Source organism: Gemmobacter nectariphilus DSM 15620 (assembly GCF_000429765.1).
Taxonomy (GTDB): Bacteria; Pseudomonadota; Alphaproteobacteria; order Rhodobacterales; family Rhodobacteraceae; genus Wagnerdoeblera; species Wagnerdoeblera nectariphila.
In genome coordinates, this window is sequence record NZ_AUCM01000010.1 from 1 (window position 1) to 54170 (window position 54170).

60 protein-coding genes and 1 tRNA gene are annotated in these 54170 nt (G+C 66.5%); 26 read left to right on the top strand and 35 right to left on the bottom strand.

Annotation, left to right across the window (positions count from 1 at the left end; genetic code table 11):
* Positions 1-262: transposase (locus G481_RS23610; RefSeq protein ID WP_035025886.1), on the bottom strand; the 262-nt coding region annotated here is incomplete at its 3' end.
* A 273-nt stretch (positions 263-535) separates the two neighbouring features.
* Between G481_RS23610 and G481_RS25140 the strand changes: the two genes are divergently transcribed.
* Positions 536-1210, top strand: a complete 675-nt coding sequence (locus tag G481_RS25140; RefSeq protein WP_154664589.1) for a hypothetical protein — start codon at positions 536-538, stop codon at positions 1208-1210.
* 10 nt (positions 1211-1220) lie between these two features.
* On the opposite strand, the gene G481_RS0111315 is transcribed toward G481_RS25140, so the two are convergent.
* The 17 genes from G481_RS0111315 to G481_RS0111395 all read right to left on the bottom strand — a co-directional run bounded on the left by G481_RS0111315 (position 1221) and on the right by G481_RS0111395 (position 14258).
* Positions 1221-1655: a DUF6362 family protein gene (locus tag G481_RS0111315; RefSeq protein ID WP_028030129.1), complete on the bottom strand. Its 435-nt coding sequence runs from the start codon at positions 1653-1655 to the stop codon at positions 1221-1223.
* Positions 1648-1848 carry a hypothetical protein gene (locus G481_RS0111320; RefSeq protein WP_028030130.1) on the bottom strand — a complete coding sequence of 67 codons (201 nt, stop codon included), beginning with the start codon at positions 1846-1848 and terminating at the stop codon, positions 1648-1650. Before G481_RS0111320 ends, G481_RS0111315 begins: the two co-directional genes overlap by 8 nt.
* Positions 1845-2366, bottom strand: coding sequence for a crossover junction endodeoxyribonuclease RuvC (locus G481_RS0111325; protein ID WP_028030131.1), 522 nt, complete (start codon positions 2364-2366; stop codon positions 1845-1847). Before G481_RS0111325 ends, G481_RS0111320 begins: the two co-directional genes overlap by 4 nt.
* 435 nt (positions 2367-2801) lie before the next feature.
* Entirely contained in the window at positions 2802-5357 is a 2556-nt protein-coding gene (locus tag G481_RS0111330; RefSeq protein WP_028030132.1) for a VapE domain-containing protein, read from the bottom strand.
* A 9-nt stretch (positions 5358-5366) separates the two neighbouring features.
* Positions 5367-6686, bottom strand: coding sequence for an ATP-dependent DNA helicase (locus G481_RS0111335; RefSeq protein WP_028030133.1), 1320 nt, complete (start codon positions 6684-6686; stop codon positions 5367-5369).
* Positions 6679-7479 carry a hypothetical protein gene (locus G481_RS0111340; protein ID WP_028030134.1) on the bottom strand — a complete coding sequence of 267 codons (801 nt, stop codon included), beginning with the start codon at positions 7477-7479 and terminating at the stop codon, positions 6679-6681. The genes G481_RS0111335 and G481_RS0111340 overlap by 8 nt, the downstream gene beginning before the upstream one ends.
* Positions 7476-7685: a hypothetical protein gene (locus G481_RS0111345; protein ID WP_028030135.1), complete on the bottom strand. Its 210-nt coding sequence runs from the start codon at positions 7683-7685 to the stop codon at positions 7476-7478. The genes G481_RS0111340 and G481_RS0111345 overlap by 4 nt, the downstream gene beginning before the upstream one ends.
* Positions 7686-7695: 10 nt before the next feature.
* Positions 7696-7923, bottom strand: a complete 228-nt coding sequence (locus G481_RS26480; protein ID WP_062563528.1) for a DUF6511 domain-containing protein — start codon at positions 7921-7923, stop codon at positions 7696-7698.
* Positions 7924-8063: 140 nt separating this feature from the next.
* Positions 8064-8294: a hypothetical protein gene (locus tag G481_RS0111355; protein ID WP_028030137.1), complete on the bottom strand. Its 231-nt coding sequence runs from the start codon at positions 8292-8294 to the stop codon at positions 8064-8066.
* A gap of 82 nt (positions 8295-8376) precedes the next feature.
* Positions 8377-9162: a hypothetical protein gene (locus G481_RS0111360; RefSeq protein WP_028030138.1), complete on the bottom strand. Its 786-nt coding sequence runs from the start codon at positions 9160-9162 to the stop codon at positions 8377-8379.
* Between the two features lie 19 nt (positions 9163-9181).
* Positions 9182-10039, bottom strand: coding sequence for an ATP-binding protein (locus G481_RS0111365; RefSeq protein ID WP_028030139.1), 858 nt, complete (start codon positions 10037-10039; stop codon positions 9182-9184).
* A gap of 100 nt (positions 10040-10139) precedes the next feature.
* Entirely contained in the window at positions 10140-10658 is a 519-nt protein-coding gene (locus G481_RS0111370; protein WP_051294480.1) for a hypothetical protein, read from the bottom strand.
* Entirely contained in the window at positions 10658-11050 is a 393-nt protein-coding gene (locus G481_RS0111375) for a hypothetical protein (protein ID WP_051294481.1), read from the bottom strand. Before G481_RS0111375 ends, G481_RS0111370 begins: the two co-directional genes overlap by 1 nt.
* Positions 11050-11406, bottom strand: coding sequence for a hypothetical protein (locus G481_RS0111380; RefSeq protein ID WP_028030142.1), 357 nt, complete (start codon positions 11404-11406; stop codon positions 11050-11052). Before G481_RS0111380 ends, G481_RS0111375 begins: the two co-directional genes overlap by 1 nt.
* Before the next feature lie 13 nt (positions 11407-11419).
* The gene (locus G481_RS0111385) at positions 11420-12013 is read right to left on the bottom strand and encodes a sigma factor (protein ID WP_028030143.1); all 594 of its coding nucleotides are present in this window, start codon (positions 12011-12013) and stop codon (positions 11420-11422) included.
* Between the two features lie 108 nt (positions 12014-12121).
* Positions 12122-13051, bottom strand: coding sequence for a helix-turn-helix domain-containing protein (locus G481_RS0111390; protein ID WP_028030144.1), 930 nt, complete (start codon positions 13049-13051; stop codon positions 12122-12124).
* Entirely contained in the window at positions 13020-14258 is a 1239-nt protein-coding gene (locus tag G481_RS0111395; protein ID WP_035025889.1) for a hypothetical protein, read from the bottom strand. The genes G481_RS0111390 and G481_RS0111395 overlap by 32 nt, the downstream gene beginning before the upstream one ends.
* 163 nt (positions 14259-14421) lie before the next feature.
* On the opposite strand from G481_RS0111395, the gene G481_RS25435 reads away from it, so the two are divergent.
* The 8 genes from G481_RS25435 (at position 14422) to G481_RS0111430 (ending at position 24273) form a co-directional block, all read left to right on the top strand.
* Positions 14422-14625, top strand: a complete 204-nt coding sequence (locus tag G481_RS25435) for a hypothetical protein (protein ID WP_084450866.1) — start codon at positions 14422-14424, stop codon at positions 14623-14625.
* Entirely contained in the window at positions 14622-15074 is a 453-nt protein-coding gene (locus tag G481_RS0111400) for a DUF2924 domain-containing protein (RefSeq protein ID WP_028030146.1), read from the top strand. The genes G481_RS25435 and G481_RS0111400 overlap by 4 nt, the downstream gene beginning before the upstream one ends.
* Complete coding sequence (locus tag G481_RS0111405) at positions 15071-16396, top strand: recombinase family protein (protein WP_028030147.1); 1326 nt, start codon at positions 15071-15073, stop codon at positions 16394-16396. Before G481_RS0111400 ends, G481_RS0111405 begins: the two co-directional genes overlap by 4 nt.
* Positions 16393-16773 carry a hypothetical protein gene (locus G481_RS0111410; RefSeq protein WP_028030148.1) on the top strand — a complete coding sequence of 127 codons (381 nt, stop codon included), beginning with the start codon at positions 16393-16395 and terminating at the stop codon, positions 16771-16773. Before G481_RS0111405 ends, G481_RS0111410 begins: the two co-directional genes overlap by 4 nt.
* A 74-nt stretch (positions 16774-16847) precedes the next feature.
* Complete coding sequence (locus G481_RS0111415) at positions 16848-19286, top strand: type I restriction-modification system subunit M (RefSeq protein WP_028030149.1); 2439 nt, start codon at positions 16848-16850, stop codon at positions 19284-19286.
* Complete coding sequence (locus G481_RS23620) at positions 19283-20470, top strand: restriction endonuclease subunit S (RefSeq protein WP_084450869.1); 1188 nt, start codon at positions 19283-19285, stop codon at positions 20468-20470. The genes G481_RS0111415 and G481_RS23620 overlap by 4 nt, the downstream gene beginning before the upstream one ends.
* A gap of 31 nt (positions 20471-20501) precedes the next feature.
* Positions 20502-23573: a type I restriction endonuclease subunit R gene (locus tag G481_RS0111425; RefSeq protein WP_051294483.1), complete on the top strand. Its 3072-nt coding sequence runs from the start codon at positions 20502-20504 to the stop codon at positions 23571-23573.
* A gap of 1 nt (position 23574) precedes the next feature.
* Positions 23575-24273: a M48 family metallopeptidase gene (locus tag G481_RS0111430; protein WP_245594960.1), complete on the top strand. Its 699-nt coding sequence runs from the start codon at positions 23575-23577 to the stop codon at positions 24271-24273.
* A gap of 276 nt (positions 24274-24549) precedes the next feature.
* On the opposite strand, the gene G481_RS0111435 is transcribed toward G481_RS0111430, so the two are convergent.
* Positions 24550-24639, bottom strand: a tRNA-Ser gene (locus G481_RS0111435).
* A gap of 193 nt (positions 24640-24832) precedes the next feature.
* On the opposite strand from G481_RS0111435, the gene G481_RS0111440 reads away from it, so the two are divergent.
* From G481_RS0111440 to G481_RS0111455, 4 genes are all read left to right on the top strand, one after another.
* A complete protein-coding gene (locus tag G481_RS0111440; protein ID WP_035025891.1) occupies positions 24833-25663 on the top strand; it encodes a hypothetical protein in 831 nt (276 codons plus the stop codon).
* Positions 25664-25832: 169 nt separating this feature from the next.
* On the top strand, positions 25833-26225 hold the full coding sequence (rplU, locus tag G481_RS0111445; RefSeq protein ID WP_028030153.1) for a 50S ribosomal protein L21: 393 nt from the start codon (positions 25833-25835) through the stop codon (positions 26223-26225).
* Between the two features lie 14 nt (positions 26226-26239).
* Entirely contained in the window at positions 26240-26509 is a 270-nt protein-coding gene (rpmA, locus tag G481_RS0111450) for a 50S ribosomal protein L27 (RefSeq protein ID WP_028030154.1), read from the top strand.
* A 165-nt stretch (positions 26510-26674) separates the two neighbouring features.
* Positions 26675-27217, top strand: coding sequence for a GNAT family N-acetyltransferase (locus tag G481_RS0111455; RefSeq protein WP_028030155.1), 543 nt, complete (start codon positions 26675-26677; stop codon positions 27215-27217).
* Between the two features lie 60 nt (positions 27218-27277).
* Here G481_RS0111455 and aat read toward each other — a convergent pair whose 3' ends face one another.
* Genes aat through accB form a run of 3 tightly spaced genes read right to left on the bottom strand, consistent with a single transcriptional unit; the run spans position 27278 to position 29734 of the window.
* Positions 27278-27919 carry a leucyl/phenylalanyl-tRNA--protein transferase gene (gene aat, locus G481_RS0111460; RefSeq protein WP_035025894.1) on the bottom strand — a complete coding sequence of 214 codons (642 nt, stop codon included), beginning with the start codon at positions 27917-27919 and terminating at the stop codon, positions 27278-27280.
* Positions 27895-29241 (bottom strand): acetyl-CoA carboxylase biotin carboxylase subunit, encoded by a 1347-nt coding sequence (gene accC / locus G481_RS0111465; RefSeq protein WP_028030157.1) that lies wholly within the window; start codon positions 29239-29241, stop codon positions 27895-27897. The genes aat and accC overlap by 25 nt, the downstream gene beginning before the upstream one ends.
* Positions 29242-29248: 7 nt before the next feature.
* A complete protein-coding gene (gene accB, locus G481_RS0111470) occupies positions 29249-29734 on the bottom strand; it encodes an acetyl-CoA carboxylase biotin carboxyl carrier protein (RefSeq protein ID WP_028030158.1) in 486 nt (161 codons plus the stop codon).
* A gap of 231 nt (positions 29735-29965) precedes the next feature.
* Here accB and G481_RS0111475 point away from each other — a divergent pair, with 231 nt between their 5' ends.
* The 3 genes from G481_RS0111475 to preA all read left to right on the top strand — a co-directional run bounded on the left by G481_RS0111475 (position 29966) and on the right by preA (position 33295).
* Positions 29966-31297 (top strand): NAD(P)-dependent oxidoreductase, encoded by a 1332-nt coding sequence (locus tag G481_RS0111475; RefSeq protein WP_051294484.1) that lies wholly within the window; start codon positions 29966-29968, stop codon positions 31295-31297.
* Between the two features lie 69 nt (positions 31298-31366).
* Positions 31367-31906 (top strand): DedA family protein, encoded by a 540-nt coding sequence (locus tag G481_RS0111480; protein WP_028030160.1) that lies wholly within the window; start codon positions 31367-31369, stop codon positions 31904-31906.
* 90 nt (positions 31907-31996) lie between these two features.
* On the top strand, positions 31997-33295 hold the full coding sequence (gene preA / locus G481_RS0111485) for an NAD-dependent dihydropyrimidine dehydrogenase subunit PreA (RefSeq protein ID WP_028030161.1): 1299 nt from the start codon (positions 31997-31999) through the stop codon (positions 33293-33295).
* 15 nt (positions 33296-33310) lie between these two features.
* Here preA and G481_RS0111490 read toward each other — a convergent pair whose 3' ends face one another.
* Positions 33311-33490: a hypothetical protein gene (locus G481_RS0111490; RefSeq protein ID WP_154664591.1), complete on the bottom strand. Its 180-nt coding sequence runs from the start codon at positions 33488-33490 to the stop codon at positions 33311-33313.
* A gap of 190 nt (positions 33491-33680) precedes the next feature.
* On the opposite strand from G481_RS0111490, the gene G481_RS0111495 reads away from it, so the two are divergent.
* Positions 33681-34679: an SDR family NAD(P)-dependent oxidoreductase gene (locus G481_RS0111495; protein ID WP_028030163.1), complete on the top strand. Its 999-nt coding sequence runs from the start codon at positions 33681-33683 to the stop codon at positions 34677-34679.
* Here the strand turns inward: G481_RS0111495 and G481_RS0111500 are convergent.
* Positions 34667-34849 carry a hypothetical protein gene (locus tag G481_RS0111500; RefSeq protein ID WP_028030164.1) on the bottom strand — a complete coding sequence of 61 codons (183 nt, stop codon included), beginning with the start codon at positions 34847-34849 and terminating at the stop codon, positions 34667-34669. The two genes, G481_RS0111495 and G481_RS0111500, sit on opposite strands and share 13 nt — an antisense overlap.
* 69 nt (positions 34850-34918) lie before the next feature.
* Complete coding sequence (locus G481_RS0111505; protein WP_051294485.1) at positions 34919-35629, bottom strand: FadR/GntR family transcriptional regulator; 711 nt, start codon at positions 35627-35629, stop codon at positions 34919-34921.
* An 89-nt stretch (positions 35630-35718) separates the two neighbouring features.
* Between G481_RS0111505 and G481_RS0111510 the strand changes: the two genes are divergently transcribed.
* On the top strand, positions 35719-36477 hold the full coding sequence (locus G481_RS0111510) for a sulfite exporter TauE/SafE family protein (protein ID WP_245594961.1): 759 nt from the start codon (positions 35719-35721) through the stop codon (positions 36475-36477).
* A 220-nt stretch (positions 36478-36697) separates the two neighbouring features.
* Positions 36698-37762 carry a 3-deoxy-7-phosphoheptulonate synthase gene (locus tag G481_RS0111520; protein ID WP_028030167.1) on the top strand — a complete coding sequence of 355 codons (1065 nt, stop codon included), beginning with the start codon at positions 36698-36700 and terminating at the stop codon, positions 37760-37762.
* 489 nt (positions 37763-38251) lie between these two features.
* Here the strand turns inward: G481_RS0111520 and G481_RS0111530 are convergent, their stop codons facing one another.
* On the bottom strand, positions 38252-40333 hold the full coding sequence (locus G481_RS0111530; protein ID WP_028030168.1) for a TRAP transporter permease: 2082 nt from the start codon (positions 40331-40333) through the stop codon (positions 38252-38254).
* Between the two features lie 95 nt (positions 40334-40428).
* Positions 40429-41433, bottom strand: a complete 1005-nt coding sequence (locus G481_RS0111535; RefSeq protein WP_028030169.1) for a TAXI family TRAP transporter solute-binding subunit — start codon at positions 41431-41433, stop codon at positions 40429-40431.
* A gap of 150 nt (positions 41434-41583) precedes the next feature.
* Between G481_RS0111535 and G481_RS0111540 the strand changes: the two genes are divergently transcribed.
* A complete protein-coding gene (locus G481_RS0111540) occupies positions 41584-42357 on the top strand; it encodes an enoyl-CoA hydratase/isomerase family protein (protein ID WP_028030170.1) in 774 nt (257 codons plus the stop codon).
* 106 nt (positions 42358-42463) lie between these two features.
* On the opposite strand, the gene murI is transcribed toward G481_RS0111540, so the two are convergent.
* The gene (murI, locus tag G481_RS0111545; RefSeq protein WP_028030171.1) at positions 42464-43276 is read right to left on the bottom strand and encodes a glutamate racemase; all 813 of its coding nucleotides are present in this window, start codon (positions 43274-43276) and stop codon (positions 42464-42466) included.
* A gap of 9 nt (positions 43277-43285) precedes the next feature.
* Positions 43286-44182 carry a lysophospholipid acyltransferase family protein gene (locus tag G481_RS0111550; protein ID WP_035025896.1) on the bottom strand — a complete coding sequence of 299 codons (897 nt, stop codon included), beginning with the start codon at positions 44180-44182 and terminating at the stop codon, positions 43286-43288.
* Positions 44183-44269: 87 nt separating this feature from the next.
* On the opposite strand from G481_RS0111550, the gene G481_RS0111555 reads away from it, so the two are divergent.
* From G481_RS0111555 to G481_RS23625, 3 genes are all read left to right on the top strand, one after another.
* Positions 44270-45760 carry an alkaline phosphatase family protein gene (locus G481_RS0111555; RefSeq protein WP_028030173.1) on the top strand — a complete coding sequence of 497 codons (1491 nt, stop codon included), beginning with the start codon at positions 44270-44272 and terminating at the stop codon, positions 45758-45760.
* A gap of 158 nt (positions 45761-45918) precedes the next feature.
* Positions 45919-46686, top strand: a complete 768-nt coding sequence (locus G481_RS0111560) for an HpcH/HpaI aldolase family protein (protein ID WP_028030174.1) — start codon at positions 45919-45921, stop codon at positions 46684-46686.
* On the top strand, positions 46683-47213 hold the full coding sequence (locus G481_RS23625) for a GNAT family N-acetyltransferase (RefSeq protein WP_035025898.1): 531 nt from the start codon (positions 46683-46685) through the stop codon (positions 47211-47213). Before G481_RS0111560 ends, G481_RS23625 begins: the two co-directional genes overlap by 4 nt.
* Here G481_RS23625 and G481_RS0111570 read toward each other — a convergent pair.
* On the bottom strand, positions 47179-47796 hold the full coding sequence (locus G481_RS0111570; protein WP_245594962.1) for a GNAT family N-acetyltransferase: 618 nt from the start codon (positions 47794-47796) through the stop codon (positions 47179-47181). The genes G481_RS23625 and G481_RS0111570 overlap by 35 nt on opposite strands.
* A gap of 67 nt (positions 47797-47863) precedes the next feature.
* On the opposite strand from G481_RS0111570, the gene G481_RS0111575 reads away from it, so the two are divergent.
* Both G481_RS0111575 and G481_RS0111580 read left to right on the top strand, forming a co-directional pair.
* Complete coding sequence (locus tag G481_RS0111575; protein WP_051294486.1) at positions 47864-48580, top strand: AzlC family ABC transporter permease; 717 nt, start codon at positions 47864-47866, stop codon at positions 48578-48580.
* Positions 48577-48909 carry an AzlD domain-containing protein gene (locus G481_RS0111580; RefSeq protein WP_028030177.1) on the top strand — a complete coding sequence of 111 codons (333 nt, stop codon included), beginning with the start codon at positions 48577-48579 and terminating at the stop codon, positions 48907-48909. Before G481_RS0111575 ends, G481_RS0111580 begins: the two co-directional genes overlap by 4 nt.
* A 4-nt stretch (positions 48910-48913) precedes the next feature.
* On the opposite strand, the gene G481_RS0111585 is transcribed toward G481_RS0111580, so the two are convergent.
* The 5 genes from G481_RS0111585 to G481_RS0111605 form a co-directional block, all read right to left on the bottom strand.
* Positions 48914-49546, bottom strand: a complete 633-nt coding sequence (locus G481_RS0111585) for a hypothetical protein (protein WP_028030178.1) — start codon at positions 49544-49546, stop codon at positions 48914-48916.
* 7 nt (positions 49547-49553) lie between these two features.
* Entirely contained in the window at positions 49554-49697 is a 144-nt protein-coding gene (locus G481_RS25440; protein ID WP_084450871.1) for an aa3-type cytochrome c oxidase subunit IV, read from the bottom strand.
* Between the two features lie 119 nt (positions 49698-49816).
* A complete protein-coding gene (locus G481_RS0111595; RefSeq protein ID WP_035025901.1) occupies positions 49817-50293 on the bottom strand; it encodes a DUF6173 family protein in 477 nt (158 codons plus the stop codon).
* Complete coding sequence (locus G481_RS0111600) at positions 50290-51336, bottom strand: MBL fold metallo-hydrolase (protein ID WP_425402460.1); 1047 nt, start codon at positions 51334-51336, stop codon at positions 50290-50292. Before G481_RS0111600 ends, G481_RS0111595 begins: the two co-directional genes overlap by 4 nt.
* On the bottom strand, positions 51333-53045 hold the full coding sequence (locus G481_RS0111605; RefSeq protein WP_028030181.1) for an acyl-CoA dehydrogenase family protein: 1713 nt from the start codon (positions 53043-53045) through the stop codon (positions 51333-51335). The genes G481_RS0111600 and G481_RS0111605 overlap by 4 nt, the downstream gene beginning before the upstream one ends.
* A 111-nt stretch (positions 53046-53156) precedes the next feature.
* Between G481_RS0111605 and G481_RS0111610 the strand changes: the two genes are divergently transcribed.
* Entirely contained in the window at positions 53157-54110 is a 954-nt protein-coding gene (locus G481_RS0111610) for an L-threonylcarbamoyladenylate synthase (protein WP_028030182.1), read from the top strand.
* Positions 54111-54170: the final 60 nt, after the last annotated feature.

Genomic DNA, 54170 nt, shown 5'->3' on the forward strand with positions numbered 1-54170 from the left:
CCCGGTCCCGCGGCACCGAAAGCGGCACCTCGCCGTCCGAGCCCTTCACCCGCTTCGTCGCAACCCCGTTCCGGCGATTGGTCTGCTCCCGCGGCGGCTCTGCGCCAGCCTCGTACCCCAGATGCGCAGTCAGTTCGGCCCCGAGCATCCGCTCCATCAGCCGGACCTTCAGCTCCTTCATCAGCCCGGCATCGCCAAGCAGATCATCAGGCCGCTTGCAGCCCTTCAGCAACTCGTCCAGCACTTCGTTCGAAATCGTCATCGTCCTTGCTCCTCTCAGGAAGCATGGACCCAATCAGCCATACACAGAAGACCGGACACTCTCGAACCTCGGCACAATCAGCCGAGCGAAACGGGCCGGCTTCGCGAAGAACTCGGGAACGGCCCCACACGCCAACGCTTCGAGCGTCACGTATTCGACCTCTTCCGAGAGCGGCGAGAGCCCGCCGAAATTCTCGACGATCTCGTCGCTCTGATCGGTCGTCGCTACAGCCTGATCGCGTATCTGTTCTACGTCTTCGATGACAACCAGTTCTTGCCGATCGGCACCACCACATTCGACAAGGCTTTCGAGCAACTCGGAATCGACGTTCGAACCTCCGGTCGATGCTCGTGGTCGAACTACCAGGAGTTCATCGCAGCGGTGCGCTCGGTCCAAGCAGGGCTGACCAGTTGGGTTGGGGTCAAGGAAGTCCGCCTGATCGACGCGCATTCCTATCTCTGGCTGTTGGTTCGCCTGCCGCAGAAGATCGAACAGATGCGACAGCAGGGCTTACAGCGGCCGGGTGATCTCAAGGCGGCTATGATCGGCCTCGCTCAGAGCGTGATCCACCGCGTCGGCAATGCCAACGGGCAGGCAGTCGAGCGGGTGGTGAAGAATAAGGAGCTCTTCGGGTTCTCTTCGACGGAAGCGTTCTATGATTTTCTATGCCACCTGTGGGAAGACCAGGACGGGCGATGCGTGCTGACAGGTCTGCCGATGCTGCTGCCGCAGAAAGGACGACCGGTTACCGAGTTAGTGGTTTCGATCGACCGAAAGGACAGCGCAGGCCACTATTCGCCGGAGAACATCCAGCTAACCTGTTGGTTCGCAAATCGCTGGAAGGGGACGCAGGCGGATCACGATTTCGCTGCGCTTATCGATATTCTGCGTCGGGGCGAGGAAGCCCAAGGCGATTATCCGCAGCACTTTGGAGCTATCACGGAATAGCGGTGTGCCGTTAGACATCCGCGCTTGATGCTCGCGCCACCACGAATTCCATCGACCGCTTCGACGGCACACGCGTCCTGTTCAAGCGCCAGACGATGACCGCAATCCCGTACTGCCAGCGCCGGTTTGCGGTGGCACGGCTGATGCCGAGTTCCCAGCAGATCGGCTTCCACGGCTTCCGGTTCGCTCGAAGCCACAGCAGGCGCGCGTCGGCGGGGTCGAGCCAGCGCAGCCAGAGAAGAGTATCCTCGGCCTGCGTTATGTCGCGCGGGCTTGGCTTCGGCCGTCGCATTCGAGGCTCCTGACCGACCCTGTCGGCGAAGGTGTGGAAATACTCGGGCCAGGCGTTGAAGTAGCCCTGCGGCTTCACCTCGGGCAGCGACCGGAAGACATCGGCAGCGCTTTCAAGGCGCGCTTCGACCATGGCGGAAGTCCACTCAGTCATGGGCGATCTCCCTTGGCTCGACACGCGGGCCGTAGAGTTTTTCTGCTAGCTGGCGGACCAGTTCCTGCTCCGGCCAGGTGAGACGCGGGTCGTCGATGGACACGGCCAGTAGACCATGGTCGTGCCAGCCGTCCTGCTTGACGCGATCTGGATCACGCCGGGTGCCACCATAGCCTCGGGGATACCACCTCATGCGACACCCCCGTTCGTTGCAATGGCCCAATGCAGGAGGGCGATGGCATCCGCCTCGTTGTCATCGGCGGGGCTGAACCCGCGCGCTCGCGCGGCTGCAATCATCGCCTCCTTGTCTGCATTGCCCTTGCCGGCGGCATGGCGCTTGATGGTGCCGACCGGAACGCCCTCATAGGGGATGCCGCGGAGTTCAGCCCATGCCGTGAGGGTGGCCATCAGACCGCCATAGACATGGGCAGCGTCCGTGCCGACATGGCGGCGGACTTCTTCGAACCAGATCGCGGCGACAGGACCTGACAGCCGGTCGACCTCGGTCAGCCAGTTGGTGAAGCGCAGGTAGCGCATCCCGCCGCCATCGAAGCGGCCGGGGCGAAAGGACGTCGTGCCAGAGGTGATCAGGCCGTCATGGCCACGCAAGGCCCAACCTGTCGTTGTCCCGAGGTCGAGGGCAAGGATGCAGGACGTGGAAAGGCACCCCGGTTCGAGGCGCAGGTCGGCAGTCTGGATGGTCAGCGTCATGTTGAAGGCTCACCTGAATCGTGGGCCTTCGGCTTTGGTCATGGGCAGAGAATCATGACACGCGCACCCATTCAAGAAAAATGCGCCTGAACACACCTCTGTCCCACCTGGTCTTGGGGTGTCCCACTTGCCGATCAAAGTGGGACGCCAGATTTTCATTTCAAAACAAGGCGTGTCCCACCTGTCCCACTTGTCCCACCTTTTTCCCTACGTCGCATGAGGAAGAATGAGGTCAGCCGGGACATATGCGCTTCATATGGGAAAGAGAGAAGTTGGCGGTCCAAGTGGGACAGGTGGGACAGGATTGATTTGAAATGGTTTTTTCTGTCCCACCTTGGGATTGAAGTGGGACAGGCCGCGAAGTGGGACAGCGGCAAAACGAAAAAGGGCACCCGGTTGGATGCCCCCTCCATGCCTGCCACGGCCATCGCGACGTCAGCCGCGCGGCGACCTGCGGTAACGCCATTCGCGGGTCGCGCCTGCGCCGCTGCGGTATCGCTCCCAATCCCGCGACTTCAGCCAAGCCCCCACACGCATCTGGTCGCCCTTCGTCCATTTCGCTGGCTCGATGCCGAGCGCGTCTTCGAGGATTTCACCCACCGACACATCGCGGATCGGCTCGGGACGTTCGAACTCTTCATCCTGCCAATCATCCCAGCCCGCGTGGCCGCGATTGACGCTGCGGGTGTCGTGCGTCAGCCAGCGGTCGATCCGCGCGTCCCAGGCATCCGCCTGATAGCGCGCTTCCTGCGCGGCGGCGGCCTCGGCGAGCAGCGCCGGATCGTCGATCCACCAAATCGCGCCTTCGCGGAAACGGTGGACGGCTTCGGCCCAGAGTTGATCCCGGTCGCGAGCGATTGCGGCGATGTCGATGCTGCCACAGCGTAGTGGCCAGAAGCGGCGATTGCCGGTTTCGTCCCGCAGATAGGTGTCGGGGTTCACAGTGCCCGCGAAGACGCATTGGCGCGGCACTTCAACGGTGTAACGGCCATAGGGCGGTCGGAAGCGGTCGGTGGTGCGGGTCAGAAACGCCTTGATGCGCGAGACCTCGGCGCGGCCGATAGCATCGAGTTCGGCAATTTCCACGATCCAGACGCCCTGCATGTGGATGGCAGCATCCTTGGACCCAAGCTCGGGCAACTCGTCGGTGAACCAATCCTCGCCCGCGAGCACCTTGATCGCGGTGGATTTGCGCGCGCCTTGCGGCCCTTCGAGGATCAGCATGTGGTCGGCCTTCACCCCGGGCCGGTAGATCCGGGCCACCGCCGAGATCAGCCAGAGCGCGCCGATGGTGTGATGGAAGGCGGTCGGCGCTGCGCCGAGATAGGTGCTTGTCCAGGTCTCGATCCGGGGCGTGCCATCCCATTGCAGGGTGTCGAGCCAGTCGCGGACTGGGTGAATGCGCAGGTCGCGCGCCACTGCGCCGATACCTCGGCTGACAACCATGGGGGCGACGTTCAGCCCGCGCAACTGCAGCCATTCGGCGGTGCGCACATCGTCGGCATCATCCCATGGTCGCGGAAATCGGAGGGCCGGGTCATCCCACGGCAGCGGCTGACGAACCACGATGGATTGGGCGAACTCGTCGAAGGCCAGGAGCCCGGCAAAGACCGGATCCGAGGACAGGGCGATGATCACATTGGCCTCGTTGCGCTCGGGCGTGCCGGACAGATCCTGACACAGCCGCCCAAACCAGGCGGGACGCGCAATCCTGCCCTGCGGATCGCCCGTCGCATGCACGCGGCGGCGCAGTTCCGTCAATTGCTTGTCGAGGATCGACATGGAGATGCCGGTCGCGGTCTTGATCCGGGCGAGGATCTGGCGTTCGGGCAGCGGATCGAGCCGGGCAAGCGCAAGGCGACCGAGAAGGCTGGAGAGCGCGGCGAGTTCGGGCGGGTTGGTCAGTGCCTCGGCGGCGGCAATCAGAGCGTCCGGATCGCCAGGTGCCGGAGCCGCCACTGGCGTCATGGTCTCAGGTCCGCCCGGCTCGTCCGCCGAAATCTCCGGGCGATAGTCGGTCGCACGCGCTCCGCGCATCAGATCGTCGTTGAAATCATCGCCATGGAGCGGGACCACGATCTCGTTCGGAATGTCGGCCCGGTTCAGGCGATCCGACAGGGTCGCAGCGGCTTGACGACCTGCGTCGCCTGCATCGGCGTAGATCGTGATCCGCGTCGTGCCCGTCGGCCACTGAAACCGCGCGAGCCCGTCGGCAGAGAGCGCCGCCCAGACGGCGGTGCCGAACAGGGTATGCGCCGCTAGGGCGGTCTCGATGCCTTCGGCAATGCCGAGATGGCCGTCCGCAGGCATGGCGAACAGGCGCACGGCCGCATCCGCTACCGATCCCAGCATCTTCTTCCCGGCAGACGCCTTGGCGCTGCCGTCGTCGAGCAGGAAGGTCCGGTGAATACCCTGAGCGCGGGTGCCGTCTGCCAGGCGTGGCAATGCGATCAGGCCCGGCCAACCGCGTCGCGTGTCGAAATCCGGCAGATCGGGGTGGAACAACAGATCCGGGCATCCCGGATCGGCAAGGCCGCGGATGCGGAGGTAGGTTTCGCCGGGCGTGCCAGCGAGCGGCTGTGCGCCGTCAATCAGTCGCGCAATCTCGCCGGTATGATCGGGCTTCGGGCGCGGCGCGTTTCGGGGCGCGGGATGATCCATCCCGGCAATCCGGGCGGCTTCGTCGAAAAGCGCGCCGTCGCTCAGCCCCGTCGCCTGCGCGATCAGATCGATGGGCCCGGCGCTTTCACCAGTGGCATAATCGAAGCCCCAGCCTGCATAAGGCCCGTCGAGGTGGATGGTGCACGACCCTTCCTTGCGTGGCGGGCGGCCGGACAGGTCGGCACAGCGTAAGGAGCGACGGTCGCGCGCCAGCCGCGCCTCCGGAAAGATGCTGGGGAGCCAGTCGCCTGCGGTGGCGGCAAGCCGATCCTTCACGGCGGCCAGATCGTGGCGTGCCTTCGGCGTGGCGACATCGTTGAGATCGATCATCGCGTCCCCTCACGCCAGGAGGACGAGGCCGCGCTCGGCGCGGGTGATGGCGGTGTAGAGCCAACGGCGGCGGTCGATCTCGCTGCGGCCCAGTCCGTCGTCCCAGACGATCACGTTCTCCCACTGCGATCCTTGCGCCTTGTGGGCAGTGATCGCCCATCCGAAGGTCGCCTCGGTCAGCTTGCGCTTTTCCCGCCAGTCGCGGTCATGGCGCTTGGCATCGTAAGCGACGTGATCCTCGAAATGCCCCTTGTAGATGCGCAACCGGCCCGGGCGGCCGTCGCTGTCGAATGGCGTCACACGCCGCCCGTCCTCGTCATGCACCACGGCCGAGAAGTAGAGGCTGCCTTCGTCGACGATATCCTCGAGGGTCAGGAACATGCCGTTGATCAGACCGAGCGAATTGTCGTTCTTCAGGCAGATGATCTTTTCCGCCCCGCCAGTGGGCAGATACGTCCCGCCCAGCCCGGCCGCCGCGCGCATCGCGTTGTTCAGCTGGAAGCGCGTCGCGTTCAGGCCGCAGATCAACTGCCCGCCGCGCAGCGCCTGATCCGGCGTGATGTCGCCCTTGCGCAGTTTGGCGACATGGGCGTCGTAAACCCCGAAGCCGATGGGTTCCCCCATCCGCGCCATCGTGGCGAGACGGATGATGGCGCTCTCGGCCGCCTGGCGGTGAATCTCCGTCAGCATCACGTCGGGGGCGTCCCGGGTGAAGGCCCCTTCGCCCTTGATCGGCGGCAACTGGCCGGGATCGCCCAGCACGAGGATCGGCTTGCCGAAACTCATCAGGTCGCGGGCCATCTCCTCGCCCACCATCGACACCTCGTCCAGCACGATGAGCCGCGCATCCGCGGCATCGCTTTGCGGGTTCAGGGCGAAACGGGGATGCTTCATCGCGGACAGCGCCTGGCGCATCGCCTCGATCCCCGCCTCGGCCGCGGTCCTGTCGAAACCGGTCAGCTTGCGCGCGGCGGTCTCGGCCTCCTGAACCTTGGCGGTTGCGGCGGCGATTTCCTCTTCGGTCGACTCGATCACCGAATAGATCAGGCTGTGGACGGTGCGGGCGGGCGTGCCCTTGCGGCTCAGGACCAGTGCGGCCTTGCCCGTGAAGGTCGCGGTGACGACGCCCGGCACGCAACCGCCGTCCTTCGCGCAGCGATGGGGTGACAGTCCAAGGTCGTCGAGGGCGAATTTCAGGACCGTGCTCTTGCCCGACCCGGCATAACCGAAGAGCCGGAACACCTGCTGCTGCTCGGCGCGGTTCTCGAACCAGTCGCGGACTTCGGCGATGGCGGCGGCCTGCGCGGCCGAGGGGACGAAGTCAGACACCGACGCCCCTCCAGCACCGCTCTGCCCACGCGCAGGGCGCGTGCCACTTGCCGCCGGCCATGCCGCCCCGGCAGACGACCGCCGTGGGCTCGGTGGCCATCCGGGGTAACCATTCGCCGGCCGCCGAGGCCTGGACGACCGTGACGGCCCGATCCGACATCTCCTGCGCAAGGCGGGCATCGAACGGGACGAGTTCCGCATGCAATTCCATCGTGTCGCGGTTCAGCGCGGTGAACAGCGCCGGGTTGGGCAGGTCCATGTAGGCCTGATAAAGGGCGATTTGGGCGGCATAGACAGGCCGCGCGATGCTGACGCCGCGCCTGACCACATCCTTCCAGCTGGAGGCCCCGAGCGCCTTGTTCTCCCAGAGGGCGGGGAAATCCATCGCGACGGGGCCCGAGACGAAGCAGCCGTCGATATGGCCCTTGAACCGGCCCGCCATGGCCTCGAAGCCGAACTGGCGGCCATCGGGGCGTTCGGTGCGCAGGTCGAACCCGGCGATCCTGAACCAGCCCGCGACAATGTCCTCGGCCCGGTGGCCAGCCTCGAAGATGCGCAGGATGCGCGGTTCGAACTCCTGGCCCTCGTCCTTGGGCACCGCGAGGAAGTCATACTGGATCTGGCGCAGACAGTCGCGCCCGAGCCCCGAGGAACTGACATAGGTGCGGGGGCGCTCGGCACGATTGCGCGCCGTCAGGGCCGCATCGATGGCGGATGAGACGGCCGTGGCGATCGGCGGACGCGGCGCATCCTGACCGTAGATGCAGCCCGAGCCGTGGTTCAGGTCGATCATTGGTCGCGCTCCCAGAACCCGCCAGCCTGCGCGATGCAGGTCAGCTTGTGATGCTGGGCCTCGGTCAGCCGGGCACGCGCGCCGAATTTCTCGAGCTTCAGGCGCAGGCTCTCGCAGAACTCGACTTCGAAGTCGGTGATGGCGTTCGCCGTCGCGGCGGCGAGAAGGTCGGTCCAGGGGGCGGTCTCGTCGTTCAGGTCGATCATGGCTGACCCCTCAGAACGGAATCGGATCGTCATGGGCCGTGCCGGTCCGCTCCTTGCGTGCGCCCTGCGCCAGCATGCTGTCCACGTAGCCGGTGACGGCCGCCTCGATCAGACGGTCGATGTCGGCGGCGGTGCGGTTGAAGAAGGGCGCCATCAGGCCAAGGTCGGTCAGCGCTTCGGCGAACAGCACCCGGGCGTCGCGGATGGCCTGTGCCTCGCGGGCGGTCTTGTCGATCATGCCGTTGTTCCTTTGGGCGATGGCGCTGCCCACGTCCTGACAGCGGAGCGAGCAGAAGCGGTGATAGGGGTAGCGGTCGTGCTGGAGCCGGTGGACGTAGCCAAAGCCCCGGGCCTCCCGGGCGCAGACGGCGCAGATCGTCACCCGAGCAAGAGCGTCGCGATCGGGTCGTCCCGTGGCCAATCCTGCCGGTGAAGCCGTTGCGATTGCATCACGATCCAGCGCGAGATGGCGTTCACCGCCATGGCCTCGAGGTCGCCGAGGGTGAGGCTTGCGATGGGTTGGTGCAGTCTTCCTCGGGCCTCGAGCCATCTTCCGATCTCCAGCGCGGCGGCGCGCGTCACTTGCGCCTGCCATTCGTCGGGGGTCATGGGCCGGTCGCCCGGCCCAGCCCCATCGGGCTTGGCGGTGGTGGATCGCACCGACCCACCCGACCGCCGCTTCCGCCGCGCTTCAGCCATTGAGCCACGCGGGCATGGCGGGGGTGCCCGGCGCAGCGGGTGCGGGGGCCTGCGGCGCGGGCGGAGCGGCCGGGGCGTTCTGCGCGCCCCAGGCGGGCGCCGGTGCCGCCGCGGGCTGCGGTGTCGCGCCCCAGTTCGGCGCCGCAGGCGACGGTTGCGCCGCGCCCCAGGCCGGTGCCGGAGCCTGCCAGCCCGGCGCCGCGACGCTCGCGGCCTTGCGCGGCGGGGCGTTGACCGGATCGGGCGGGACGATTTCGCCGCGCATGATCGCGGCATGCTGCGGCTCATCGGGCAGAACGACGTTGGCGATGCGGTTCTGGTCGCGGTACTGCGGGTTGGAGGCGGGTTCCACCATGATGCGGGCGGCGAAGACGATGCCCTCCAGATGCCGCAGACCGGGCAGAACCCGCTTGGCCTTGGCGGCGGGGCTTTCGTCCCTGGGATCAAGGCCAAGGGCGCTGTCCACGATGGCGCGAAAGGTGGATTTCGAGATCTTCCAGCCGATGGACTGGCCCTTCTCGTCCAGCTTGCCGCCCGCGACGGTGAAGCTCTGCCAGAACTTGCGGCGGGCATGGGGGCCGTCGACCACGGTGAATTCGCAGTCGAGCATGCGCGCGTCGCTGGACTGCGAAGCCTTCAGCAGCCCCGCATCCGCCGGGGTCGCGCCGTTCACGCCGCCGGGGCGGATGGTCAGGCGCACCTTGGCGAAGGTGCCGTCCGGGATCAGTTCCCCGATGGGGGCCATCTGCGGCTGGGCGTCGTTCAGATCGTAGCTCATGGTCATGTCCTTTCAGGGATCAGGAGGCGAAAGCGGGGTGATGGGGGGCGCGGCCGTCGATCCGGGCGAGCAGCGCGCCGAGGTCGGGCGGTTCGGTCAGGTCGAGGCGGCCGGAGCGGTCCTTGGCGGGAAGGCCCCAGGGGTTGCCCGACTTGCAAACAAGGCGGCGGTCGGTGGCGGTCTCGTCCAGCACCCAGCCACCCTCGGCATCGCGGGCGAAGAGGTGCATCGAGACGACCTGGTCCACGATGCCCGGCAACTCCCGCCCGGCCTTGCTGCCTTCCATCTGCGGTTGCCAGGTGACGGTGCCGAAGTCGTCGGTCACCTTTTCCAGAACGCCGACGAAGATCACGGTCTTGCCGCGCGCATGCTGGAGGTGCTTCAGCGCCTGGATCACCTCGCGCCCCAGAAGCCCGTAGGCGCCCCGGACATCCGGCTTGCCGGTCCGGTCCGAGAAGGCCTCGGGCTGCTGGCGGGCATAGGCCATCGCCTGCCGGGTAAGATCGGTGATCGAGTCGACAAAGACGATGCGGCGCGCTGCGAGGAAGGCCTCAATACCGCTTTCACGGTGCTGGGCCTGCAGCCACGCATGGCGTTCGGTTCCATACCAGGACTGCGGGTGTTGCGCGGGGTCCGGTCCGCCGATCAGCACCGCAAGATCGCGGAAGTCGGTGAAACTGCGCACCGGGATCGAGGCGCCGCGCCAGTCCTGCACCGATTTCATCCCGGCCTCGAGGTCGAGGCAGACGGTTTCCTCGGCAGGCAGGGACTTCAGAAGCGTGGTCTTGCCCACGCCGGGCGGGCCGAAGATGGCGAGCGAGGTCTTGTTCTCGGCGGCCGAAAGGCGTTCGTCGGCGGTGATGATGCGGAAGGCCATGGGGTTCTCCGAAGGAATGAAAGGTCGCGGCGGCGGGGGTGACCGGGTGCCGAAGGGGAACCTGCCCGGCGTTGCCGCTCGGGCGTCCCGCCGCCGCGCGTCACCGGTCTCGGGTCTCGAGCCGGAACACGGGTTTGCCGGTGGTCTCGGACCGGGCGGCTGCGAAGCCTTCGCGCATGGCATCGGGCCAGGCCCCGAAGCGGCGTTCGGGCACGCGATAGGCGATCTCGAGATACTGGGTCGGATCGTCGCCGGCCTCGCGGATCCGGGTTGCCATGGTGGCCAGCCGGTCCTGATCCCAGGTGACCTTCTTCGGCAGGTCGGCGATCACGACCACGCCCGCATCCTCGATCCGGACCGTGCCGGAGGTCTTGCCCTGTCCAGACCGCTCGGCCTCGGTCGCGGCGCCATAACGCTGCGCCAGTGCCGCCTCGAAACGGTCCTTCAGGCGCTTGACCCGGGCGCTCTCGGCCGCTGCTTCGTCCTGCAGCGCAAGAAGCAGCGCAGCGGGCATGTCGGCGATCTCGCCGATGGACAGCCGATCGAGGTCGTCGAACGTTGGCAGGTTGTTGAGGCGGGCCTCGGTCGGCGCCTCAGTGCTGGGGAACGGCATGGCCATTACCGCCCCTCCCGCTTCAGGGCCGCATCCACGGCACGGTCCGTGCCTACAGCCCCGGCTTCCCGAGCCAGACGGTGGAGCTTTTCCAACGCCGAGGATCGCTGGATGGCCGCGGACAGTTCGGCATTCGCGGCGACGATCGCGATGGCGATATCGTCAACACTCGCGGTCTCGACGGGCAGCGGATCGGTGGCATTGCCGGGACGCCAGGAGGTGGGGATCACCTCCGGCAGATCCTCAAGGCTGCGGAAAGCCTTGCGCAGGAGCGCAAGCGGGCCGTTGGTCTCGGTCATGTCCGTTTCTCCGTTGAGGGATGGGGCCGAGTTTCCGGCCAGAAGGAAGTAGACGGACGGCGGCAGCCGATCCCCGATCCAGGCAAGCGCGGCGCGCATCAGGCGGCCTCCTCTGTCGCGATGAGATGGGAAAACGGGATCGGCGCATGGCGCGGCTTGGTCCGCGCGATGGCCAGATAGGCGAAGCGGTCGGGGCCGACGCGGACCTGCACCAGATGTACCAGCGCGGCCTCGAAGGCGCGGTGGGCGGCACTGGCCAGCGCTCCGAGCCTGCGGCGATCCGGTTCCGGCAAGGTGGAAATCACCGCCGTGGTATCGATCCCGAGAAACCCGCGATGATACTCGAGGCGGTCGCCCGGCATGGCCTGGCCGATCCAGGCGCAGAACTCGATGTCGGTGAGCGGCCGGGCCTTTGCGGGCGTGAATTCGGTGAGGGGCATGACGATCATCTCCATGTCGGTCCTCTACTCACGCTGCTCTCGAACCGTCCCACTTGGCCCCGATCCCGCGCATGGCGAGGTCGAGCCGCAGGCGGGCGATGTGACGGTAGAGGGCGGACCGGGAGGTGCCGGTATGCTCGACGATCTCTGCGACAGCGCAGGTGCCAAGTGCCGCGCAAAGCCCGCGCGCTTCCTCGGGCAGGCCGCCCAGCACCCGGGCGAGATCGTGACGGGTGTCGGCGTCGTTAGCGGCAGAGCGGTCCTGTCCATGCCAGGCGGCCAGACCATCGGCTTCCGCCAGCAAGCAGCCCAACGGTTCGGTCCCGCCGGAAACGGGGGCATCGAGCGAAAGCACCGTGCCGCCCTGCATCCTGCGTTGGCGATGATGGCGGATGGCGATGCGCGAGGACTGGTTGCGCAGGACGATGTTGGCGAAAGCGCCGATGCTGCCACGGCGCGCGTCGAAGCCGGGCAGCCGACAGATCAGGTCGATCAGCAGGTCCTGGCGGAGATCGTCGAGATCGGCGGCAGGCAGCACCAGCTTGCGATGCAGGCGGCGCGCGGCAACGGCCGCCTCGTCGATCAGCGTGGCAAGGTCATCGGGGGAAATCGGCGGAAGCATTCGGGAGCACCTTGGAACATGTTGCTGTTGTTCCGAATGTGCCGCTCAGCGCGCTGCTGCCGGTGTAATTGCCATGTGTTTGTTATGTGCGGATTGTGTGTGGCGGCCTCAGGGTTGGATGACCACTTCGGCAGGGTCGAGGCCGAGCCGATAGCCGCGCGCGCGAACCGTCGCGACCAGCGATTTCGCCTGCGCCTCGGGCATGCCGGAGGAGATAAGCGCGTTGCGAAGGTCGCGGGCGATTTCATTGGCGGGACGGCCGGTCTGCCTCTCGATATTCTGCTTTTTCAGGACTGGATCACGCTTGACGGATTGCTCGATCAGCAGCCGAAACAGCGCGAACATCTGAGTCGGCAGGTCGAGCCGACGGCCGTCGAGAGTGACCGATTGCGCCGAAAGCGTCATGACAAGGCGCGGCACTGAAGATGGCGGATCGAGGACGAGGCGTTCCGTGCCATCCGACCCCAGCTTGAAAACCGCCGCAATATCGTGGGGCTCGACCCCGACCTCCCGCAACCTGACAGCGATTGCCGCGGAAAGGTCGTGGACGATTGCCATGATCGGCTTCGGCCCCACGGCCGCCCTGATCGCCATCACCGCGCCCGGCGCAACCAGATTTTCGGCATCGATTGACAGGACCACGGCATGGCCGGACGGGGTCTCCCCCAACAACCAGACGCCGTCAGCAATGCAGGCAACTACGCCGCCCAGATTCCCGCTGGCTGTAATCCGGGCCACGAGCCGGTCGACGTCGACCGAGAAGCGGCGCAGATCGTCTTTCTGCAGGATCACGTCTTCGGCCGGATCGTGCGGGCAGCAAGCGCGGAACGTGTCGTCCAACTGTTCGAGGGGGCGCGCATCAAGCCCGCAATCGCACTCCGCGCAGACCGACCAGGTATCGGCCCTCCGTTCCTCGATCAGCACCTGCGCCCGCAAGAGGCGCTCCACATCACTTGCGGGAAAGCGGCTCAGCGCCCGGCCCGAGATCAAGGCCCGGGCGCCGCCCTCACTCAGCCGCGTCCACAACCATGCCAGCATCGCGGTCCTTCTCCAGCCCGTGCCGCGCGATCAGCGTGTGGACCGCCTTTTCGAACCGCGTCCGGCGGAAGGCGAGCGTCCCCGGTGGCTTCAGCCGCACCGTAACCTGTGCCGGACGCTTTGCGCCGGTTTCGAATGCGACCCGAAAGGTGATCTCGCCCAACCGCCAGCCCCGGCCGAACCGCACCTCGCTGCCGCGGAAATGCGTAAGCGCGCCGCCGGATGCGTCCTTCGATTCCCAACTGCGTACATGACGCCAGCGCTGATCCTCTTCATCCCGCTCGAAGAGGTCAGCGGCGGCGGCCACGATCCGAACCTCCTTGATGGTCTCGTCATAGCGATGCTGGAACGCGAAATCGGGCCCGGCATCGCTGATCGGATCGAGCGTATAAAGATCGCGGGCGTCCCGCCCCGAGAAGAACCCGGGCCGCCTCAGTATATGCCGGGCGAAAAGCTCGGCGATCTCGCCTTGCTGCGCCTTGACCACGCCGCCCACGAACAGGCGCCCTTCCACCGGGGAGTAACGCAGCACCGCATATTTGACCGCGCGAAGGGTAATGATCTCTTCGCGATCCCCGGTGACCACCGGCGTCGTAGTGACCTGCGCGCCGTGGCTGATCACCAGGTTGATTTCGCCGTCTTCCTCATAGGGCCCAAGGCGGCAATATTGACCCTGCAGGTCCTGCGAAAACAGATTGATCACCGCAGCCTTGAAAGCCTCGGTCATTTCTTCGGTCAGGTCCGCTCCAACATCGCGTTCCGGGCCGCGAAACTCGGCGGGCGAAGTCGGCGCACGCAGCGCATGAAAGTCGGCTGCTGCCTCGAAAACGCGGTGATGCAGCAGGTACGTGTGAAGCGCGACGTGTTTGGGATCATGGCGAATGGGCGCTGCCTCGGCGTCGGCAGGGTCGGGCTCGGGATAGAGAACCACGCCACGACGACGGGCTTCGTTCAGAATAAGCTGCATGCCCTCGCTGGTTCCAAGCTCGGCAACGCGATGCAAATCGGCGACCATTCCGGCGTTCCAGCCTGCAACGGTTCCTTCGAAATGCGTCGCCAGAGCCGCCCGAACGGTTGGGGCCTCTCCCTCGAATGCCACAGGCAGTTCGTCCTCGCCGAAGTGCCGAACGAACAAAACCCGCATCAGGGCCGGATCAATGGTTTTGAGAAACTTCGGATTAACAAATTTCTTGAGATCGGAACCCACGGGAATACCTCGCAAACGGCCGACATGTTCTGATTATGTTCTACCCGACCGGACAACCGGGAGTCGAGTCCGAGGCGGCTCTACCCGCGCCTTTCCGGACTCCGTGGGACGGTTCGCGAATGCGGTGAGTAGGAGAAGGGCGAGACATCACGGACCGCCCTTCATGAAACGCCCGAATCCTTTGCCGCCCGACCAGATGACCCCCGCCGAACGCCGCGCCGAACTGTGCGGCCTGCTGGCGCTCGGGCTGATCCGGCTGCTGCTGCGCGAGCGGGGCGAACCTTCTGACGAGACTGGAGAAATTCGCCTACACTATCCGCCCGAGCGATGCCGTCATGCAACTCCAACTCACCGGAGAAACGCATGACGACCCACGATCCCATCCCCGCGCGCCTGGCGGCACTGAAGACTGCGACGACGCCCGAACTGAAGCAGCAGTGGCGCGATCTATTCGACAGCGAGCCCCCGCCCTTCAACCGGCGCTATCTCGAAAGCCGGTTGGCATACCGGATCCAGGAACTCGCCTATGGCGGGCTGAAGCCCGAGACCATCCGGCGGCTGGAACGGCTGGGTGAGGACCTCGACGGCGGCGACAGGAAGAAGAGCCGCGTCCGCGCGGACGCCATGCCCATCGCCGGCACGCGGCTGATCCGCGAGTGGCAGGCCGTCGAGCACGTCGTTACCGTCACCGCGGACGGCTTCGAATGGCAGGGGCGGCCGTACAAGTCGCTGTCCGCGATCGCCCGCGCGATCACCGGCACGCGCTGGAACGGCTGGGTCTTCTTCGGGCTCAAGAACCACAGGGGGCGGAGATGACGAAGCCACCCCCCGAAAAATCGAAGCCCGTCCGCAAGCTGCGCTGCGCGGTCTACACCCGGAAATCCTCCGAGGAAGGGCTGGAGCAGGAGTTCAACAGCTTGCACGCGCAGCGCGAGGCCTGCGAAGCCTACATCGCCAGCCAGCGGTCCGAGGGCTGGGTGCTGGTCCGCGATCAGTATGATGACGGCGGCACCTCCGGCGGCACGCTGGAACGCCCCGGCCTGCAGCGGCTGATCGACGACATCGAGGACGGACTGGTCGACGTGGTGGTGGTCTACAAGATCGACCGCCTCAGCCGCTCGCTCGCGGACTTCGCCAAGCTGGTCGAGGTGTTCGACCGGAACGGTGTGACCTTCGTCTCCGTCACGCAGTCGTTCAACACGACCACGTCCATGGGGCGGCTGACGCTGAACATCCTGCTGTCATTCGCTCAGTTCGAACGCGAGGTGACCGCGGAACGCATCCGCGACAAGGTCGCGGCCTCTCGGCGCAAGGGCATGTGGATGGGCGGGGTGCCGCCCTATGGCTACCGCGTCGAGAACCGGAAGCTGGTGATCGACGACGAACGCGCCGAGCATGTCCGCTGGATCTTCGAACGCTTCCTCGAGATCGGGTCCTGCACGGAACTCGCGCGGGAGGTTGGCAAGCGCGGCATCCGCACGCCGCGCGGCAACCGGATCGACAAGAAATACCTCTATCGGATGCTCAACAACCGCGCCTACATCGGGGAAGCGGTCCACAAGGGCGACAGCTATCCCGGCGAACACGACGCGATCATCGGCCGCGAGATGTGGGACCGGGTCCACGCCATTCTGCAGGAAAGCCCCCGCAAACGTGCCGCACGCACCCGCGCCGACACGCCCGCACTGCTGAAGGGGCTGCTGTTCGGGCCCGATGGCACCGCGTTCTCGCCGACGCATACCCGCAAGGGCGGGCGGCTCTACCGCTATTACGTCAGCCAGACCGTGCTGAAGCATGGTGCAGGGGCGTGCCCCGTGGGCCGGGTGCCTGCGGGCGAGATCGAAGCCGCCGTCATCGACCAACTGCGCGCTGTGTTCCGCCAGCCAGAGATCGTCGCGGGGACGTGGAAGGCTGCGCGCGCCCACGCCGACGGCATCACCGAAACCGAGGCCCGCGCAGCCCTGCAGAAACTGGACCCGCTGTGGGACGAACTCTTTCCAGCCGAGCAGGCGCGCATCGTGGCCCTGTTGGTCGAGCGGGTCGAGATTAGCACCGAAGGCTTGAACGTCCGCCTGCGCTTGGACGGGTTGACCGGGCTCGCGCGCGAAATCACCGCCGACATAGGAGCAGCCGCATGACCCGCGCCACCCCGGTCCCCGATACTGTCACCATCCATGTCCCGTTCCGCCTCGTGAAGCGTGGGGGGCGGAAGGAGATGCAGTTGCCCGGAGGCGCGTCGACCCCGCGCCGCCCCGATGACGCACTCGTCAAGGCACTGGCCCGCGCGTTTCGCTGGAAGCGGATGCTGGACTCGGGCGAGTTCGCGTCGATTTCCGAACTGGCCGCGAGGGAAGGCATTGCCTTCACCTACATGGCGCGGATCCTGCGCCTGACACTGCTCTCGCCCGATATCGTGGAGACGATTCTGGACGGGAAGCAAGGGCCGGAGATCACGCTGGCGCGGGCTCTGGAGCCGTTTCCGGTTGAATGGTCAAGGCAGTCATCAGATAGATAGCACAATCCCCTGAGCACCTTTTGCAAGCCGTGCCGCCAAGAGGGGGTAGTGCAAAAGATTGGCAGGGGCATCAAATGGCCATCAAGAAGAGCGACATCTACCGATCCCTTTGGGAAAGCTGCGACCAGCTCCGTGGTGGGATGGATGCGTCGCTCTACAAGGATTACATCCTCACGCTCCTCTTCGTGAAATACGTGTCCGACCGTGCTGGCCAGCCCGACGCGCTGATCGAGGTGCCGCCCGGCGCGTCCTTTGCCGACATGAAGGCCCTGCGCGGGTCCAAGAACATCGGCGAGGGGATGGACACGATCATCGCTCGCATCGCCGAAGAGAACGACCTCAGCGGTGTAATCGACCGGGCCTTCTTCAATGATGCCGAGAAGTTCGGACGCGGCCAGAAGATGATCAATACGCTGACCGCGCTGATCAACATCTTCAGCAGGGAAGAGTTGAACTTCTCGAAGAACCGGGCCGACGGCGACGACATCCTCGGCGACGCCTACGAATACCTGATGCGCAACTTCGCGACCGAGGCGGGCAAGTCCAAGGGGCAGTTCTACACCCCGGCCGAGGTCTCGCGTGTCGTTGCCGCCGTGGCGGGCGTCAGCCGCGCCACCAGCCCGAAACAGACGGTTTATGACCCAACCTGCGGCTCGGGCTCGCTGCTGCTGAAGGCCGCCGAGACCGCCCGCGTGCCGATCACCATTTTCGGCCAAGAGATGGACATCGCCACCCGTGGCCTCGCGCGCATGAACATGATCATGCACAACCGCGCCACGGCCGAGATCGCACAGGGCGACGTGATCGCCGAACCGCATTTCCTGGCCGACGCCCACACCCTGCAGACCTTCGATTTCGTTGTTGCCAACCCGCCCTTCTCGGCCAAGGCCTGGGCCGCGGGGCTGACGGCCGAGACGAAATACGGCCGCTTCGACGATGGCGAACCGCCCGCCAAAAACGGCGACTTCGCCTTCTTGCTGCACATCCTCGCGTCGATGAAGGCCACCGGCTCGGGCGCGGTCATCCTGCCGCACGGCGTCCTGTTCCGCGGCAATGCCGAGTCGAAGCTGCGCGAGAAGATCCTGAAACGCGGCTACATCAAGGGCGTCATCGGCCTGCCCGCCAACCTGTTCTACGGCACCGGCATCCCCGCCTCGATCATCGTGCTCGACAAGTCCGAGGCCACCGCCAACCGCCCCGTCTTCATGGTCGACGCCTCCAGGGGCTTCATCAAGGACGGCCCCAAGAACCGCCTGCGCGAGCGCGACATCCACAAGATCATCGACGCCTTCACGCGCCAGCAGACAATCCCTGGCTATTCCCGCCTCGTCCCCTTCGACGAGATCGCCCGCAACGACTTCAACCTGAACATCCCCCGCTACATCGACGGCTCCGACCCCGAGGATCTGCAGGACATCACCGCCCACCTGCACGGCGGCGTGCCAGAGCGGGACATCGACGCGCTGGGCGAGTTCTGGGCCGTCATGCCCACGCTGCGCGCCACGCTCTTCGGGCCGAACCCGCGGCCTGGCTATGCCGATCCGCTGGTCGCGCCCGATCAGGTTCGCGCGACCATCCGCACCCACCCGGATTTCGCGGCCTTCCGCGCGCAGGTCACCGCCATCCTGGACGGCTGGATCGCGGCCAATACCCCCCTCCTTACGGGCATCAAACAGGGCGACCACCCGCGCGACCTGATCCACACCATTGCGGAGGACATGCTGGCGCGCTTCGACGCCGCCCCCCTGATCGACAAGTATGAGGCCTATCAGCGCCTGATGTCCTATTGGGCCGCCACCATGCAGGACGATGTGTTCATCATCGCGGGCGGCGGCTGGCTGGCGGCGCGCGAGTTGCGCGAGGCGCGCAAGGAGACCAGCGACGACGGCAAGGTGAAGTGGCTGGAAGAGGGCGACCTGACGGTGAACAAGGTCCGCCTAGTGGCCGATGTTATCCCGCCCGCCCTGATTACCGCGCGCTTCTTCGCCGACCTCAAGGCGGCGCTGGATCAGGCCACCGCCCGGGCCGAGGACCTGGGGCGCGAGATCGAGGAACTGGCCGAAGAACACGGGGCCGAGGGCGGGCTGTTCGAGGACCTTCTGGCCGATGGGGCCAAGCTGACGGCGGGAGGGGTGAAGGCGCGGCTGAAGGACAGGGGCCTGGAGCCGGACGAAAAGGCCCTGCTGAAACAGGCAGCCGTGCTGTTTGAAGGCGAGGCCGAGGCGAAGCGCGCGGCGAAAGAGGCCGAGGCCCGGCTGACCGAGGCCGTGCTGAAGAAATACCCCAACCTGACCATGGGCGAGATCCAGACCCTTGTGGTGCAGGACAAGTGGCTGGCCGACATTACCGCCGCCATCGGGGCCGAGGTCGAAGCGCGGACGGAGACGCTCACCGCCCGCGTGCGGGTGCTGACCGAACGCTATGGCCAGACCCTGCCGCAGATCATGGAGGATCTGGCCGGGCTCGAGGCGCGGGTAGCCGGGCATCTGGCGGCGATGGGGGTGGCGGGATGAGTGAGGCCTCAATCCATGCCGGATGGGATCGAAAACCGATCAAGGCCGTTGCGAAGATCACGACCGGAGACAAGGATACCAAGGATCGCGTTGAGAACGGTCTGTATCCGTTTTTCGTGCGCTCGCAGACCGTTGAACGTATCAACTCGGTCGGCTTCGACGGCGAAGGCGTCTTGACGGCAGGCGATGGCGTCGGCACAGGAAAAATCTTCCATTACATCAATGGGAAATGTGACTTCCACCAGCGCGTCTATCTGATGCACAGCTTTTCCGAGGGCGTCACCGGGCGATATTTCTTCTACTATTTCAGCCACTTCTTTTATGACCGCATCATGGCGATGACGGCGAAGTCGTCAGTTGACTCCGTTCGTCGAGAGATGATCGCGGATATGGAAATCCTGTTCCCGAAAGACAGCAGCGAACAAGACCGCGTGGTCGCCGCGTTGTCGGATGCGGATGGGGTGGTGGCGGGGTTGGAGCGGGTGATCGCCAAGAAGCGCCTGATCAAGCAGGGCGCGATGCAAGACCTCCTCACCGCCCGCCGCCGCCTCCCGGGGTTCTCGGGGGAGTGGGAGGTGAAGCGGTTGGGTGACCATGTGCGTTTCTTGAAGAACGGCACACATTCCCGCGCTCAACTATCCGAACATGGCCCCGTCAAGAATTTGCATTACGGCGACATCCATGGCGCAGCGTCGATCTTTCTCTCGCCCGCGACCAAGCCGATGCCGACGCTGGACTCGTTGTCCGCCGGGCGACTGGACAGGCTGGCTGCTGGCGACCTCGTATTCGTTGACGCATCGGAGGATCTCGCTGGCGTAGGCACATCGGTGGAAGTAACCGATCTGGGTGCAACAGAAGTCGTCTCGGGGCTTCACACGATTGCCGCGCGCTTTGACAAGTCGATCTTGGTTGATGGGTTTAAGGCTTTCCTTCAGTTCATGCCGGCATTTCGTAGTCACTTGTGCCAGTTGGCTGCGGGCACAAAAGTCTTGGCAACAAACCGGCGCCATATCTCAAGCGCAGAAATTGCGTTGCCACGACCGGACGAACAGCAAGCCATCGCCACTGTCCTCTCCGACATGGACGCCGAAATCCAGACCCTCGAGTCCCGCCTCGCCAAGGCGCGGGCGGTGAAGGAGGGGATGATGCAGACTCTTTTGACAGGGCGGGTCAGGCTGGTCTGACTCGGGTAACAGTATTTCAGGGGGTATTTCCATGGCCATCGGCGATCCGGAACGCGCCACGCAGAACCGCATGATCGCGCAGCTGTGCGGCGATACCTCTGGTAAAACGGGCGGCCTCGGCTGGCGCTATCTGGGCGATTGGCAGAAGCGCGAGGGCAATGCCAACATCGAGCCCGCCCTTTTGCGCCCCTGGCTGCTGGCCCGTGGCCATGACCCCGAGGTGGCGACCAAGGCCATCGCCGAGTTGCAGCGCGCCGCCCGTATGGACGGGCTGAAGCTGTATGAATCGAACCGCGCCACCTATGACATGCTGCGCTATGGCGTGCAGGTCACCCCCGGCCCCGGCGAGGCCCCGGTCACCGTGCGCTTTGTCGATTGGGACAGCCCCGCCGCCAATGATCTCGGCGTCGCCGAAGAGGTGGCGGTCACGGCGAAGAACCCCAAGGCCTACAACAAGCGCCCCGATCTGGTGATGTATGTGAACGGCATCGCCATGGGCGTGGTGGAGCTGAAGAAATCCACTGTCGATCTGGGCGAGGGCATCCGCCAGACGCTGGACAACCAGCGCCCCGAGTTCATCCGGCACTTCTTCACCACAGTGCAGATCACATTCGCGAGCAACGACATGCAAGGCCTGCGCTATGCCGCGATCCAGACCCCGCAGCCCTATTGGCTGGCCTGGAAAGAGGAGAGCGCGATCACCAACCCGCTCGACCGCGATGGGGCGCAGATGCTGGCGCCCGCGCGGTTTCTGGAACTGATCAACGATTTCATCCTGTTCGATGCGGGCATCAAGAAGGTCGCTCGCCCCAACCAGTATTTCGCCGTGAAGGCCGCGCAAGAGGCTGTGGCAGCGAAGAAGGGCGGGATCATCTGGCAGACCCAAGGCTCGGGGAAAAGCCTGATCATGGTTATGCTGGCCCGCTGGATCCGCGAGGCCCGCCCCGATGCGCGGATCCTCGTTGTGACAGACCGCAAGGAACTGGACGACCAGATCGAGGCGGTCTTTGGCAACACCGGCGACAAGGTGCGACGCGCGAAGTCCGGCGCCGACCTGCTGGCTGCGCTGGCCGACCCAAAGGATCGGGTGGTGTCCTCGCTCGTTCACAAGTTCGGGCGGCGGGAAGAGGACGAGTTGGGCGCCATGATCGCCGACATCCAGCGCGGCCAGATCGGCGCACCGGTGGGCGAGTTTTTCGTCTTCATCGACGAGGCGCACCGGACCCAATCGGGCAAGCTGGCCCGTGCCATGCGGTCGATCTTGCCGGGTGCAGTGTTCTTCGGCTTCACCGGCACGCCGCTTCTAAGGTCGGACAAGCAGACTTCGCTTGAGGTGTTCGGCCCCTATATCGGCACGCCCTACCGCTTCAACGAAGCGGTCGAGGATGGCGTCGTGCTGGACCTGCGGTATGAGGCGCGCGATATCGACCAGCGCGTGGCCTCGCCCAAGAAGATCGACGAATGGTTCGAGGCCAAGACCAAGGGCCTGACCCCGGTGGCCAAGGCGAGCCTGAAACAGCGCTGGGGCACGTTGCAGCGCGTGCTGTCGTCGAAGGACCGGCTGGAACAGATCGCCAATGACATCATCATGGACATGGAGTTGAAGCCGCGGCTCAAGGCTGGCCGCGGCAACGCGATGCTGGTGGCGGGCTCGATCCCCGAGGCGTGCAGGCTGTTCGAGATCTTCCGCAATTCCGGCTCGGACCTCGCCGGGAAATGCGCCATCGTCACGTCCTACACCCGCAACGCCTCGGAACTGACCGGCGAAGAGGCCGGGATGGGCGAGACCGAAAAGCAGTACGTCTATCGCGTCTATGACCGGCTGATGACCGATCTGGGCACGGATGAAGAAGCCTACGAGACCGAGGCCCTGCGGAAGTTCCGCAAAGAGCCGGCGCAGATGAAGCTGCTGATCGTCGTCAGCCGCCTGCTGACCGGTTTCGACGCGCCGACGGCGACCTACATCTACATCGACAAGCAGATGCGGGACCACGGGCTGTTCCAGGCGATCTGCCGGGTGAACCGCCTCGACGGGGACGACAAGGATTACGGCTATGTCGTCGACTACAAGGACCTGTTCAAAAACATCGAAACGGCCGTCGAAGACTACACCTCGGGCGCCTTCGACGCCTTCGACGCTGCCGATGTCGAGGGGCTGATATCCTCGCGGGCCGAAAAGGCGGGCGAGGATCTGATGACCGCGCGCGACGCTTGGTTCGGGCTGCTTGATCCGGTTGAACAGCCCAAAGGCGACGACCAGGTGCTTGCCTATTTCTCCAGTCCTGGCGGGTGGGAGACCGATCCGCAGGCCGAGGAAAAGGCCCGGCGGCGTCAGGCGCTTTACAAACTGGCAGGGGCCTATGCCCGGGCGTTCGCATCGGTGGCCGATGATCCCGCAGCCTCGGGCGTGAACGACTTGCAGCTGGGGCAGTACCGCAACGAGGTGGAACGGGCGATTTCGCTGCGCGATGCGGTGCGCCTGCACAGCGGCGATGCTTTGGACATGAAGCAGTTCGAGCCCGCGATGCGGCACCTGATCGACACCTACATCAAGGCGGACGAGTCCGAGGTGATCTCGCACCTGGACGACATCAGCCTGATCGATCTGGTGGCGAGCAAGGGGGCGGCAGTCGAGGGGGAGTTGCCGAGTTCCCTGAAGAAGAAGCGCGAGAACGTGGCCGAAGCCATCGAGAACAACGTGCGCAGGCTGATCATCGACGAAACGCCGGTGAACCCGAAGTTCTACGAACGAATGTCCGAGCTGCTGACCGACCTAGTCAAGAAACGTAAGGACGACGCCATCGCCTACGCGGAATACTTGGAAAAGATCGCGGAACTGGTCAGGGCGGTAAAGGCCGGGCATGGCGACGAATACCCGTCGACCATGACCACACCGGGGCGCAAGGCGCTCTTCGACAACCTTGCTCAGGACGAGGCCACGACGATGGCGGTCGATGCCGCGATCCGCAGCACGGCTCAGACGGGATGGCGCGGCAACAAGATGAAGGAGCGGATGCTGCGGCGAAAACTGCTGGAGATACTCGATGCGGAGGACGCCGTGGACAGCATCATCGAGATCATTCGGTCGCATGATGAATACTGAAGTGATCGAGATCGCCGGGCTGTCGGTAGAACTGGTCCGCAAACCGATCAAGAACCTGCATATCGGGGTCTATCCTCCGGCCGGTCGCGTGCGGGTCGCTGCCCCTCCAGCCATCAGCGAAGACGCTGTCCGGGTGGCGGTTGTGACCCGGCTCGGCTGGATCAAGAAAAAGCAGCGCGAGTTCGAGGGTCAGGCCCGCCAATCCGAACGCCGGTATGTCTCAGGCGAAACCCATTTTGTCTTTGGAAAACCGCTCAGGCTTCTGGTCCAGCCGAACGACAAGAACCGCTGTGCAATCCGGCCAGACGCTTCGGATCGCCTGACGATGTTGGCGCCAGCAGGCTCAACGACCGATCAGAAAGCACATTGGATGGCGACGTGGTACCGATCGCAGCTGCGGGAAAAGGCCGCTCCCCGTATTGTCAAGTGGTCGGATCGGCTGGGCGTACCGGTACCGCGGTGGGGCATCAGGTTGATGAAGACGAAGTGGGGCAGCTTCAATCCCGAAAAGGGGCTCGTGTGGCTGAACCTCGACCTGGCGAAGAAGCCTCTGGCCGCCCTCGACTACGTCATCCTGCATGAAATGGCCCATTTCGTATCACCGCGACACGACGAGCTCTTCTTGAACACCCTCGATCGAAACATGCCGGGGTGGCGACAAATCCGGTCAGACCTCAACGCGCTTCCCCTGTCGGATTGAAGCTCGCTGCAGGAGTTCGATTTCTGTTCCATCTCACGAACGCCACCGGCGTCGAAGTGTTCAGGTGGCGCGAGGATCTGCCCCCATATTTTCAATCGGTTACGGGCTCTACACCGGATGCTAGTAGTCGAGAGGTCCGGAGAATATCGGGCTTTAGAAAACCATTCCGGCTGCTGCAGCGAGGACGCCAGTGCAAAGTCAACCGCGCATAACCCTCGAAAGCAACGGGAAAATCCGGCCGCGGCGGGATCGGGAGAACGATTCCTTGAAGGGAAGTGGCGGAGAGGGTGGGATTCGAACCCACGGTACCCTTGCAGGTACTCCGGTTTTCGAGACCGGCGCGATCGACCACTCCGCCACCTCTCCGTGTTCGGGGTCGTGGGCGGTTTCCTAGTGCAGCCCGATGGCGGGTGCAAGCGGGATTTTCGAGTTTTTTGACAATCACATCCCCAAACGACACAGGCTTGTGACGCCTGCGCAGGACCGGCAGGCAAGCGGCGCCTTGGCAGGCAGGCAGATCGCCCGCTAGAAAGGGCCAGACCCTGACCGGAGCCCCGACATGCTGCGCCGCACCCTGCTGACCCTGATCGCCTGCGCCAGCCTGCTGACGCCGCTGCGCGCGCTGGCCGGACCTGTCGACGATCTGGCCGCCGCGCTGCGTTTGCCCGAGTTGCTGCGCGTGCTGGTCGAGGAGGGAATCGGCTACGGCGCCGACCTTGAGGCCGAACTTTTCCCCGGCGCAGGCGGCGCGCGCTGGGATGCAGCCGTCGAGGCGATCCACGACCCCGCCCGGATGCAGACCCAGGCGCTGGCGCGGCTTCATGCCGAACTGGGCGCACGGCCCGAGGAGGTCGCGCGGATGACGGCCTTTTTCACCGCCGAGCCCGGGGCGGCCATCGTCAAGCTGGAAATCGCCGCGCGCGCGGCGTTCCTGGACGACAGCGCCAGAGAGGCCGCCGAGGTCGCGCTTGCCGAGCTGAAGGAGCGCGGCGATCCGCGGCTGGAGCAGCTGGACCGCCTGATCGCCGCGAATGACCTGATCGAGCAGAACATCGCGGGGGCGATGAATGCGAATCTTGCCTTTTACCAGGGCATGATCGCCGGCGGTGCGGTCGATGCCACCCTGCCCGACGGCGAGATGATGGCCGACCTGTGGTCGCAAGAGCCGCAGATCCGGCAAGATACCATCGACTGGCTGCTGCCCTATATGGTGATGGCCTACCGGCCCCTGGCTGATGCCGACCTTGACGCCTATATTGCCTTTTCCGAAACCCCCGACGGGCAACTTCTGAACCGGGCGCTGTTCGCAGCCTTTGACGGGCTGTTCAACACGCTGTCGCGGGATCTGGGGCTGGCGGCGGCCAAGATGCTTCAGGGCCAGGATATCTGAGGCAGGCTTGACTTTTGCGGCGGATTCTCGGAAAAGCGCCCATCCCTGCGCCGGGGCGACTCGCGCAGGGCATTTTGTGTGACGCCCTTGGCGGGGCGCGCTGCCCGAAGGCACCAAACGCCGGACATGCACCGGGGCCGCAGGGCGCGGAAGAAAAAGGAAGACACCGATGACCACTTTCGCGGTCCTCAAGACGGGCGGCAAGCAGTACAAGGTCCAGGCCGGCGACGTGCTGCGCGTGGAACTGATCGCCGCCACCGCTGGCGACAAGGTCCAGTTCAACGAGATCCTCATGGTCGGCGGTGAAACCGTCACCATCGGCGCCCCGCTGGTCGCCGGCGCGGCCGTTCAGGCCGAGGTGATCGACAACATCAAGGCCGACAAGGTCATCAGCTACCACAAGCGTCGCCGCAAGCATTCGTCGCAGCGCACCCGTGGCCACCGTCAGAAGCTGACGCTGGTGCGTGTGACCGACATTCTCGCCTCGGGCGCTGAAACCACCGGCGTGACCGCTGCTGTCGGCACCGCCGATGCGCGCCGCGCCGCCCACGAAACCAAGTAAGGGGAGTCTGACCCATGGCACATAAAAAAGCTGGCGGTTCGTCCCGCAACGGTCGCGACTCTGCCGGTCGCCGTCTTGGCGTGAAGCTGTTCGGTGGCCAGGCGGCCATTCCGGGCAACATCATCGTGCGTCAGCGCGGCACCACCTGGTTCCCGGGTGAAGGCGTCGGCATGGGCAAGGATCACACGATCTTCGCCGTGACCGAAGGCCGCGTGACCTTCCGCAAGGGCCTCAAGGGCCGCACCTTCATTTCGGTCCTCCCGGTCGCGGAGGCTGCGGAGTAAGCCGAACCTTTACATTCGGAATGTAAGCGGGGGATCGGCAGAACAGCCGGTCCCCCGTTTCGTTTCCGGGACAGCGACAGAATGTCCGGCCATCGGGGCTTGTTCCCGTGGCCGGTGACGACCATCCTGAAAGGGCCATGCCCTTTCGCTTCGGAGGAGGAAGCGATGAAGATGGATAATGTGATCGACACCGTGCCCCAGATCGCCGCAGGGCGGTTCGTGCTGCGCGGCCTGCGCCCGTCGGATGCGGGGCTGCTGGCATTGCATGCGGGGGACAGGCGCGTCGCGACCATGACCTCTTCGATCCCGCACCCCCTGCCCCCCGGCACGGCCGAGGCCTATATCGCCCGCGCCACCGCCCCTGACCGGAGCGAGGATATCTGGGCCATGGACGGCGCCGATCACGGGCTGGCAGAGCTGCTGGGCGTCATCAGCCTGAAACGGATGGACCGTGCGCAGTCGGAAATCGGCTATTGGGTCGCCCCGGCCTTCTGGAACACCGGCATCGCGTCCGAGGCTGTGCGCGCGCTGGTCGAGGCCAATCCGCAGAACAACCGCACCATCTTTGCCGCCGTGTTCCAGGACAACCCCGGCTCGGCCCGTGTCCTGACCAATGCGGGGTTCGAATATCTGGGCGATGCCGAGACGTTCTGCGTCTCGCGCCATGCGCGGGTGCCGACCTGGACCTATCTGAAAAAGCTGGGCTGAGGGCGCGCAAACCCCGCCAGGCCAGCGTGGCAGAGCCTTGCAAGGCTCTGCACCGGGCCTTCAGGACGCAAGCTGCGCGTGGGCAAGGGACGACAACGGGTCGGCCTCCAGATCGAACCGCGCCTTGCCCGTCAGCGCCTCGGCAAGACGGCGGTGATACTCGGCGCGCGGGATCTCGATCGCGCCAAGACTGGCCAGATGCGGGGTCAGGAACTGGGTGTCGAACAGCTGAAAGCCCCCGGCCTGCAGCCGCGCCACCAGATGCGCCAGCGCGAGTTTCGACCCATCGGTCGCGGCCGAGAACATGCTTTCGCCAAAGAACGCGCGGCCCAGAACCACGCCATAGACCCCGCCGATCAGCCGGCCGCCGTGCCAGATTTCCTGGCTATGGGCGTGGCCCATGCGGTGCAGGTCCAGATACAGGCGAAAGATCTCGTCGTTGATCCAGGTTTCCTCGCGCGCGGCGCAGGCCGACACGACACCGGCAAAGTCGGTGTCCACCTTCGCCTGATAGTCGCCGCGGCGGATGCGGCGGGCCAGGCTGCGCGAGATGTGAAAGCCGTCCAGCGGAAAGATCCCGCGCAGCCGCGGATCGACCCAGTGGATGTCCGGGTCGTCGCGGCTTTCCGCCATGGGGAAGATCCCCATGGCATAGGCCCGCAGCAAAAGCTGCGCGGTCAGCCGAACTGACGCGCCAGCCACTTTTCCAGCCAATGGATGGAATAGTCGCCGTTCTGGATATCCGGCTCGGCCAGCAAGGCGCTGAACAGCGGAATCGTGGTATCCACCCCGTCGACGATCAGTTCACCCAGCGCGCGGCGCAGGCGCGACAGCGCCTCGGGCCGGTCGCGACCATGCACGATCAGCTTGCCGATCAGGCTGTCGTAATAGGGCGGAATCCGGTAGCCATCATAGAGTGCGGAATCGATCCGCACCCCAAGGCCGCCCGGCGCATGATAGGCCGTCACCGTGCCGGGGCATGGCGAGAAGGACGGCAGCTTTTCGGCATTGATCCGCACCTCGATGGCGTGCCCGTTCACTTCCAGATCGTCCTGGGCAAAGGACATGCCAAGGCCACTGGCAACCCGGATCTGCTCGCGCACCAGATCGACGCCGAAGATGGCTTCGGTCACCGGATGCTCGACCTGAAGGCGGGTGTTCATCTCGATGAAATAGAACTCGCCATCCTCATAGAGGAACTCGATGGTGCCCGCGCCGATATACTTCAGCTTGCGCATGGCCGCGGCGCAGACTTCGCCGATTTCGGAGCGCATCTTGGGGGTGATACAAGGGCCGGGCGCCTCTTCGAACACCTTCTGGTGACGGCGCTGCAAGGAACAGTCCCGCTCGCCCAGATGCACCGCATTGCCCTTGCCGTCGCCGAAGACCTGAATCTCGATATGGCGGGGGCGCTGCAGGTATTTCTCGATATAGACTTCGTCGTTGCCAAAGGCGGCCTTGGCCTCGGACCGGGCGGTGCGGAAGGCGATTTCCAGCGACTCTTCGTCCTTGGCCACCTTCATGCCGCGCCCGCCGCCGCCAGCGGTGGCCTTGATGATGACCGGATAGCCGATTTCCCCGGCCACGCGGCGCGCGGTGTCCACATCGGGCACCCCGCCGTCAGAGCCCGGCACCACCGGGATGCCCAGCGCCTTGGCGGTATCCTTGGCGGTGATCTTGTCGCCCATGATGCGGATATGTTCGGCCGAAGGGCCAATGAACACGATGCCGTGATCTTCCAGCGCCTGCGCGAAAGCCGCGTTTTCCGACAGGAAGCCATAGCCCGGATGCACCGCCTGCGCGCCCGTGATCTCGCAGGCCGAGATGATCGCGGCCTTGTTCAGATAGCTTTCCGACGACGGGGCCGGGCCAATGCAGACGCTTTCATCGGCCATGCGCACATGCATCGCATCCGAGTCGGCGGTCGAATGCACGGCGACCGACTTGATCCCCATTTCACGGGCAGCCCGGATCACGCGCAGCGCGATCTCTCCCCGGTTGGCGATCAGGATCTTGTCGAACATGCCCACCTCACTCGATGATCATCAGGGGAGCGCCGAATTCGACCGGGGTGCCGTCGGAGACCAGGATCCGCTTAACCGTGCCGGCGCGGGGGGCCGGGATGTGGTTCATGGTCTTCATCGCCTCGACGATCAGCACGGTCTGACCTTCGGTGACGGTTGCGCCGACGGCGACAAAGGGCGCCGCGCCCGGTTCTGGCGCCAGATAGGCGGTGCCCACCATGGGCGAGGTCACCGCGCCCGGATGCTGGGCCGGATCCTCGGGGGCGGCCGGTGCGGCGGGGGCCGCGGCCACGGCCTGTGCCGCGACCGGCGCGGCGGCAACGGCGATCGGTGCGGCCTGCACCACGGTAGCCTGCTTGACGACACGGACCTCGAGGCTGTCGTCTTCGCCATATTCGCGCTTGACGGCAAGTTCCGTCAGATCGTTTGCGTTCAGCAGTTCCGCAAGGGCCTGAATGAAGGCCACGTCGCCTTCGTGGGTGTGTTTGGTCATGCCGTCCTCGCTAAGGTTCCCGTGCGGGTGGGCGGGGCCTGTCGCCCCTGGTCTTTGCCTGCCCTGTCTGGGGCCATGGCGCTATATACGCATTCCGCTTTCCAAGGAAAAGCCGCCAACGTGCCCAAGGTTGAGGCAAGGCGCATGCAATCAAGGCAGCCGGGCGCGAAAACATGGCCCTGCGATATTTTACCGCTTGATAAAATTTCAGCCTGTGGCAGCCTGACCCCAATGAACAAAGCCCAAGGGAGGCACCCGTTGTCCAACAGCCAGCTCACGCCCGGCATTGCGCCGGGGCGTCTGCCCGCCGATGTGATCGCCCGAAATTTCGACGATGTCGAACCGCCCTTCGACATGCACGAGGCACAGGTCGCGGCCGACCGCTGCTATTTCTGCCATGATGCGCCCTGCATCACGGCCTGCCCCACCAGCATCGACATTCCGCTGTTCATCCGGCAGATCGCCACCGGCACGCCCGAGGCGGCCGCCCGGACGATCTGGGACCAGAACATCCTTGGCGGCATGTGCGCGCGGGTCTGCCCCACCGAAACCCTGTGCGAAGAGGCCTGCGTGCGCGAAACCGCCGAAGGCAAGCCGGTCGAGATCGGCCGGTTGCAGCGCTATGCCACCAGCGTCGGCATGGCCAGGCCGCACCCCTATGCCCGCGCCGCAGCCACCGGCAAGCGCATCGCCGTTGTCGGCGCAGGGCCTGCGGGCCTTGCCTGCGCGCATCGTCTGGCGATGAAGGGCCATGATGTCGTGATCTTCGAGGCGCGCCCCAAGGCAGGCGGTCTGAACGAATACGGCATCGCCGCCTACAAGGCGACCCACGGCTTTGCCCAGGCCGAGGTGGACTGGCTGCTGTCCATCGGCGGGATCGAGATCCGCACGGGCCAGAAGCTGGGCCGCGATGTCACGCTGGACGGGCTGCGGGCCGACCATGACGCGGTGTTCCTTGGCATCGGGCTGGCGGGCGTCAACGCGCTTGGCATTCCGGGCGAGGATCTGGCGGGTGTGCGCGATGCGGTCGATTTCATCGCCGAATTGCGCCAGGCCGACCTGACCACCCTGCCCGTCGGCCGCGATGTGGTGGTGATCGGCGGCGGCATGACGGCGGTGGATGCGGCGGTTCAATCCAAGCTGCTGGGCGCGGAAAACGTCACCATGGTCTATCGCCGCGGCAAGGACCGCATGAGCGCGAGCCCCTATGAACAGGATCATGCCGCGCAGGCCGGGGTAAGGATCGTCTACAACGCCGTCCCCCTGCGGATCAGCGGCGCAGGCAAGGCCGAGTCGGTCGACTTCGCCTATGCCACCAATGGCAAGCCGGGAGCCGAGACCTTCACCCTCAAGGCCGATCAGGTGTTCAAGGCCATCGGCCAGACGCTGGCCGGCGTGCCTGACGGGCTGACGCTGTCGGGTGGCAAGATCGCCGGGCCGGGTGCAGGTGTCTGGGCTGGCGGCGATTGCGCGGCGGGGGGCGAGGATCTGACCGTCACCGCCGTGGCCGAAGGGCGCGATGCTGCCGAGGCCATTCACGCGCATCTGATGGGCCGCGCATGAGTGCGGCTTGTGATAGCGCGCCATTGAGGCTACCTGACGCGGGCCGAACCACCCGCCCGGGAGAGCGCCTTGGACACCCTTGTCGATGCAGCCATCGCCTTTGTCAGCGCCAACCGCGACTGGGCGGGGGTGATCGCGTTCTTCTTCGCGCTTGCGGAAACCATCGCGGTTTTCTCGATCATCATCCCCTCGACGGCAATTCTGATCGGCGTCGGCGCGGTTGTGGCCACCGGGGCGCTGGACTTCACGCCGATCTGGATCGGCGGGGCGCTGGGGTCGATCGCAGGATCGCTGTTTTCCTATTGGCTGGGCTGGCGCTACGGCCCGTCGATGATGCGCATCTGGCCGCTGGGCAAGCACCCGGAACTGGCGATGCAGGGCACGCAGGCCTTTGCGCGCTGGGGCCTGACAACCATCCTGATCGGGCATTTCGTCGGCCCGCTGCGGGCGGTGGTGTTCCTGATGGCGGGCGTGTCGCACATGAACTTTCCCCGCTTTCTGGCGGTGAACGTGGTGGGCGCCACCGCCTGGGCGTGGGCCATCCCCAAATCGGGCGAGATCGGCGGCAATGTGCTGCTCTGGATCTGGAACGCCGTCACCGGCGCCTGACCCCTGCAAATTCCGAACATTCATCAGGGGCATTGCCGCGCGGCAATGCCCTGTCCCTTGCCATAAGCCAACATCCTGCGGAGGATAGCCATGGCCGACCTCAGAAGTGATTTCCTGGGCATCAAATCGCCCAACCCGTTCTGGCTGGCATCTGCCCCGCCGACCGACAAGAAATACAACGTCGAACGCGCCTACGAGGCGGGCTGGGGCGGCGTCGTGTGGAAGACGCTGGGGGCCGAGGGGCCGCCCATCGTCAACGTCTCGGGCCCGCGCTATGGCGCGATCTGGGGCGCCGACCGGCGGCTCCTGGGCCTGAACAACATCGAGCTGATCACCGACCGCCCGCTCGAGGTGAACCTGCGCGAGATCAAGGAGGTCAAGCGCAAGTGGCGCGACCGCGCGCTGGTCATCTCGCTGATGGTGCCCTGCGACGAGGACAGCTGGAAGGACATCCTCAAGCGCATCGAGGACACCGAGGCCGACGGGGTCGAACTGAACTTCGGTTGCCCGCATGGCATGGCCGAGCGCGGCATGGGTTCGGCCGTCGGCCAGGTGCCCGAATACATCGAGATGGTCACCCGCTGGGTCAAGCAATACAGCCGCATGCCCTGCATCGTGAAGCTGACGCCCAACATCACCTCGATCCTGCCGCCGGCGATTGCCGCCAAGCGGGGCGGGGCGGATGCGGTCAGCCTGATCAACACGATCAAGTCGATCACCAACGTCGATCTGGACCATTTCTCGCCCTTCCCGATGATCGACGGCAAGGGCAGCCACGGCGGCTATTGCGGCCCGGCGGTCAAGCCCATCGCGCTGAACATGGTGGCGGAAATCGCCCGCTATCAGGAAACCCGCGGCCTGCCGATTTCCGGCATCGGCGGGGTGACCACCTGGCGCGATGCGGCCGAATTCCTGGCGCTTGGGGCGGGCAATGTGCAGGTCTGCACCGCCGCCATGACCTATGGCTTCAAGGTCGTGCAGGAAATGATCTCGGGCCTGTCGGAATACCTGGACGACAAGGGCATGGCGCTGTCCGACCTGATCGGCCGCGCGGTGCCGAACTTTGTCGAATGGCAGGATCTGAACCTGAACTATGTCACCAAGGCCAGGATCAATCAGGACGATTGCATCAAATGCGGCCGCTGCTTTGCCGCCTGTGAAGATACCAGCCACCAGGCCATCCTGATGAAACCCGGCCGGGTGTTCGAGGTGAACGACGCCGAATGCGTCGCCTGCAACCTGTGCGTCAACGTCTGCCCGGTGGAAAACTGCATCACCATGGAGCAGATGCCGCTGGGCGAGGTTGATCCCCGCACCGGCCGGCCGGTTGCGCCCTATGCCAACTGGCAGACGCATCCGAACAACCCGGCAGCCCAGGCCGCCGAATAGGTCAGACGTCCGGCATCAGCGCCGCAAATCCAGCGCCGATGCCGGACCTACCTTGCGCGGCCCGTCCTCGGATCGCGCGGGGCCCGGCGTGCTGGGCGCCTGCGCAAGGGGCGGGACCAGATGGTCCTGCATCCGTTCGGCGCGCGCGCGGTCCTGCATCAGGGCCGCCTCCGTCGGTGAAATGGGCGGCAGCATCGCATCCTCCACAAACAGCCATGTGCGCCAGATTGCCACGGCCTGCCCTGCGATCACCTTGCGAAATACCGACAAGTTGATCCATCACCGCCCCATCCCCGCCATAGTTCCCGCGCACCCCTTGCGCAGGGCTGGCCGCCGCACGCACTTTGCGGCAGGGTGGCGCCGTCGGATGCTGGAGTGATCGTTCATGCGCGTGCTTGTGACCGGAAGTGCCGGTTTCATCGGGTTTCACCTGTCCCGCCTGCTGCTGGCCGAGGGGGCCGAGGTGCAGGGCTTTGACGGCATGACCGATTACTACGATGTCACGCTCAAGCAGCGCCGCCATGCGATTCTGGCCGAACACCCCCGCTTTCACCGCGCCGAGGCGATGCTCGAGGATCGTGCGGCGCTGGATGCGGTGGTCGACGGGTTCGCGCCCGACATCATCGTTCACCTCGCGGCGCAAGCAGGTGTGCGCTATTCCATCGACAACCCCCGATCCTATGTCGATTCCAACATCATCGGCAGCTTCAACATCATGGAAGCCGCGCTGCGCCACCGCGTCCGGCATCTGCTGATGGCATCGACCAGTTCGGTCTATGGCGCCAACACCAAGATGCCCTATGCCGAAACCGACAAGGCCGACACGCCCATGTCATTCTATGCCGCCACCAAGAAGGCGACCGAAGGGATGGCCCATGCCTGGGCGCATATCCATGGCCTGCCGATCACCATGTTCCGCTTCTTCACCGTCTATGGTCCCTGGGGGCGGCCGGACATGGCGCTGTTCAAGTTCACCCGGGCGATCCTTGATGGCCAGCCCATCGACATCTACAACCATGGCGAGCTGTGGCGCGATTTCACCTATGTCGATGATCTGGTGCACGGCATTCGCGGGCTGATCGACGCGGTTCCCGGCACGCAGCCTGCGGGACCCATGGACAGCCTGTCGCCGGTGGCACCCTGGCGGGTGGTGAACATCGGCAATTCCAGCAAGATCAAGCTGCTCGATTTCGTCGATGCCATCGAGGACACGCTGGGCCGCAAGGCGATCCGCAACTATCTGCCGATGCAGCCGGGGGATGTGCCTGCCACCTGGGCCGATGCGACGCTGCTGCACGAGCTGACCGGCAGCCGCCCTTCGACCCCGCTGGCGACGGGCGTGGCGCGGTTCGTCGACTGGTATCGCGCCTATTACAAGGTCTGATGGCGGCCAGGCCCGGCCTGCACCCCGTCCCGCACGGCGGGAACAAGTCCAAGCGTGCCTGACACCAGCCAGAGCGTCAGGGCAGCCCCCAGACCATAGTCCAGCGACAGGGCGCACAGCGCACTCAGCCCGCCCAGGGCCGACGACAGGAAAACACTGACACACGCCATGACATACTCCCTATGGTTGAAGTCTAGGCTGATCCAGCGCTTAGCATAAGCAAGATCTGTTGCACCCCCCTAAACGGGTGTGCGGCGTTGCTCCAGTGCATCGCTGGCCCGTCGCATTGCGGCCTCGATGGTTTCCAGATGCTCGCGCATCGCGGCTTCGGCACCCGGCGCGTCGCCTGCGGCAATCGCCGCCACCACTGCGGCATGCTGCGCGCTATGCGCGCCGGTGAACTCGGACACACCGACATGGCGATAGGTGCGGTCCCATTCGCGCTGCCAGACGGCACGCCTGCGGGCACCCGACAGATGGTCCAGAACGCCCAGCAGGATCGGGTTGCCCGCCACCTCGGCAATGCCACGATGAAACCGCGCATCGGCCTGCTCGCAGGCCGCGCGGCCGGCCGCCATGGCGCCGTCGCGCACCAGGCGGTGCAGGTACTCCAGATCGCCCGGTGTTGCCGCACGGGCGGCCTCGGCCGCAATCGGCGGCTCGATCAGCAGGCGCGCGCGCATGATCTGGTCGGGGGATCGCGCCTCGATCAGCAGCGCCTCGCGCACCGGATGGCCACGGGGGCGCGCACCGCGAAAGGTGCCCTGCCCGACGTGGCGCCAGATCTCGCCTTCCTGTTCCAGAACGGCCAATGCAGCGCGCAGGGTCTGGCGGCTGCATCCCAGCTGCGCCGCCAGGTCGCGTTCGGGCGGCAGGCGATCGCCCGCGACCGGGGCGGCAAGCTCCATGGCCTCGCGCAGGGGGCCAAGGATGTCAGAGGCGCGGCGCATGGCGGATCCCCGATGGTTTCCAGACCAATTTGCAGACCAATCGCCAGACATGCAAGGCAGCCCCGACACCCGAACCAAAGGCGCCTGCCATGACCGATCCGATGACCACACCTGTGCTGATCCTTGCCGGCCTTGCCGCCGGGGCGCTGAATGCCGTGGCGGGGGGCGGCACGTTTCTGACCTTTCCCGCGCTGGTCTGGGCCGGGGTGCCGCCCGTCAGCGCCAATGCCACCGCGACGCTGGCCGCCCTGCCCGGCTATGTCGGCAGCGCCTGGGGCTTTCGCCGCGATCTGCGGGCCGAGGGGCCGCTAGGCCTGCGCGCCATCGTGCTGCTGGCGATGATCGGCGGGTTCGTCGGGGCGCTCTTGCTGCTGGTCACCTCGTCCAAGGCCTTTTCGGCCATCGTGCCATGGCTGCTGCTGCTGGCCACGGTGATCTTTGCGGCGGGCCCGATGCTTTTGCGCCGCATCACGGCCAAGGGCGGGCAAGGTGTGGGCCGGCCGCTGGCTGCGGGGCTGATGCTGGCGGTGGCCATCTATGGCGGCTATTTCAACGGCGGTCTGGGCATCATGCTGCTGGCGGTGTTCGGGCTGATCGGCTTTGCCGATCTGAACGCGATGAACGGGCTGAAGAACGCGATCTCGGCCATCCTGTCGGTCGTGTCGGTCGCAACCTATACTGCGGCAGGGCTGATCGACTGGACCCACGCCCTGCCGCTGGCCATCGCCATGACCGTGGGCGGCTATCTGGGCGCGCTGCTGGCACGGCGGATCACCCGGCCCGCCCTGCTGCGCGGGTTCATCACGGCCGTGGGCGCAGCCATGACCATCGCCTTCTTTGCGCTGTGAAGAAAATGCATGACAGGCGCCGCCCCGCGCGCTATGCAGGTCGCATGTCGCACACCGCCGCCTATACCTTTGCCGCGTTTTATTGGTTCCGCCATTCCGGCGGGATCGGGTGAACGTGTAGCGCAAGGCAAGCGATACCAACCTCCCGAAGCCGCTGGTTCGACCGGCGGCTTTTCAGTTGAGGTGCCCCCGGTCCGACCTTCCCACCCAAGGAAAGACCATGCCGATCCAGACCGAAAACCTGCATATCGACACGCTGCGCGCGCTGCCCACGCCGGTGCAGCTGGCCACCGAGCTGCCGCGCGATGATGCCATCTCGGCCACCGTCGCGGGCAGCCGCAGCGCAATCCGCAATATCCTGCGCGGCGCCGACGACCGCCTGCTGGTGATTGTCGGTCCCTGTTCCATTCATGATCCGGCCGCCGCGCTGGACTATGCCGCACGGCTGGCCGAGGAACGGCGCACCCTGTCGGACCGGCTGGAAATCGTGATGCGGGTCTATTTCGAAAAACCCCGCACCACGGTGGGCTGGAAGGGGCTGATCAACGATCCGCATCTGGATGGATCGGACCGGATCGAGGATGGCCTGCCGATGGCCCGCCGCCTGCTGCTCGAGGTGAACCGCCTGGGCCTGCCGGCCGCGACCGAGTTTCTGGATCCCATACTGCCGCAGTATTTCGCCGATCTGATCGCCTGGGGCGCCATCGGGGCGCGCACGACCGAAAGCCAGATCCACCGCCAGCTGGCCTCGGGGCTGTCGTGCCCCATCGGATTCAAGAACGGCACCGATGGCGGGGTGCAGGTGGCGCTGGATGCGATCCGCTCGGCCGCCGCACCGCACAGCTTCCCGGCCATCACGGCGGACGGGCGGGCCGCGATTGCCACCACCACCGGGAATGCCGCCTGCCATGTGGTGCTGCGCGGCGGGCATGACGGGCCGAACTATGACGCTCAGGCGCTTGCCAGGGTCATGGCGGCGGCGGACAAGGCCAAGGTCGACCCCGGCATCGTGATCGACGCAAGCCATGCGAACAGCGGCAAGGATCCGATGCGCCAGCCCGCCGTGGTGGCGGATATCGCCGGGCAGGTGCGCAATGGCAGCCGGGCGATCCGGGGGCTGATGCTGGAAAGCCATCTGGTCGCCGGCCGGCAGGACCAGCAGCCGGGCCGCCCCCTGACCTATGGCCAAAGCATCACGGATGGCTGCCTTGGCTGGGACGACACGCGCACCTTGCTGCATGTGCTGGCCAGCGCGGCCGGCACGCGGATGCGGGCGGCGGCCTGACCCCGCCGGGCGCGCGAGGGGGCATTCTGCGGGTCAAGGGTGCCGCATCTGTGCTGGCATGTTGGCACGGCCCCTGCCGCCCCTCAGGGCGGATCGGCGTGCCTGCTCTTGCCCCCCAAAGCCCGGCGGCCGGCACACCACCGCCGGCCCCCTGTTCGCGGCGCCCCCCTTTTACGCGCCGCCAGGTCGCATTCTGTGCCGGCCTGCCAGTGCCCCAGCATCCTCGCATGACCGCTGCGCCGACGGGCGGACCCGCGCCAGGGGTGCCGGCCGATCCGCCGCGATGAGGATGCCTGCCCGCAACGGCAACCGCACCTGCGGCGTTGCGCCCGGCAACTCGGGTCCGTCCAAAGGCACGGCCCCCGCGCGCCCATCGCGCCGCCGGAAGGGTGCCGCTTGGCAGCAAACGCCCCGGCCGCGCGATCTGGTGACAGGGCCGGTCCTTGCCGCCTGACCAAGGCCCCGGCCCGGCAGGCCGGGGCGCCCCGATCAGCTTGCCGCCGCGCCGCGCGTCATCAGCAGCTGGCGCCCGATCACCGGCAGCATCAGCGCGATCCCGATCAGCGTCGCGATCATGTCGGGCGCGACCAGCAGCAGCGCGGCGATGACCAGCACCACCCGTTCGAACCACCAGAGCGGTGCGAACAACCAGTTCGACACGGCCGCCGCCAGCGCCCAGATGCCCAGCACCGCCCCGCCAAAGGCCAGCGCAAAGGCGCTCCAGGTGAAGCCGTCGGTCACCAGCAGCAGCGCGGGCTGGAAGGCAAAGACAAACGGCACCAGCACCTTGCCCATCGACAGGCGGAACGCGGTGTTCCCGGCCTTGAAGGCATTGGCCCCGGCAATCCCCGCCCCGGCATAGGCCGCCATGGCGACAGGCGGTGTCACATCCGCCAGCACGCCATAGTAGAACACGAAGAAATGCGCGACCAGCGGCTGAACCCCCAGCAGCCCCAGGATCGGGGCGGCCACGGCGACCATGATGATGTAGTTCGCCGTCGTCGGAATGCCGCAGCCCATCAGGATGCAGACGATCGCGGTCAGGATCAGCGTGAACAGCAAGGTCCAGGTCGGCACGCCCATCAGCTCGAACGGCAGGAAGGACAGCGCGCCATGTGCTGCCGCCGCCCAGTCCTGCGCAACGCCCGCAACCATATAGGCGATCTTGAAGCCAACACCGGTCAGCGTGACGACGCCGATCACCACGCCCACCAGCGCCGCCGCCGCCGTGACCGACAGCGACTGCTTGGCACCCAGGATGAAGCCTTCCCACAGCCCATGCGCGGTGCCCCGGATCGCCTGCGCGATACCGCCCGCCTGCAACTGCTGGATCGCCAGCACGACAATACAGGCGCTGATCGACCAGAAGGCCGCCGCAAAGGGCGTGCGCCCCGACAGCAGCACCCCCACCAGAATGACCAGCGGCACGACCGACAGCCAGCCGGCCTTGAGCACCTTCCAGGCATTGGGCAGTTCCTCGACCGACAGGCCGCGCAGGCCCAGCCGGCGCGCTTCCAGATGCACCTGCACCAGCACGCCGAAGAAATGCATGAAGGCCGGAACCAGCGCGGCGGTCAGGATGGTGGTCAGCGGCACGCCCAGATATTCGATCATCAGGAAGGCCACCGCCCCCATCACCGGCGGGGTGATCTGCCCGCCGGTCGAGGCAGCCGCCTCGACCGCCGCCGCGAAGTGGCGCGGATAGCCGATGCGGATCATCGCCGGAATGGTCAGCGCGCCAGTCGTCACCGTATTGGCGATGGACGAGCCCGAGATCGACCCCAGCAGCGCCGAGGACAGCACCGACACCTTGGCCGGCCCCCCCGCATAGCGCCCCGCCAGAGCCGAGGCCACGTCGATGAACAGCTGGCCAAGCCCGATGCGCGTCGCCATCACCCCGAACAGCACGAAGTGGAACACATAGGTCGCGATCACCCCAAGCGCGGTGCCATAGATGCCTTGCGAGGTCAGATAGAGATGGTTGACGATATTCGACCAGCTGGCCCCCGGATGCACCAGAATCCCAGGCATCGACTTGCCGAAATACGCATAGGCAATGAACAGGATCGCGATCACCGGCAACGGCCAGCCCATGGACCGGCGCACGGCCTCCAGCAGCACGATGATCAGGATGGTGCCCATGATGACGTCAATGGGCAGCGGATTGCCGACCCGAAAGGCCAGCTCGCTGTAGATCCACGGCACATACAGCGCGGCCACGAGGCCGGCGATGGCCAGCACCCAATCCCCCAGCGGCAGGCCAAAGGGCGCGGCAGGGCCCGGCAGGATGTCCTTGCGGCCAAAGGCGGCAAAGGACAGGAACACCAGCAAAAGCGTCACCCCAAGGTGAAAGCCCCGGTGCACGGTCGCCTGCGGAATGCCGAAACCCGCCGTGTAGAAGTGATAGCACGACAACAGGAACAGCACCGCCGCCGCGACCAGCGTCAGCGGCCAGGCCAGCACCCGGAACCGCAGTTCGGGGTCGAATTTTTCCTCGATGGCCTGAAGCTCGTCCGCCGACAGGTGCCGGACATCCTCGCCCCCGCCGGGCGTGCTGCGGTGGTCGGTCATTGCGCGTTTCCTGATCTGGGGTGCGAGAAAGGGGGCCGCGATACGCTCGCGGCCCCCCGATGTGTCCTGTTACCGGGGCCGATGCCCCGAAGGGCTCATTTCAGCAGGCCGGCTTCCTTGTAGAACTTTTCAGCGCCCGGATGCAGCGGAATGCCAATGCCGTTCAGCGCGCTTTCCTTGCGGATCATCTTGCCCTTGGCGTGGCCCGCGTCCAGCTGCTTGCGGGTGTTGTCATTCCACAGCGCCTTGGTGATGCCATAGATCAGATCTTCGGGCTGATCGGCACTGGTCACCCACTGGGCGCCGACCGACAGGGTCTTCACATCGTCCGGGTTGCCATCATAGGTGCCGCCCGGCACGGTGTCGGCTGCAAAGAACGTATAGGTCGCGCAGATCTTCGGGGCTTCCTCGCAGGAAATCGGCACCAGCTTGACCTCGTGCTGGCTGGCCAGTTCCGCAATCGCGCCGGCCGGATAGCCGCCGACAAAGAAGAACGCATCCATCGCGCCATCGCGCATCCGGTCGGCGGCCTGATCGGGCTTGAGGAATTCGGCCTGCACGTCCTTTTCCGACAGGCCATAGCCTTCAAGGATGATCCGCGCATCGACCAGCGTGCCCGAACCCGGCTCGTCCAGCGACACCTTCTTGCCTTTCAGATCCGCCACGCTGTTGATGCCCGATTTGGCGCTGGTCACCAGATGGATGCTTTCGGGGTAAAGGTTGGCGATGGCGCGCAGTTTCTCGACCGCGGGCTTGCCTTCCCAGATGCCGGTGCCAGTATAGGCCCAGGTCGCAACGTCCGATTGTGCGAAACCCGATTCCAGCGAGCCGCCGGCAATCGCGTTGATGTTGGCCACCGAGCCGTTCGCCGACAGCGCCGAGGCGATCAGCCCCGGAACCCCGCACGAGCCACCCGATTCGCACGGACGCGAGCCCGGCGGGTTCGAGATCGCATTCGCCAGAAGGCCGCCGATCGGGTAATAGGTGCCCGCCGTGCCGCCCGTGCCGATGCGGAAGAACGACATCTGCTGTGCGCTGGCAGCGCCCGCCACAAGGCTCAGGGCCAGTGCGGCGCCTGCGATGATCCGATTGTGCTTCATGGGTCTTCCTTTCCGGTGATTGGCTATCCGGTGATTTGACCAAAAGGTTAGACAGGGAAGCCCCAAGGTTCAAGCCGCGTTCCGCCTGCCCCGCTTGCGCCGGGCCGCCCGGCCTGCCAAGCACGGGCCTGACCTACAGGAGGAACCGCCATGACCGACCCGTCCCCCGTTCTCGTCACCCGCTCGGACAGCGGCATCACCCGGCTGGCGCTGAACGACCCCGAGCGCCGCAACGCCCTGTCCTTCGATCTGCGCCTCGCCCTGCTGGCTGCCCTGCGCACCGAGGCCGAGGCGCGCGAAACGCGTGTGCTGGTCATCACTGGCACCGGACCCGGGTTCTGCGCGGGCGGCGACATTTCCGCCATGGGGCAGGACCCCGCCCGCTCGGTCGAACGGCTGCGCATCCTGCACGACATCGCCCGCACGCTGGCCAGCTTTCCCAAGCCGGTGATCGCGGCGGTCAACGGCGCGGCCTTCGGGGCCGGCATGTCGCTGGCGCTGCTGGCCGATCATGTGATCGCGGCGCCGGGCACCAGGTTCGGCGCCTCGTTCGCCCGCATGGGGCTGGTGCCCGATACCGGCTTCCTGTGGTCGATCCAGCGCCGCACCAGCCGCGCCCGCGCCCTGCGCATGGCCATGACCGCCGAGGTGATCGCCGCCCCCGCCGCCCTTGCCGAAGGGCTGATCGACGAAGTGGCCGAGGATGTGACCGCCGCCGCCCTGGCCCGCGCGCAAACGCTGCTCTCGATCGCCCCCCTGCCCTTCGCCGCCGCCAAACGCGCCCTGGCCGAGGTTGATGGCCAGCTCGAGGCGCTTCTGGCCCGCGAACTGCAGGATCAGGGCCGCATGTTCCGCTCGGCCGACCATCTCGAGGCTGTTGCGGCCTTCCGCGAAAAGCGCGACCCCGCCTTCCGCGGCCACTAAGGCGCAGCGCCCCCCCTTCATCTGTCCCCAAATATCCTGGGGGCAGGTGCACCCTCACCACAGGCGCAACGGCAACAGGGGGCAAGGCCCCCTCGCACAACGGCCCTCAGGCCGCCTCGAACCGGATCGGCCGGCGCAGGAATTGCGTCGCCTTGGCCGAAACGCTGGCCGGATTGCCGGTGGTCAGGAATTTCGACTGCGTGCCGGACCCCAGGAATTGCGGCCGGCGGGCCAGATAGTCGGCCAGCGATTCGGCCACCAGGTTGGCCTGGCTGAACACCTTGACCTCGGGCCCCAGCGCCTCCTTGAAGGCGGCTTCCATCAGCGGGTAATGGGTGCAGCCCAGGATCGCCGCCTGCGGATGCGGCATCCGGCGCTTGAGCGCCTCGACATGGCTTTTCACCAGCGCCTCGGCGAGAATCTCGTCGCCCTGCTCGATCGCATCGACAAGCCCGCCGCAAGGCTGCGCCTCGACATCGACACCGATGGCGCGAAAGGCCAGCTCGCGCTGAAAGGCCCGGCTGGCCACCGTGGCCGGGGTGGCGAACAGCGCGACATTCTTCACCGCCACCTCGGTCGGCGGGGAATTGTCGCCCCATTGCCGTTCGGTCAGCGCCTCGATCAGCGGCACGAACACGCCCAGCACCCGCTTGTTCGGCGGCACCCAGGTTTCCTGCATCCGTTTCAGGGCTGCCGCGCTGGCGGTGTTGCAGGCCAGGATCACCAGATCGCACCCTTCGGCCCACAGCCGTTCCACCGCCGCACAGGTCAGGTTGAAGATGTCATCCGCCGTGCGCACCCCATAGGGCGCATGGGCATTGTCGCCCAGATAGACAAAGGGCACATCGGGCAGACGCCGGGCAACCGCGTCCAGAACCGTCAGACCACCCAGCCCCGAATCGAACACGCCGACTGCCATTTGACCCGCCTATCGCTTGTGATGGGCCTCGAATTCCAGGCCATGCCGGCCGGCATCGAGTCCCCGTGGCGCAAGCTCATAGGTCGAACGACGCAGAAAATCCATCATCGCCTTGCTGTCCCCGCGAAAAGCCGCAAGCTGCGCCGCAGAAATCGGCTGGCCGATCACCAGACGCACCGGCCGATCCACCCGCGCCCGGAATTCGCGCAGCAAAAGCGCCATGCGCAGATCGGCGTGCAGATGGCTGGCCAGCTGAAAAAGGCGCGAATTCTCGCCCTCAAACCAGATCGGAACGACAGTTGCGCCAGTGCGCGCGACCAGCCGGGCGGTAAAGCTGCGCCAGACCGGATCCATCGGCCGATCAAACGGCCGCGCAGCGGTCGAGACCGTGCCGCCCGGAAAGATCCCCAGCGCGCCGCCGGCCGACACCCAGTCCACCGCCTGCCCGCGCATGGCGATATTGGCCCGCTGGCCTTGCACCGTTTCGGAAAAATCGACCGGCAGCACGACCTGCCGCAGATCGGGCGCGCCGCGAAACACCTGATGGGCCAGGATGCGGAACTCGCCGCGCAGCGCCGACAGGATATGCCCCATCACCAACCCGTCCAGGATGCCATAGGGGTGGTTGGCGATCATCACCAGCGGCCCGCTTGTCGGCACATCGTCGAAGCTGCCCCCAAGCACCTCCAGGTGCAGGCCATAGCGGCGCATCATCTCGCGCCAGAAATCGCCGCCTCCGGCCAGCGTTCGTTCATAGCCCTGCGCCCGCCGCACCAGCGCACGGCGGCCGGTCATGTTCTCGACCGCGCGGATCAGCAGCCGCCCGGCAGGCGTGCGCGCCGTCGGCGCATAGGAGAGGTCGCGGGCGATCTGGGGCGGCGGGGCATAGGGGACAAGCGCGGTCATCGGGCGGGCTCCGGGCTGGGACGCTTTCGTCCTAGCGCCGGGCGGTGACGCTTTGACGACAGCGCCGCCGCATGTCAGGAAAGCGCCATGACGCCAGATCAGATCAACCTGCTGTTCATCACCATCGACCAGTTGCGCGCCGACGTGGTGGCGGGCGGGCTGCATGGCATCGTTCCCACCCCGTCGCTGGACCGGCTGCGGCGCGAGGGCGCCTGGTTCCATGACGCCCTGACCGCCGCCGTCCCGTGCGGGCCGGCGCGGGCCAGCCTGATGACCGGGCTGCATGCCTTCAACCATCGCGCCATCCGCAACGGGTCGCCCCTTGCGCGCCACCATGCGACGCTGGGCACCGAGCTGCGCCGGCTAGGACGCGAGCCGCTGTTGTTCGGCTATGGCGACATCGGCCCCGATCCGGGGGCGCATCACCCCTCTGACCCCGACATGGCCACCTACGAGCTACCCGCGCCGGGCTTTCGCGAGGTGGTGAACATGCGGTTCGAGGCGCCGATGGACTGGATCGCCCATTTGCGCCGCAGGGGATACCACCTGCCAGAGCCGCAGCCCGACCGCTGGTATGACCTGCACCGCTCGGTCGGCGGCGGGATCAGCGACCCGGCGCTGTATCGGGCCGAGGACAGCGACACCGCCTTTCTGACCGACCGTCTGATCGAGGCGCTGGACGCGCGCCGCGATGGGGTCTGGACGGCCCACGCCACCTATATCCGCCCGCATCCGCCCTTTGTCGCGCCGGCCCCGTGGAACCGGCTGGTCGATCCGGCGGCGGTGCCTTTGCCCCAGATGGCGGCGGTGGACCACCCGTTCCGCGCAGCCTGGTTTTCCGAACCCGCGGTGCGGGGGCTGTGGATGGGCTTCGATGGCGATGCCGCCGCCCTGACAGCGCCGCAGGTGGCCGAGATGCGCGCCGTCTATCTGGGGCTGGTGGCCGAGGTGGATCATCATCTTGGCCGGGTGCTGGACTGGCTGGATGCCCATGACCTGACCCGTCGCACGCTGGTGATCGTCATGGCCGATCATGGCGAGATGCTGGGCGATCAGGGCTATTGGGGCAAGGACACGGTGTTTCAGGCCGCGCACCGCGTGCCGATGATCGTCCGGGGGCCGGGGGTGGCGGCGGGCCACTGTGTGGCGGGGCCGGTCTCGACCACCTCGGTCGCGCCGACCATCCTGACAGCGCTTGGCGGCGTGGTGCCGCCTGCGATGGACGGGGCGCCTTTGCAGCCCCTGCTGGCAGGTGGCCAGCCTGGGGACGAGGATTTCGCGCTTACGGAAATCGACCTTTCGCACCCGGTCCTGGGGACAAGATTCCAGCGCCACCTTGGACTTTCCGAACATGCCGCCAATGCCGCCATCCTGCGCGAGGCGCGCTGGACGCTGGTGCATTTCAACGGCGGGCTGGCGCCGATGCTGTTCGATCGCCAGGCCGATCCGGACGAGACCTGCGACCTTGCCGGCACACCGGGCGCCGAGGCCCAGATCGCGCGGCTGCGCTGCAAGATGCTGGATCACCGCATGGCGCGGGCGGACCGGCGCCTGACCGGCTGGAGCATCGGGGCCTGACGGCGTCGCGAGGGGAAGGGGCACGAGGGGGGCGCTGCCCCCATGGCAGGCGGGGCGCCACGTCCCGGTCTGGACAGCCCCCCGGGATATTTGGATCAAGGCGAAAGACAGGTGATGTCGGCCTTGCCAAGCGGGCGGCGGGCTGAGATCACAGCGCGATGGTCAAGGCAAACGGCTTCAAGGCGGCGCTGGCGGCGGGCCGGGCACAGATCGGGCTGTGGGTGGCGCTGGCAAGCGCCAATGTGACCGAGCTGCTGGGACATTGCGGCTATGACTGGCTGCTGATCGACGGCGAACATGCGGCCAACGATATTCCGCTGATGCAGGCGCAGTTGCAGGCCATGCAGTCGGGCGGCGCGCATCCGGTGGTGCGGGTGCCGGCGGGCGAGGTCTGGATGATCAAGCAGGTGCTGGACATCGGCGCGCAGACGGTTCTGGTGCCGATGATCGACACGGCCGAGCAGGCCGCCGAGATGGCCCGCGCCATGCGCTATCCGCCCGAGGGGATCCGCGGCATGGGGGCGGCGCTGGCCCGCGCCTCGCGCTTTGGCATGGATGGCGATTATGTCGCCAAGGCGAATGCGCAGGTCTGTCTGCTGGTGCAGGCCGAAAGCCGCAAGGCGCTGGAGAACCTCGAGGCGATCTGCGCGGTCGAGGGGGTGGACGGCGTGTTCATCGGCCCGGCCGATCTGTCGGCCGACATGGGCTTTCCGGGCAATTCCGGCGCGCCCGAGGTGCAGGCCGCCATCGCCGATGCCATCGCGCGGATCGTGGCCTGCGGCAAGGCTGCCGGCATTCTGGTCGGCGGGGCCGAGGCAGGCCAGCGCGCGCTGGCGCAAGGGGTGACCTTTGTCGCGGTCGGCAGCGATGTCGGTGTGCTGCGCCAAGGTGCCATGGCGCTGCGGGCCGCCGCGAGCGCGGAGTGATCCTGCGCGAGGCCGGGCCCGCGGATGCCGGGGCCATCGCGGCTTTTCACAATCGCATCTGGCACGAGACCTATGCCGCCCTTGCCCCGCCCGAGGCGATCGCCCGGCTGGACGAGGAGCATCGGCTGCGTCAATGGGGCCGTGCGCTGGCCTTGCCGCCACCGCAGGGCACGGTGCTGGCGGGAATTGGCGCGCGGATCGCCGGCCTGGTCAGCCTTGGCCCGCCGGATCATCCGTTGCACGGAGCGCGGGGCGCAATCGGGCATCTGTATGTCGATCGGGCAGCGCGCGGCACCGGCCTTGGCCGGAGGTTGTTGCTGCTGGCGCACGAGCGGTTGGCGGCGGCCGGGTTTCCCGGCGCGGCGCTTGCGGTGGTGCGTGGCAACCTTGCAGCACGCGGGTTCTATGCGGCCCTTGGGGGGACCGAGGCTGCAGGATTCGCCGATCCGGGGCCGCTGTGGAGATCCGACAATCTGCTGATCACATGGGATTTCACACCGCCCGGTCCATTGCCGTCGAGCCGCTGATCCCGAAGACCGGCGCCAACAGCCGCAGGCGCTGATGGCCCACCGCGCCAAAGCCCAGCCGTTCATACAGCGCCCTTGCGCGCGGGTTCTGGTCGGCCACGTCCAGCCGCAGCCGGCTATAGCCGCGCGCCCGCGCCTCGGCCGCCAGCGCCTCGACCAGGGCCGAGCCGATGCCCTGCCCGCGCCAGTCGGGATCGACCGCCAGCCCGTCGATCAGGAAGCGCGCATTATCGGTATCGCCGGCCAGCCCGCGCAGAACCGCGGACCGCCACAGGCTGCCCCAGCCGCCATAGATCGCCGCCAGATTGGGCCGGCTGAGCGCGATGAACCCGCCCTCGGGGCTGCGAAAGCCGCCGACCCCGACCACCCGCGCCTGATCGCGGGTGACGGCGACCAGCGCATGATCGGGCCGCGCGGCCAGCGACAGCAGCGCCATGGCCCGCCGGTCAGGACCAAGCAGGCGGCCCAGCTTGGCGCCAAAGGCCTGCCAATAGAGCCGCGCCGCCTGGTCGGCGGCCGGGGCCGGCAGGCTGTCGAGACGCCGGATCATGCAGATGCGGTTTGCCAAAATCCCCGGGTCCATCCCATTGCCCTTGTTCGCAGGATTGCCTAATCCGGGCGGGCAGGTCCAGCCCCGGGGGCAACGCGCGATGACTGCCGAAGTTTCCAGGAACCGCCGCAAGGCGCTGCTGCGCGGCATGATGTTCAGCGCGCCGTTTTTGCTGGTGATCGTGCCTTTTGCGCTGTTGTTCGGCGTGGTGGCCACCGGCGCCGGGCTGAACATTGCCCAGGTGATGGGCTTTTCGCTGGCGGTCTTTGCCGGGGCGGCCCAGTTCAGCGCGTTGCAGCTGATGCAGGAACAGGCGCCGACGCTGGTGGTGTTGGCGACCTCGCTGGCGGTCAACCTGCGGATGGGGATGTATTCGGCGGCGCTGACGCCCTCGCTTGGGGCGCTGCCATTGGGAACGCGCGCGCTGGTCGCGTTCTTTCTGGTCGATCAGTCCTATGCGGCCTCGGTGGTCGAGTTTGAAAAACGCCCGCACCTGACCCCGGCCGAGCGGCTGGCCTTTTTCGCCGGCACCGTGCTGCCGATCGCGCCCGCCTGGTATGTCGCCACCTGGGTCGGCGCGGTGGTGGGCACGCAGATTCCGCCGGACTATCCGCTGGATTTCGCGCTGCCGATCACCTTCATCGCCATGATCGCGCCCATGCTGCGATCCATACCGCATCTGGCGGCGGCGCTGGTTTCGGTTGTCGGCACGCTGGCCTTGTCCTGGATGCCCTATTCTACCGGCGTTCTGGTCGCCGCGCTGGCCGCCATGCTGACCGGCGCCATGGTGGAACTTCTGATCGGGAAACGCGCATGAGCGGTTACAGCGAGCTGCAAATCTGGCTGATCATCCTGGCGCTGGGGATCGGCACCTTCCTAATCCGCTTTTCGTTCCTTGGCGTCGTGGGCAACCGCGACCTGCCGCCTTTTGTGCTGCGGCTGCTGCGCTATACGGCGGTGGCGGTCATTCCGGGGCTGGTGGCCCCGCTGGTCGCCTGGCCTGCGGCCACTGGCGGCCAGGCGGATCCTGTGCGCATAAGTGCGGCCGCCGTGGCGCTTGGGCTGGGCGTGATGTTTCGCAATGTGCTGCTGTCGATCTGCGCAGGCGCGGCAACCCTGATCGCCGCGCAACTCCTGCTGGGCTGATGGCCTAGCTGCCGGGCCGCTGGTTCATCGCGGCCACGATCACCGGCGACATCTTCGGCTCGCGCGTCGGATCGGCCTCGTCGGGCGTGCCGAATTCCACGCGTGTCTGAACGCCGGGCAAGGACGCAAAGGATTCCATCAGGCTGCGCGGGAACATCGTGCTGCGCACCGATTCAAACCCCGGAACCTGCTGCAAGATCCCCGACGTGGCCGAGGCGCAGAACGCATCCGGCACCGGACCGTTCGCCTTGACCAGTTGCAGCGCACGTTCCGCCGCCTCGGGCGAGACTGCGACGCGCTGGATCACCGCATGATAGGGGCCATGCGACTGAAAGGCGAAGTAGCTGGCCTGCGCCTGCGGCGTGAAGCCATAGCGCACATCGTGCCGTTCCGGGGCGACCGGGCTGTCCCAGTTCCCTGCCGGATCGAACAGCACGCGCTCCGATCCGTTGATGATCAGCGCGCTATGCGCCCCTTCGCCCGATCTGTCGTTGATCGAGGTCAGCAACATCAGTTCCGCCTGCCCGCCGGGTGCGTAGCGCGCGGCTTGCACAGCCTCGTCGGGGGCCCAGATCTGCTCTGCCCCGCACCCCGAAAGGGTCACGGCGACGGCGGTTGCGGCGATACCCCGGATCATCGGGCGATCAGGCGTTTGCCAGGGCCATGAAGACCAGCACGCAGATCACGATACCGACGACCCAGGTCGTCATGCGGACGAATCCTGCAAAGGTCTGTTCCTGCGCACGGATATTCATGCTGCCATGCTTGTGTTCGGCGTGATCGGCCATGCCTCGGGCTCCCTGTTTCGCGTTGCAGGCAAGGTCTAGCCGATTCATCCGGCGCTGTCACGGGGGACCGGCCGGCAACCGGGCCGGGTGTGGCACGGCGGCCCCGCCGGGCACAGGCGTCAGGCGGCCGGGCCTTCGTCCAGGCGAAACCCGATCCGGCGCGGCGGTTCTTCGGGCGGCGATTCCTTGCGCACGGCCCGCAGCATCACGTTCAGCTGGCTGACATGCTGGATCAGCTGGGTGCGGGCGCCATCTTCGCCCTGGCCGTAAAAGGTCAGGATATCGGGGTCGAAAAAGCCCAGCCCCTCGATCCGCAGCACGCCAGCATCCGACCCGGCAAAGCCAAGCGCGACCTCGTGCTGGGCGTCCAGCTGGCTTTCGAAATTGCGCAGATACAGCAGCACCCGCTCATAGGCCCAGCGGGCCGGGCTTTTCGCCTCGGGCGGCTCGCGGGTCAGCGCCTCGGGCAACGGTTCCTGCTCGACCGTGGGGGCGGCACCGGGCACGGGCGGGGCACAGCGGGCCAGCCCGCGCATCGCGTCAAGCGCCGACGCCTCGTGGACCTCGGCCGAAGTCAGGATGTCGTCGCCGTTCACCTGTCGACCCTTTGCCAAAGCCAGACGTCATTCTCGCCGCGCCAGCGGCGGACCTCGCCCAGTTTCAGCAAATGGTTCAGGTGGGCAACCGATTCGACCATCGCCAGCCCATAGGCATCGCCCGAAATCTCGCGCCCGAACAACGGGACAAAGCACTGGCAGGCGGTGCGCGGCTGCGCCAGATGGGCGCGCAACCGATCAAGCGCGCCATGGTGGTTATCGACCATCTGCCGCAGACGGTGCGGCAACCCCTTGAACGGCAGCTTGTGACCCGGCAGCACCAGTTGGCGTTCGCTCACATGGGGTTCCAGCCGCGCACAGGCGGCCATCCATTCGCTGAGCGGATCGGCCAGCGGTTCAGAGGCGTGAACACCGATATTGGCCGAAATCCCTGGCAGGATCTGATCGCCGCCGATCACCAGATCGCCGCCCACCTCCCAGAAGGTCGCATGTTCGGGGGCATGGCCATCGCCCATGCGGATGATCCAGTCGCGCCCGCCCATGCGGATGCGGTCCCCCTCGACGATGCGGGTATAGCCCAGCGGCAAGGGCGCCACGACATCGGCAAAGTTATAGGGCCGCGCGGTGACGCGTTTCGCATAGACCTCGGGCGCCATGCCGGCCCCGCGCCAATAGGCCAGCGTTTCAGGCGCGGGCCGCTCTTCGACATCCAGCACCAGCATGCGGGCGTAAAGCCAGGCGGTGCGGGTGGTGATCAGCTCGGCCCCCTGTTGCTGGAACCAGCCGGCAAGGCCGATGTGGTCAGGGTGGTGATGCGTCACCACCACCCGCCGCACCGGACGATAGCCCAAAGGCCCTGCCAGCAGCGCATCCCAGGTCTTGCGGCAGATGTCGATGTCGGCGCCCGTATCCACCAGCGTCCATCCGTCCCCGTCGTCCAGCGCATAGACATTCACATGGTCCAGCGCCCAGGGCAGCGGAATGCGCATCCACAGCACGCCCTCGGCCACTTCGGTCGCGGTGCCTGGCGCGGGCGCATCGGGAAACGGAAAGCGGATCTGGGCCGCCGACAGATCGGTCACGCTGCAAGGTCCTCCGGGCTGAGGGCATAAAGCGATGCCGCGCCGTCCCGCATTTCCGCAAGCAGGGCGCCATGCTGGGGCAACTGGCGGCGGATGTAGACATGTGCCAGCGTCGCGCGGGCGCCCGTGCCGCCTTCGGCCAGCGCCGCGCGCAGGTGGAAATGCGCCCCCAGCACCAGCGCAAAGGCCCGCAGATAGGCGACCGACCCGGCCAGCCGGTCCACCATGTCCTGCGCGACCAGCGATTCGGTGCCTTCGCGCAGCGATTCCGCGGCCGACCACACCTCGCCTGCCAGATCGGGCAACAGGCCGCGCGCGGCCTCGGCGCCGTCCTGCACCTCTTGGAGCAGGCGCAGGGCCGCTTCGCCCCCGTCCATCATCTTGCGGCCCACAAGGTCGGCAGCCTGAATGCCGTTGGTGCCTTCATAGATCGCCGTCACCCGCACATCGCGCAGATATTGCGCCGCGCCGGTTTCCTCGATGAAGCCCATCCCGCCATGGATCTGGATGCCGGTCTGCGCAACCGAAATGCCGGTGTCGGTGCCATAGGCCTTGGTGATCGGCGTCAGCAGCGCCGCGCGGGCCGACCATTCGGCATCGCCCGTGGCGCGGGCCATGTCGATCGCCACGGCATTGGCCAGCGCGATGGCGCGGGCGGCAAACAGTTCCGACTTCATCCCGGCCAGCATCCGGCGCACGTCGGGGTGATCGACGATGGCCCCCGTGGTCCCTGCTGCGGGCTTGCCCTGCTTGCGATCCAGCGCATAGGCCAGCGCGTGCTGATAGGCGCCTTCGGCCGCCGAAATGCCCTGAATGCCCACGCCCAGCCGGGCGTTGTTCATCATGGTGAACATGGCGGCAAGGCCCTTGTGCGGCTCGCCGACCAGCCAGCCGGTGGCGCCGTCATACTGCATCACCGCCGTCGGGCTGCCATGCAGGCCCATCTTGTGTTCCAGGCTGACGACGCGCAGCGCGTTCGGCTGGCCCGGGTTGCCGTTTTCATCCGGGATCAGCTTGGGCACCAGGAACAGGCTGATGCCCCGCGTGCCGGGCGCCGCATCGGGCAGGCGCGCCAGCACCAGATGGCAGACATTGCCGCCAAAGTCGTGATCGCCCCAGCTGATGAAGATCTTCTGCCCCGTCACCGCATAGGTGCCATCGCCATTCGGCTCTGCCTTGCTGCGCAGCGCGCCCACGTCCGACCCGGCCGAGGGCTCGGTCAGGTTCATCGTGCCGGTCCATTCGCCGGAAATCAGCTTCGGCAGATACAGCGCCTGCAGTTCCGGACTGGCATGATGTTCCAGCGCCTCGATCTGGCCCTGGGTCAGCAGCGGGTTCAGCTGCAGCGCAAGGCAGGCCGCGCCCATCATGTCGTTGACGCACGAGGTCACGGCAATCGGCAGGCCCATCCCGCCATGATCGGTCCCGGCCGACAACGCCACCCAGCCGCCTTCGGCAATCTGGGCATAGGCTTCGGCAAAGCCGGGGGTGGTGCGCACGATGCCGTTCTCCAGCCTGGCGCCCTGCAGGTCGGCGGGGCGCTGCAACGGGGCCATCACCTCGTCGCACAGCTTGCCTGCGCCGGTCAGGATCGCCTCGACCGTATCGGGGGTCGCCTCGGCAAACAGATCGGTCGCGGCGACCTGCGAGAAGCCGACGACATGGTCGAGCATGAAGCGGTATTCGGTGACTGGGGCACGAAAGGGCATGGTTCCTCCGATTGGCTGACGCCTTGCAGGCGCGCCCGCTCTGTGGCACGGGACTTTTGCGCGAATGTTACCGCCTGCCCGCGCGCCCGCAACCGATACGCCGCGTCAGATATGAACACCACCCTTCGATTGAGCCCGGATGCCGCCGGCATCGCGCGCGCCGCCGCCCTGTTGCGGGCCGGCGCCCTTGTGGCCTTTCCGACCGAAACGGTCTACGGGCTGGGCGGGGCGGCGACAATCGATGCGGCCGTGCGCGGGATCTACGAGGCTAAGGGGCGGCCGGGCCATAACCCGCTGATCGTGCATGTGCCCGATCTGGCAGCGGCCGAACGGCTGGCGGTGTTCGACGATCAGGCCCGCGCCCTGGCCCGGGCCTTCTGGCCCGGCCCGCTGACTTTGGTGCTGCCCCTGAGGACAGGGGCGGGCCTGTCGCCGCGCATCACCGCTGGCCACCCGACCGTGGCGATCCGTGTGCCGGCCCATCCCCTTGCGCAGGCACTGCTGCGCGAAACCGGGCTGCCGGTCGCGGCGCCTTCGGCCAATCCTTCGGGCAAGATCAGCCCAACGACGGCAGATCACGTGCTGGACGGGCTGTCGGGTCGCATTGCCGCAGTGCTTGATGGCGGGCCCTGCGCAGTCGGGGTGGAATCCACCATCCTGGCGCCTGGCACCCCGCCCCGCCTGCTGCGCCCCGGCGGGGTGACGGCCGAGGATCTGGCGCGCGTTCTTGGCACCTTGCCCATCCGCCCCGAAGATGCCGCCCGTCCCGAGGCGCCCGGCCAGCTGGCGTCGCATTACGCCCCCGAAGCGGCTGTGCGCCTGAACGCCACAGCCCCGCAAACGGGCGAGATCTGGGTGGGCTTCGGCCCCTGCGCCGGCGCCGCCCTGTCGCTCTCGGAAAGCGGCAATCTGGACGAGGCCGCCGCGCGCCTGTTCGACGTGCTGCGCCGCGCTGACCGCCTGGCCGGCCCCGGCGGACGCATCGCCATAGCGCCGGTGCCGATGACCGGCCTTGGCCTTGCCATCAACGACCGCCTCGGCCGCGCCGCCGCGCCCCGGCCCTGACCCCCATTCTTTCGCCTTGATCCAAATATCCTCGGGGGGTGAGGTCCGGCTTGCCGGACC

What these genes read in the sequence shown, in the direction of transcription:
- G481_RS0111315 (WP_028030129.1), bottom strand. Translation starts at nt 1,655, where the DNA reads ATGACTGAGTGGACTTCCGCCATGGTCGAAGCGCGCCTTGAAAGCGCT.
- G481_RS0111320 (WP_028030130.1), bottom strand. Translation starts at nt 1,848, where the DNA reads ATGAGGTGGTATCCCCGAGGCTATGGTGGCACCCGGCGTGATCCAGAT.
- G481_RS0111325 (WP_028030131.1), bottom strand. Translation starts at nt 2,366, where the DNA reads ATGACGCTGACCATCCAGACTGCCGACCTGCGCCTCGAACCGGGGTGC.
- G481_RS0111330 (WP_028030132.1), bottom strand. Translation starts at nt 5,357, where the DNA reads ATGATCGATCTCAACGATGTCGCCACGCCGAAGGCACGCCACGATCTG.
- G481_RS0111340 (WP_028030134.1), bottom strand. Translation starts at nt 7,479, where the DNA reads ATGATCGACCTGAACCACGGCTCGGGCTGCATCTACGGTCAGGATGCG.
- G481_RS0111345 (WP_028030135.1), bottom strand. Translation starts at nt 7,685, where the DNA reads ATGATCGACCTGAACGACGAGACCGCCCCCTGGACCGACCTTCTCGCC.
- G481_RS26480 (WP_062563528.1), bottom strand. Translation starts at nt 7,923, where the DNA reads ATGATCGACAAGACCGCCCGCGAGGCACAGGCCATCCGCGACGCCCGG.
- G481_RS0111355 (WP_028030137.1), bottom strand. Translation starts at nt 8,294, where the DNA reads ATGACCCCCGACGAATGGCAGGCGCAAGTGACGCGCGCCGCCGCGCTG.
- G481_RS0111360 (WP_028030138.1), bottom strand. Translation starts at nt 9,162, where the DNA reads ATGAGCTACGATCTGAACGACGCCCAGCCGCAGATGGCCCCCATCGGG.
- G481_RS0111365 (WP_028030139.1), bottom strand. Translation starts at nt 10,039, where the DNA reads ATGGCCTTCCGCATCATCACCGCCGACGAACGCCTTTCGGCCGCCGAG.
- G481_RS0111370 (WP_051294480.1), bottom strand. Translation starts at nt 10,658, where the DNA reads ATGGCCATGCCGTTCCCCAGCACTGAGGCGCCGACCGAGGCCCGCCTC.
- G481_RS0111375 (WP_051294481.1), bottom strand. Translation starts at nt 11,050, where the DNA reads ATGCGCGCCGCGCTTGCCTGGATCGGGGATCGGCTGCCGCCGTCCGTC.
- G481_RS0111380 (WP_028030142.1), bottom strand. Translation starts at nt 11,406, where the DNA reads ATGGAGATGATCGTCATGCCCCTCACCGAATTCACGCCCGCAAAGGCC.
- G481_RS0111385 (WP_028030143.1), bottom strand. Translation starts at nt 12,013, where the DNA reads ATGCTTCCGCCGATTTCCCCCGATGACCTTGCCACGCTGATCGACGAG.
- G481_RS0111390 (WP_028030144.1), bottom strand. Translation starts at nt 13,051, where the DNA reads ATGCTGGCATGGTTGTGGACGCGGCTGAGTGAGGGCGGCGCCCGGGCC.
- G481_RS25435 (WP_084450866.1), top strand. Translation starts at nt 14,422, where the DNA reads ATGAAACGCCCGAATCCTTTGCCGCCCGACCAGATGACCCCCGCCGAA.
- G481_RS0111400 (WP_028030146.1), top strand. Translation starts at nt 14,622, where the DNA reads ATGACGACCCACGATCCCATCCCCGCGCGCCTGGCGGCACTGAAGACT.
- G481_RS0111405 (WP_028030147.1), top strand. Translation starts at nt 15,071, where the DNA reads ATGACGAAGCCACCCCCCGAAAAATCGAAGCCCGTCCGCAAGCTGCGC.
- G481_RS0111410 (WP_028030148.1), top strand. Translation starts at nt 16,393, where the DNA reads ATGACCCGCGCCACCCCGGTCCCCGATACTGTCACCATCCATGTCCCG.
- G481_RS0111415 (WP_028030149.1), top strand. Translation starts at nt 16,848, where the DNA reads ATGGCCATCAAGAAGAGCGACATCTACCGATCCCTTTGGGAAAGCTGC.
- G481_RS23620 (WP_084450869.1), top strand. Translation starts at nt 19,283, where the DNA reads ATGAGTGAGGCCTCAATCCATGCCGGATGGGATCGAAAACCGATCAAG.
- G481_RS0111425 (WP_051294483.1), top strand. Translation starts at nt 20,502, where the DNA reads ATGGCCATCGGCGATCCGGAACGCGCCACGCAGAACCGCATGATCGCG.
- G481_RS0111440 (WP_035025891.1), top strand. Translation starts at nt 24,833, where the DNA reads ATGCTGCGCCGCACCCTGCTGACCCTGATCGCCTGCGCCAGCCTGCTG.
- rplU (WP_028030153.1), top strand. Translation starts at nt 25,833, where the DNA reads ATGACCACTTTCGCGGTCCTCAAGACGGGCGGCAAGCAGTACAAGGTC.
- rpmA (WP_028030154.1), top strand. Translation starts at nt 26,240, where the DNA reads ATGGCACATAAAAAAGCTGGCGGTTCGTCCCGCAACGGTCGCGACTCT.
- G481_RS0111455 (WP_028030155.1), top strand. Translation starts at nt 26,675, where the DNA reads ATGAAGATGGATAATGTGATCGACACCGTGCCCCAGATCGCCGCAGGG.
- accC (WP_028030157.1), bottom strand. Translation starts at nt 29,241, where the DNA reads ATGTTCGACAAGATCCTGATCGCCAACCGGGGAGAGATCGCGCTGCGC.
- accB (WP_028030158.1), bottom strand. Translation starts at nt 29,734, where the DNA reads ATGACCAAACACACCCACGAAGGCGACGTGGCCTTCATTCAGGCCCTT.
- G481_RS0111475 (WP_051294484.1), top strand. Translation starts at nt 29,966, where the DNA reads ATGAACAAAGCCCAAGGGAGGCACCCGTTGTCCAACAGCCAGCTCACG.
- preA (WP_028030161.1), top strand. Translation starts at nt 31,997, where the DNA reads ATGGCCGACCTCAGAAGTGATTTCCTGGGCATCAAATCGCCCAACCCG.
- G481_RS0111490 (WP_154664591.1), bottom strand. Translation starts at nt 33,490, where the DNA reads ATGCTGCCGCCCATTTCACCGACGGAGGCGGCCCTGATGCAGGACCGC.
- G481_RS0111495 (WP_028030163.1), top strand. Translation starts at nt 33,681, where the DNA reads ATGCGCGTGCTTGTGACCGGAAGTGCCGGTTTCATCGGGTTTCACCTG.
- G481_RS0111500 (WP_028030164.1), bottom strand. Translation starts at nt 34,849, where the DNA reads ATGGCGTGTGTCAGTGTTTTCCTGTCGTCGGCCCTGGGCGGGCTGAGT.
- G481_RS0111505 (WP_051294485.1), bottom strand. Translation starts at nt 35,629, where the DNA reads ATGCGCCGCGCCTCTGACATCCTTGGCCCCCTGCGCGAGGCCATGGAG.
- G481_RS0111510 (WP_245594961.1), top strand. Translation starts at nt 35,719, where the DNA reads ATGACCGATCCGATGACCACACCTGTGCTGATCCTTGCCGGCCTTGCC.
- G481_RS0111520 (WP_028030167.1), top strand. Translation starts at nt 36,698, where the DNA reads ATGCCGATCCAGACCGAAAACCTGCATATCGACACGCTGCGCGCGCTG.
- G481_RS0111530 (WP_028030168.1), bottom strand. Translation starts at nt 40,333, where the DNA reads ATGACCGACCACCGCAGCACGCCCGGCGGGGGCGAGGATGTCCGGCAC.
- G481_RS0111535 (WP_028030169.1), bottom strand. Translation starts at nt 41,433, where the DNA reads ATGAAGCACAATCGGATCATCGCAGGCGCCGCACTGGCCCTGAGCCTT.
- G481_RS0111540 (WP_028030170.1), top strand. Translation starts at nt 41,584, where the DNA reads ATGACCGACCCGTCCCCCGTTCTCGTCACCCGCTCGGACAGCGGCATC.
- murI (WP_028030171.1), bottom strand. Translation starts at nt 43,276, where the DNA reads ATGGCAGTCGGCGTGTTCGATTCGGGGCTGGGTGGTCTGACGGTTCTG.
- G481_RS0111550 (WP_035025896.1), bottom strand. Translation starts at nt 44,182, where the DNA reads ATGACCGCGCTTGTCCCCTATGCCCCGCCGCCCCAGATCGCCCGCGAC.
- G481_RS0111555 (WP_028030173.1), top strand. Translation starts at nt 44,270, where the DNA reads ATGACGCCAGATCAGATCAACCTGCTGTTCATCACCATCGACCAGTTG.
- G481_RS0111560 (WP_028030174.1), top strand. Translation starts at nt 45,919, where the DNA reads ATGGTCAAGGCAAACGGCTTCAAGGCGGCGCTGGCGGCGGGCCGGGCA.
- G481_RS0111570 (WP_245594962.1), bottom strand. Translation starts at nt 47,796, where the DNA reads ATGGACCCGGGGATTTTGGCAAACCGCATCTGCATGATCCGGCGTCTC.
- G481_RS0111575 (WP_051294486.1), top strand. Translation starts at nt 47,864, where the DNA reads ATGACTGCCGAAGTTTCCAGGAACCGCCGCAAGGCGCTGCTGCGCGGC.
- G481_RS0111580 (WP_028030177.1), top strand. Translation starts at nt 48,577, where the DNA reads ATGAGCGGTTACAGCGAGCTGCAAATCTGGCTGATCATCCTGGCGCTG.
- G481_RS0111585 (WP_028030178.1), bottom strand. Translation starts at nt 49,546, where the DNA reads ATGATCCGGGGTATCGCCGCAACCGCCGTCGCCGTGACCCTTTCGGGG.
- G481_RS25440 (WP_084450871.1), bottom strand. Translation starts at nt 49,697, where the DNA reads ATGGCCGATCACGCCGAACACAAGCATGGCAGCATGAATATCCGTGCG.
- G481_RS0111605 (WP_028030181.1), bottom strand. Translation starts at nt 53,045, where the DNA reads ATGCCCTTTCGTGCCCCAGTCACCGAATACCGCTTCATGCTCGACCAT.
- G481_RS0111610 (WP_028030182.1), top strand. Translation starts at nt 53,157, where the DNA reads ATGAACACCACCCTTCGATTGAGCCCGGATGCCGCCGGCATCGCGCGC.